The organism is Pseudoalteromonas sp. SR41-1, assembly GCF_014164015.1.
Taxonomy (GTDB): Bacteria; Pseudomonadota; Gammaproteobacteria; order Enterobacterales; family Alteromonadaceae; genus Pseudoalteromonas; species Pseudoalteromonas distincta.
Genome location: NZ_JACJEK010000028.1, coordinates 1 through 41,306, shown reverse-complemented (window position 1 = coordinate 41,306; position 41,306 = coordinate 1). Strand labels below are relative to the sequence as shown.

At 38.9% G+C, this 41,306-nt stretch carries 34 protein-coding genes; 21 read left to right on the top strand and 13 right to left on the bottom strand.

From position 1 onward, the window contains the following. The first annotated feature begins 93 nt into the window (after positions 1–93). The 4 genes from H5118_RS19045 to H5118_RS19035 all read left to right on the top strand — a co-directional run bounded on the left by H5118_RS19045 (position 94) and on the right by H5118_RS19035 (position 2,123). Entirely contained in the window at positions 94–828 is a 735-nt protein-coding gene (locus H5118_RS19045) for an endonuclease (RefSeq protein ID WP_182749725.1), read from the top strand. A 101-nt stretch (positions 829–929) separates the two neighbouring features. Continuing rightward, complete coding sequence (locus H5118_RS20695; protein ID WP_259398006.1) at positions 930–1,091, top strand: hypothetical protein; 162 nt, start codon at positions 930–932, stop codon at positions 1,089–1,091. A 37-nt stretch (positions 1,092–1,128) separates the two neighbouring features. Next, a complete protein-coding gene (locus tag H5118_RS19040; protein ID WP_259398005.1) occupies positions 1,129–1,533 on the top strand; it encodes an AHH domain-containing protein in 405 nt (134 codons plus the stop codon). Further along, on the top strand, positions 1,533–2,123 hold the full coding sequence (locus H5118_RS19035; protein WP_182749724.1) for a hypothetical protein: 591 nt from the start codon (positions 1,533–1,535) through the stop codon (positions 2,121–2,123). Before H5118_RS19040 ends, H5118_RS19035 begins: the two co-directional genes overlap by 1 nt. Before the next feature lie 330 nt (positions 2,124–2,453). Here H5118_RS19035 and H5118_RS19030 read toward each other — a convergent pair whose 3' ends face one another. From H5118_RS19030 to ubiG, 10 genes are all read right to left on the bottom strand, one after another. Further along, positions 2,454–4,643, bottom strand: a complete 2,190-nt coding sequence (locus H5118_RS19030) for an AAA family ATPase (protein ID WP_182749722.1) — start codon at positions 4,641–4,643, stop codon at positions 2,454–2,456. Continuing rightward, on the bottom strand, positions 4,643–5,086 hold the full coding sequence (locus H5118_RS19025) for a hypothetical protein (protein ID WP_182749720.1): 444 nt from the start codon (positions 5,084–5,086) through the stop codon (positions 4,643–4,645). Before H5118_RS19025 ends, H5118_RS19030 begins: the two co-directional genes overlap by 1 nt. Beyond that, positions 5,087–5,482, bottom strand: coding sequence for a hypothetical protein (locus H5118_RS19020; protein ID WP_182749718.1), 396 nt, complete (start codon positions 5,480–5,482; stop codon positions 5,087–5,089). Next, positions 5,472–7,697, bottom strand: coding sequence for a hypothetical protein (locus tag H5118_RS19015; protein ID WP_182749716.1), 2,226 nt, complete (start codon positions 7,695–7,697; stop codon positions 5,472–5,474). The genes H5118_RS19020 and H5118_RS19015 overlap by 11 nt, the downstream gene beginning before the upstream one ends. Beyond that, the gene (locus tag H5118_RS19010) at positions 7,697–8,851 is read right to left on the bottom strand and encodes a site-specific integrase (RefSeq protein WP_182749714.1); all 1,155 of its coding nucleotides are present in this window, start codon (positions 8,849–8,851) and stop codon (positions 7,697–7,699) included. Before H5118_RS19010 ends, H5118_RS19015 begins: the two co-directional genes overlap by 1 nt. Continuing rightward, positions 8,841–9,317, bottom strand: coding sequence for a hypothetical protein (locus H5118_RS19005; protein ID WP_182749712.1), 477 nt, complete (start codon positions 9,315–9,317; stop codon positions 8,841–8,843). The genes H5118_RS19010 and H5118_RS19005 overlap by 11 nt, the downstream gene beginning before the upstream one ends. Then, on the bottom strand, positions 9,317–10,540 hold the full coding sequence (locus tag H5118_RS19000) for a site-specific integrase (protein WP_182749710.1): 1,224 nt from the start codon (positions 10,538–10,540) through the stop codon (positions 9,317–9,319). The genes H5118_RS19005 and H5118_RS19000 overlap by 1 nt, the downstream gene beginning before the upstream one ends. Before the next feature lie 140 nt (positions 10,541–10,680). Beyond that, positions 10,681–12,963: a class 1a ribonucleoside-diphosphate reductase subunit alpha gene (gene nrdA, locus H5118_RS18995; protein ID WP_002961160.1), complete on the bottom strand. Its 2,283-nt coding sequence runs from the start codon at positions 12,961–12,963 to the stop codon at positions 10,681–10,683. 408 nt (positions 12,964–13,371) lie between these two features. After that, positions 13,372–14,052: an HAD family hydrolase gene (locus H5118_RS18990; RefSeq protein ID WP_182749708.1), complete on the bottom strand. Its 681-nt coding sequence runs from the start codon at positions 14,050–14,052 to the stop codon at positions 13,372–13,374. Then, a complete protein-coding gene (gene ubiG / locus H5118_RS18985) occupies positions 14,052–14,762 on the bottom strand; it encodes a bifunctional 2-polyprenyl-6-hydroxyphenol methylase/3-demethylubiquinol 3-O-methyltransferase UbiG (RefSeq protein WP_002961162.1) in 711 nt (236 codons plus the stop codon). Before ubiG ends, H5118_RS18990 begins: the two co-directional genes overlap by 1 nt. 176 nt (positions 14,763–14,938) lie before the next feature. Here ubiG and gyrA point away from each other — a divergent pair, with 176 nt between their 5' ends. The 10 genes from gyrA to H5118_RS18935 all read left to right on the top strand — a co-directional run bounded on the left by gyrA (position 14,939) and on the right by H5118_RS18935 (position 25,750). Beyond that, positions 14,939–17,638: a DNA topoisomerase (ATP-hydrolyzing) subunit A gene (gyrA, locus tag H5118_RS18980; protein ID WP_002961163.1), complete on the top strand. Its 2,700-nt coding sequence runs from the start codon at positions 14,939–14,941 to the stop codon at positions 17,636–17,638. 158 nt (positions 17,639–17,796) lie between these two features. Further along, positions 17,797–18,879 carry a 3-phosphoserine/phosphohydroxythreonine transaminase gene (serC, locus tag H5118_RS18975; RefSeq protein WP_024595544.1) on the top strand — a complete coding sequence of 361 codons (1,083 nt, stop codon included), beginning with the start codon at positions 17,797–17,799 and terminating at the stop codon, positions 18,877–18,879. After that, positions 18,879–20,156 carry a 3-phosphoshikimate 1-carboxyvinyltransferase gene (aroA, locus tag H5118_RS18970; protein ID WP_154903187.1) on the top strand — a complete coding sequence of 426 codons (1,278 nt, stop codon included), beginning with the start codon at positions 18,879–18,881 and terminating at the stop codon, positions 20,154–20,156. The genes serC and aroA overlap by 1 nt, the downstream gene beginning before the upstream one ends. A gap of 106 nt (positions 20,157–20,262) precedes the next feature. Continuing rightward, positions 20,263–20,973, top strand: coding sequence for a (d)CMP kinase (gene cmk, locus H5118_RS18965; protein ID WP_154903185.1), 711 nt, complete (start codon positions 20,263–20,265; stop codon positions 20,971–20,973). Between the two features lie 95 nt (positions 20,974–21,068). Then, positions 21,069–22,736: a 30S ribosomal protein S1 gene (rpsA, locus tag H5118_RS18960; protein ID WP_002961176.1), complete on the top strand. Its 1,668-nt coding sequence runs from the start codon at positions 21,069–21,071 to the stop codon at positions 22,734–22,736. Between the two features lie 67 nt (positions 22,737–22,803). Then, positions 22,804–23,091: an integration host factor subunit beta gene (gene ihfB / locus H5118_RS18955; protein ID WP_002961178.1), complete on the top strand. Its 288-nt coding sequence runs from the start codon at positions 22,804–22,806 to the stop codon at positions 23,089–23,091. A 21-nt stretch (positions 23,092–23,112) separates the two neighbouring features. Continuing rightward, the gene (locus H5118_RS18950) at positions 23,113–23,394 is read left to right on the top strand and encodes a lipopolysaccharide assembly protein LapA domain-containing protein (protein ID WP_039489780.1); all 282 of its coding nucleotides are present in this window, start codon (positions 23,113–23,115) and stop codon (positions 23,392–23,394) included. A gap of 2 nt (positions 23,395–23,396) precedes the next feature. Further along, complete coding sequence (gene lapB, locus H5118_RS18945) at positions 23,397–24,533, top strand: lipopolysaccharide assembly protein LapB (RefSeq protein ID WP_002961182.1); 1,137 nt, start codon at positions 23,397–23,399, stop codon at positions 24,531–24,533. 44 nt (positions 24,534–24,577) lie between these two features. After that, positions 24,578–25,282, top strand: a complete 705-nt coding sequence (pyrF, locus tag H5118_RS18940) for an orotidine-5'-phosphate decarboxylase (protein ID WP_149602755.1) — start codon at positions 24,578–24,580, stop codon at positions 25,280–25,282. A 93-nt stretch (positions 25,283–25,375) separates the two neighbouring features. After that, complete coding sequence (locus H5118_RS18935) at positions 25,376–25,750, top strand: hypothetical protein (RefSeq protein WP_024595713.1); 375 nt, start codon at positions 25,376–25,378, stop codon at positions 25,748–25,750. Positions 25,751–25,789: 39 nt separating this feature from the next. On the opposite strand, the gene H5118_RS18930 is transcribed toward H5118_RS18935, so the two are convergent. Together H5118_RS18930 and H5118_RS18925 are read right to left on the bottom strand one after the other, a co-directional pair. Further along, the gene (locus H5118_RS18930) at positions 25,790–26,623 is read right to left on the bottom strand and encodes a S1 RNA-binding domain-containing protein (protein ID WP_002961188.1); all 834 of its coding nucleotides are present in this window, start codon (positions 26,621–26,623) and stop codon (positions 25,790–25,792) included. Between the two features lie 2 nt (positions 26,624–26,625). Continuing rightward, positions 26,626–27,954, bottom strand: a complete 1,329-nt coding sequence (locus H5118_RS18925) for a DEAD/DEAH box helicase (protein ID WP_182715358.1) — start codon at positions 27,952–27,954, stop codon at positions 26,626–26,628. A gap of 208 nt (positions 27,955–28,162) precedes the next feature. Between H5118_RS18925 and H5118_RS18920 the strand changes: the two genes are divergently transcribed. The 5 genes from H5118_RS18920 to H5118_RS18900 all read left to right on the top strand — a co-directional run bounded on the left by H5118_RS18920 (position 28,163) and on the right by H5118_RS18900 (position 36,235). Beyond that, the gene (locus H5118_RS18920; RefSeq protein WP_182749706.1) at positions 28,163–29,170 is read left to right on the top strand and encodes a rhodanese-related sulfurtransferase; all 1,008 of its coding nucleotides are present in this window, start codon (positions 28,163–28,165) and stop codon (positions 29,168–29,170) included. A gap of 213 nt (positions 29,171–29,383) precedes the next feature. Then, positions 29,384–30,400 (top strand): efflux RND transporter periplasmic adaptor subunit, encoded by a 1,017-nt coding sequence (locus tag H5118_RS18915; protein WP_182749704.1) that lies wholly within the window; start codon positions 29,384–29,386, stop codon positions 30,398–30,400. A 2-nt stretch (positions 30,401–30,402) separates the two neighbouring features. Then, positions 30,403–33,483, top strand: a complete 3,081-nt coding sequence (locus H5118_RS18910) for an efflux RND transporter permease subunit (RefSeq protein WP_182749702.1) — start codon at positions 30,403–30,405, stop codon at positions 33,481–33,483. A gap of 142 nt (positions 33,484–33,625) precedes the next feature. Beyond that, positions 33,626–35,521 carry a DUF294 nucleotidyltransferase-like domain-containing protein gene (locus H5118_RS18905; RefSeq protein ID WP_170070962.1) on the top strand — a complete coding sequence of 632 codons (1,896 nt, stop codon included), beginning with the start codon at positions 33,626–33,628 and terminating at the stop codon, positions 35,519–35,521. Between the two features lie 3 nt (positions 35,522–35,524). After that, positions 35,525–36,235, top strand: a complete 711-nt coding sequence (locus tag H5118_RS18900) for a 3'-5' exonuclease (protein WP_182749700.1) — start codon at positions 35,525–35,527, stop codon at positions 36,233–36,235. An 80-nt stretch (positions 36,236–36,315) separates the two neighbouring features. On the opposite strand, the gene H5118_RS18895 is transcribed toward H5118_RS18900, so the two are convergent. Next, a complete protein-coding gene (locus H5118_RS18895; protein ID WP_182695004.1) occupies positions 36,316–37,896 on the bottom strand; it encodes a BCCT family transporter in 1,581 nt (526 codons plus the stop codon). An 894-nt stretch (positions 37,897–38,790) separates the two neighbouring features. On the opposite strand from H5118_RS18895, the gene egtB reads away from it, so the two are divergent. Further along, entirely contained in the window at positions 38,791–40,062 is a 1,272-nt protein-coding gene (gene egtB / locus H5118_RS18890) for an ergothioneine biosynthesis protein EgtB (RefSeq protein ID WP_182695005.1), read from the top strand. Further along, on the top strand, positions 40,059–41,033 hold the full coding sequence (gene egtD / locus H5118_RS18885) for an L-histidine N(alpha)-methyltransferase (protein ID WP_182749699.1): 975 nt from the start codon (positions 40,059–40,061) through the stop codon (positions 41,031–41,033). Before egtB ends, egtD begins: the two co-directional genes overlap by 4 nt. Positions 41,034–41,306 lie beyond the last annotated feature (273 nt).

The window sequence follows — 41,306 nt, the reverse complement described above, 5'->3', positions numbered from 1 at the left end:
TTAAAATTGTCAGTCACCACAAATAAGAACTAGCTTATTAACTCATTTATTATATGTGGCATATTTAAACCGAAATAGGTATCAAGAATCATAATGAAAGCATCCACAATTACACTGTTAGCAGCGCTTATTTTCTCTGCTGCCTCTTCAGCAAATCAAGAAATCGACTCATTTAGCAAAGCTAAACGACTTCTAGAAAAGCAGGTTTATAACAATCACCGCATTACACTTTATTGTGGTGCGACATTTGACGCTAGTAAAAAAGTAACCGTGCCGGAGGGCTTTTCTACAACAAAGTACGTCAAACGAGCTAAAAAAATTGAATGGGAACACGTTGTTCCAGCAGAAAACTTTGGTCGTACTTTTCGCGAATGGCGAGATGGACATAAGCAATGTGTAAATAGTAAGGGGAAGTCATTTAAAGGTCGAAGATGTGCAGAGAAAGTAAATACAGAATACCGTTTTATGCAAGCTGATATGTTTAACCTTTATCCGGCTATTGGGGCTGTGAATGCGCTGAGAAGTAATCATAACTTTACCATGCTTCCAGCGGCTCAAAGCGATTTTGGACGTTGTGCGATGAAAATTAACGACAGCAAAGCTGAACCACCTGAAATGGCTAGAGGGCAAATTGCGCGTACTTATCTGTATATGGAGAACACCTATAAACGATACAGCATGAGTAAAGCACAAAGCCAGCTAATGAATGCATGGGATAAAATGTATCCTGTAGATGCATGGGAATGTACTCGAGCAGAAAAAATTTCAAAGCTACAAAAGAATCAAAATGATGTAGTTAAAAGCCGCTGTGAGAGTACAGGTCTCTAACTATGTTGTCTTGTAGTGGCTGTATGCTCAAAAAAAGCTTGCAAGCTTGTACATATGCCTATAAATATCTATATTAGAAACAACATTTAAAAGGAGTTTTTATGCGTCAAGAGATACATGAAGTAACTATTCAAGATATTGAAAACGATTTATTTCTCGTAACGGGCGACCGTGATTTAGCTAAAGCCCATGCGTTTTCTATACATTATCGTGGAGAGATAATAGACTCGGTTAAGTATAAGCGAGGTTTTATCATCAGCTGATGACTTAATCTACTCACGCCATGTACGTTGGGAGCATATGAAAAAGCATGCTCAAAAGCTAGCCGCAAATATGGCGAAGGCTGGGCGTGGAAATAAACCTAAGAATACAGCGGCTCATCATATAGTCTCTTGGAATGATATGCGCGCTGCCCGTTCAAGGCTGAGGTTAGCAGCGTTTGGTATCGATATTGACCATGAAGCTAATGGTGTCTACTTACCTCGCTTTCAAAAGCATGTTCCAATGGACATCCTCCCAGATGCTTATCCACATTCGAAAGTTCATACAGGCAAATATTATTTTAATATTGAATTCCTGCTTAATGAAACGATTGCTGAGGGTCTAGGTCGACAAGGTATTATCGAAACGTTGAAAGAGATAGGTGAAGAACTTGCGGACGGTACATTTCCAATTACTACATTATTGACTCAAGGTAATACTTAATGCCATACAAATTTAATAAAGTATACAGTGTCAGTGTCGAGCCTGATGATTTTCTCTTACTTAATGAAACGGGGTTCGAACAAACTATTCAATTGACCGAGGGCCAATTGCTAATGTTTGATGGTATGAGCATGAGAGACAATTGGAGAGCGTTGGGCGTTGATTGGTTGGTAGACCCTAGTATTGCACACCAAAACTTAAAAAAACCTGATATAGCCGGTTTGGGTGCCTCAACAATTGTAGTATCCCCTAAATATTCACCTTTATTTTTAAACGGTTTTAGCAAAAACGTTGAGCTACTTGAATGCAATTTAGAAGTTGAGAAGTGGTTTGCATTTAATGTTGTAGGCTTTGACAAAGCCCTTAGTGAAGAGCATTCCATCCGAAATATCAAAAATGGTAAACCGAGTAGAATTAGAAAATTCAAAAAGATGGTATTCGAAAAGAGTGCGATTGAAAACCCTGAATTATTTAGAGTACGAGAAGCTGGACTTCGATACTTTACTACAGATGCTACAAATAGCTTATATAGCATCGTTCAAGAGCATGGGATAAAAGGGTTGTACTTTCATGAAATAGAAACAATATAACGTCAGTGTCTAGCAAACTATGTGTAGTGGCATAGTTAATTTGCATACCTGCCTTTTAGTTTTCACTTAAAGGGCTTCATTTTTCTTTATCCTAAAAATCCATTTTCTACTCGATTTACTACACTTTTACTAAGTAAATATTAGCGTATAGTGTTCGCCACTACATAGAGAGGCAGGTTTAACGCTAGAAAAAAAAGATGAGTTAATCAATAGTAAGAAAGATTAGCCAAGGATCAAGAACAACAGGCGGTTGAGACCAGGGGAGCTAGACTCAGAAAAACGAGATTGGCAGATTGGCGAAATTAAATAATGAGCAGAAGAAATTTAGCATTAGTAATTTTGTTTTTCAAAATGATAACTGAGTAAAGTATTTCGACTTAATGCTTTCGAAACTTTTAATGCTTTGTATAGGGTGTTCTTACTGCCAATGAATATAACTTGAAATTTAGCTCTTGTTAAAGCGGTATATATTAAGTGTCGATCAAGATTTCTAGTTTCTTTAATGACGACTATAACTCTTTCAAACTGACTACCTTGAGATTTATGAACGGTCATGGCATACGAATGCTCAATATGTTGTAAGTCATCAAGAGATAAAATAACTTCATTTCCTTCAAAATCAGCTAAAACATCATCTTTAGTTTGTTTAATTAGTTTACCGATAGATCCATTTCTAATACCTTTGTCATAATCATTTCGAAGATACATGATCAACTCGCCGATGCGTAAAGTTCGGTTAAGAACATGAGGTCTAAATTGAGCAAATTCCTCATGCTCGAATGATATTTCCTCTCCAAGTAAATATTTGTCATGTATCAAGCCATTAACATTACAAACACCGCCAACAAGGTGCTTTGAAGGAGACAATATTAAGACATTATTGTTATCTCCATTCCCGCCAAGTTCTTGGTAGGTATTAACAATATTTCTCTCGATAGAGGCCTCATCACATTCAATAAAGCTAACGCCAGAACCTTTGCCAGCGTACATCTTGAATGGGATGTCTTTCACAACATTACCGAAGTTTCTGATGATATGTGAGATTTCGGGTATTCCCGATTCAGCTGATTGTCTTTTTATTTCACTTAGATGGGCTTTAGGTAGCGGTAGTTCAACAAGTAAATGTAGCCCTAAACCGACGCCTACCGGAGGTAATTGTTCTTGATCACCGGTCAGTATTACGCGTCCTCTTTTGGGGATTCGCTTCAATATTTTAAGTAGCGACAGAATGTCAACCATAGATGATTCGTCAACGATAATGACAGCATCGTCACGGATGTCTTTTGGACTCATATTATGCATAAAGCCAGCTATTGTCATCGCATCTCTACATGTTGCCTCTGTGATACGTTGTGCGGCTTTCCCCGCTAAAGCCATCAGAATTATCTGGCTGGTTTGCTTTAACTGTTCAAGCGCAAAACAAATAGCCTCGATAACCGTAGTCTTTCCACAGCCAGCTCCACCCGTGAGTAGGGTGATAGAGTTTTCACAGCAAGTTAATACCGCTTCTTTTTGTTGTTCAGTTAGCGAGAATCCAACATTATTTTCAAATGTATATAATATGCTAGAAACTTTTTGTGTCAGTGATTTACTGTAAATTTTTTCCTTAAGGTGATTAACAATACTGGCGACAGATGATTCAACAATACTCATGCTTTTCACTTGAACCATTGCGTTGTTGGTAATGAGGATATCACCGGATTGACTCGCCACACTAATTGCACGTTCAATTAAACCTGCGTCAACTCTCAGTAAACGGCGTAGCCTATATTTAAAGTCACTCAAGGGAAGACATGTATGTCCAGAAGAAAAGGCATTAAAAAGTGTTTCTTTAACATAAGCAATTAATCTTTCATTCGAGTTTTGGTGCATACCTAGCCTATCAATAGCATAAGCATCGATAGTCTCTAATTTACCCATAAATACACTCAAGAAATAAGGATTTTTTTTAATGTGCTTAAACGCATCTGCTCCCCATATTTTTATGACAGAGCTACCGACATGAGCGGGGACACCTAATTCATCTAGTAGGCTCAATGCGGATAGCTCTTCATAGCTTTTAAGTCCATCGATCAGTCTTTGTGCTAGCGTGACACCTATTATTTTCGTTAATCTTTTTATATCATTATTGAGTGCTATCTCAACGAGTTCATCTCCAAAAAAAGTTATGAGCTTTTCAGCATTTATTTCGCTTATTCCTTTAAATTCTGGAGCATTAGCGAGTAAATGCTTTAAGTTCTCACTAGAAGCTTTTACAAAATGAATAACTTCTGGTGTTATTATTTTTTCTTTAACTTTTGTACCGTCATTCCACGTAACTATTTGGCTAGAAATCTCACCTTTGACGTACCAAGTATGACTTTCTCTAAAGACACTAGGTCTTCTTGCTACCTTATAATCAGCTTTGATCACGTATCGCATAGTAGGCTTAGCCACCGTCTGAGCAGAAAAAATAATCCCGCCAAATGATCCTCGTTTGCGGATTTTTCTAATTTGTACTTCACCTTCAAAAACCGACATTACAGACGTCCCGTTTCGAGAAGATAGTTTTCAATATTTTCTAGTTTTCTTAATTTTTCCTCTGTTTCAAATAATTTCTTCTGAGTGCTATAAAGCTCTTCTTGAAGTGCAGCGTTTGATTCTTGCTGCTTTTTTAAAGAAGCTTTGTTGAGGCTGTTTGATATATTCGAGCTTTTGTCGCTGTGCTGTTTTGCTGTACTTCTGTTATTTTCATTCAAAATACCTTTTTTTAAAAGGCTATTTTTAATATCCTTATAAATATCAAATATTGCTGAGTTTTCAGTGATTCGTTTTCGATCAAACTCACAATCTCTAGCAATCATTTTTTTGTTTAAATCTAATTTATTCTTGAGGACATAATCCTCCCAATCACCAAGTCTATCTCTTTCACTGACAAAGGCAGTGAATCTATTTAGATTTTCAACGCCTCTAGCCTTACTCAATTAAGCCTCCTTATGCTTTTTCAATTGCTTGGGATAGATAAATTGCGGGTCGATGTTATGATCTTCTAGGACTTGGTAACATTCATTTAGCCTTAGTTGCATTCCCGCTATCTTTTGCCTAAGCTCCTTAACTTCTTGTTCTTTTTTATTGAGCTTTTCTTTATCGCCTGATATTGGTGCTGGACCACTACTAGGGTCTGTAGTCTTGTAGCCTTTAAGTAATTCTTTTACTTTTTTAAACCTTTTCATATACTTTTCATTTCGAGACAAAGTTTGTCGGCTTACACCTAAGTTATCAACGAAATATTGATGCCCGAATTCACCTTTGTATTCAGGGTTATTTTCGAAGAAATCTAAAGATATTAATGCATTAACTAACCAGTCTTTATTTGCCATTTACTGTCACTCCTGGGTTGAATATTTGTACAATGTTAATGTTTACAGCTTCATGTTCTTCAGATTTTTTATAAGCATTTAAAGCGCTTTCACAACCATTAATTGTATCTATACAGTATTGAATATGTTGATCTAACGGTTCTTTATTGTTTAGCTTTTCGTTCAAATTTTGATAATTAGGAAGCAGGGCACTTAGTTGATTTTCGTAATGAGCTTTAGTATTTATGATGGACTGTTTAGCCTCTATATCAGATGTATCAATACCAAAGTGTTGGCAGCCTTTACCTTGCTCACCTCTCAGGCACATCATGCCTTTTTCACATGGACTAACATCTAAGTCGCGATTACATGTTCCCCAAGGGGTGAAATGAACCACAGAAAGTGTATGGTTAAGCGCTGTCTCTATTTCATCAAGGGAAACATTATTTTCTCTCATGCGGAGAACCCTTCGTCCTAGCGCATCATCGGGAACATTATCCCCCATGTACTTTTGTCTAATTGCCTCTGCTCTTTCTTTTGCTGTGCGATGGTCATACTGTCGAGACTGACCCGCTTTTCGTCCCATGAAAAGATCGATCATCATTTCATTTTTACCTGAACGCATAAGGGCCGTCGTTAGCCAATGCCTAAATTGATGACTGCTAAAGGAAACACATTTGCCTTCACCATCAATTATGCCGTAACGCTTAAATACAGTTTTACTTCTTGAAGTATCTTCTGTTATCCAGTTTACCAATGCCTTAGCTGTCATTGGTTTAGGGATGAAGCCTAGAGAGTTTGAGCCACCATGAAAAAACTCATCTTTAACGATGAATAAATGTTCACTAAAAGGCACTTCTGCTGAAAAGCTAGATGAAGAATAAGTATCCGTTCCCTTCTTATTAATTAAATTTTCTTTGTATATTAACTGGCTATAACCAGAGTATATTTTAATCGCTAACTTAGCTATTACCTCTTTAGATAAAACTGTTTGAATGGCAGGGGCAAGACCGTGATTTCGACATTTGATTATACCTACTTCGGCATCAGCAAAAACTCCTGTTACATGTTTTGAGTGACGACATGAGTTACGGGCTAATCCTGAACTATGTACATCGCCAGCTAATCCTATTTCAGAACGAAGGAAGTAGATATCGGGATCGTACCCTTCGGCTATTAGTGCTTCTTTAACATGTTCTGGCCTATCGTCAAAATTGAGCACATCAATAAATGCTTGAGTACCAGTCTTTTCAACTTGCTTGGCAAAAGCTCTAAACTCACCCGTTATTTGTAAAATACGCTTATGAGATTCAATAAGAATTTCTTGCCAAAGCCTAGGGATAGGCCTAGCAGTGGGTAACTCACCTTTTTCTGTTAGAACATTTAGATACCAACGTTCGTTAATTTCATCATATTGTAGGCAGTCTTTGGTCAAGCGACAAAGCTCTCCTATCCTAAGACCAAAGGCAAATAGAAAAGGAATAGCAAGTAGCCTTAATTCGTCATAGCCTTTTTTAGGCTCTGGATAAAGGGCTGGTTTTTTCGCTTTAATCCTTCTGGTGTCTTCATCAAAACGTTGTTTTACAATACCAAGGTATTTATCTATTTCAGCATCGTATTTATCTATATTGCGAGCTTTGTATTCTTTAGAAGTGACGTTATTTTGAGCTATCGCAGGGTTTGGCATATTAACCTTTGGCGCAAATGATAGAACAAGCTTATTAGGCACTAAAAAAGATTTAGTAAACCGAACCATCTCTTTATAACGTTCAAATGGACCACGCTTTTTGAAGTGCTTTTCTAGTAATGGTATTACATCATCCAAAGTGGTTTGTTTTAAAGTTATTAATTTGTTCTCTTGGTAGGAAATACTCTCTAACAGCCATGAGTTAGCGATTATATCGGATGATATGGCAGAAGCTGTTTTATCTTTTTTGATTTGACATAGTACATAAAGCTTGATGATATTTGAAAAGAGTGGCGGTAGAGGTACTCTCTCTTTTGCTTTAGTATTTCGGCTAACTTTTTTATTATCTTGGTCAAAAGGTTTAGTGAAATATAAGTTTTTATTTTTATAAATCCATACTGTATCATCCCATTCACCTAGCACTTTTTTACTGTCTGTCAATGCTTGAAACTCATCTATAACATCAAGTTTTAGTTGCTTAATTTGGCTTCTAACATGGTTTAGCCTCTTTTGGTTTTTGGCTGAGGATAAGCTTGATACTAGGGTCACTATTTACCTTCCTTCATAGCTTTTTGAGCTGCTATTATTTCAATAGCAGCTTGTAAAGCTTCATCTAGTTGATGCTGCACTGGACCAGATGAATTTTGCTTAATAAAGTCTCTTTCTACTTTAATAACTTTAAGTTGGGCACCGTGATCTGCATCCTTAAAAGGACGAAATTTTGCACAACCATAACAGCTAACGGTAGGGTGGAATTCGCATCTACTTTTCTTTAAGCACTTTCCTAAACTGACAATATCGCTAACTCGAATAACGCTCCCAGAGATTGAGTCATCATCCTCATCAATTAAAAACCCCTTCCAGCGAAGAGTTGCATTTTTAAGGGCCGATGACGATTCAAAACTATCATCAATAAAATCTATAATATCTCTATTGTATTTAAAGTAATGACTAACGGAGGCGGTAGTTGAGTGATCTAGTGCAAGAGCAACTTCATCTGGTGTTTTGCCTTCCATCACCATTCTTACGCCAAGGGTGTATCTAAAGCGGTAACAGTTCAGTTTAAGTAAAAGAGAGGTGCCGTTTTCATCTGTTACGTGTTTAGAAAAAAGGTTAAGCTCTAAGTTGCTGAAATTAATAGAAATTTGAAAGGAGGTTTGGTGCCATGCATAATCTTGGGTTTTTATGTTCGCTAGATAGTCCCTATTTATTTTTTGTCTAAAAAATAAGGGTCTCGGTAGCTTTATGTGATTTAAATCTTCACAGGGATATTGCTTGTTATTGTTTATTAACGCACTTATATCTTCAGCTAAATCCCGACTGAGTTCTCGTAAAACAAAATTGTTAATGTTCCGCCTCAATTGTGCGACACGGCCTTTCACTCGTGGTATGTTGACATACCACGCAAGTTTATTTTCATCATAAAGTATGTCATCTTCACGAAGGAGTGCTAGTTGGATCGGTCTTAAACCATACCGCAGGGCGAGTTTCACCATGACTCTTTCTTTGATGCTTATGTTGTCTTGATGAATCGCTTGTGTAATTTCACTGACTTCCGTTCGGGTAAAGGGACCATGTTCGTGGTCAAGCAAGGAAACTCTCATTTTTGTGCCGCGTCCTTGTATTTTTACTCCATCGAGCTTAAAGATTATATTTTCATTAAAGCCCCAGAAGCCACTTTCAATAGCGTAGTTAGCGAACATTCGGATGGACATCCACGCACGTTGATTTTTTTTGATTAGATAAAATAATTTTTGAAAGCTGGACGCCCATTTCCTTAGCAAATGTTCGCTCGTCTTGAAGTGCCTTGTCGGACAGTGTAATAGCGGCTAATGCTTCTAGCCCTACGGATAAGTGGCTAATAGAGGAAGGGGTTCTATCAATGGCCATGTCTAGCCAACACATAACCGCAATATAATTTAAATACGAATAGGATGAGTAGTTGTCTGAAATCTTATAATTGTTAGTATCTTTACCTAAATTAATGAGTTTTAGTGCGCTTTTTAACTTTCCACTCTCGTCTCTAATGCTTAATTTTTGACCGAAAAAAGTTTCAATTGCTTTGGGTATTGGCTCAAAGTCACCATTTAATGTTGAAACAACATCGTACATATATTCATAGCAATCATATTCGTTACTGTTTATATAAACGGTATTTGCATGTGCCATTAGCTGTCCTTTTTGGCTAAATAATCATTTAATTTTCTTTGTATGTGAGCATTGGTGTATCGTTTAGGCATACTGCTGGTGGTTGACCAGCCACCCCACATCGTTAACGTATCTTGCATGTCACCATCTTTTTTCATCGGAGAATTACTGTTTTCGTATTCATCATCAATTGCAGCTCGTAATTTATTCCCTTTAAATACTCTAAATTTATGAGGGTGGAGTACGTTGGCAAGGTTTGGGACATGTTTGAACATTGAAGATATAAGGTGCCTTAGTCCTGATGTGGTAAATGCGCCGCCATCTTTCTCACTAATAAACAAATAGTCGGTTAAATTTTTTGAAGCTCTCCCCCTCAATTTAGGTCGATAATTTTCGGTATAGTCGAGGAGTAAATCACATAAGCCTGATGTAATAGGAAGTTCTCTGTTAGAGGTTTTATGAGCGGCACCGTCACGTCTTCCTCGGTGAGTGGTCTCGTTTAAATCAATACTTTGTATAACGACAGTAGCGTTTGTGGTTAATTTTAAATGACTATCAATATTTCGAATTAGTACTAATTCCGACGCTCGACAGCCTAGCTCAATTAACAAAAGAATCAAACAAGCATTCCTAACCTGTAATCCTTTTCTGTAGGGGTTCACTTCATTAATAAAACTGTCTGTAGATGGGCGTATTACGAGACGAATTACATCAATTTCGTCCTCTGTTAAGGTTTCAGTCGGCTTCGTGTGGTTTTCTATGTCTGAATTGCTGTAAGCTTTTTTCTTTAATCGGGCATCAAAGGCAAATAGTGACTTTTTAAATTCATTTGCCTTTTCAAAGTCAGATAGTCGCTCAATATATCGCGTGTAGTGAAAGTATAGAAAGCTATTTATCGAAGATAAACGACGATTGAAGGTTGATGGAGAGACTGAAACAGAGTCCTCTAATGGAAACTTAAAGTTTATTAGTAAAAAAGAGCACAGCTTATTAATTTCCCTATGCGTTAAAAACTTTAACTTTGCAGCATCTTCAAAAAAACTAGGGTGCACTTGGTCAATGAATTTATAAAATATAGCTAAATCGTTTAATTTCGCTGTGCAGGTATTTAGAGGGGCAGATAACCATAAGTCCCACCCCCAAACTGATGCACTAGGAACAGGTATACTGTGCTCATCAACTAATAAGGGGATTAATTGATTGTTATATTTAGGGTGACTTACTTTAGATACTTTATAATCCATTTAGATACAAACCAAACATGACGGTAATATTTAAAATAGATTAAAAATTTATGGGCGTCAAACGCCCATAATAAATGATTGTTTAATAAGCTTTTATTCTACTTATCCACAAAAATGTTACATTCAAATAAACATGGGGGTTAAATTTTACACGCGCCGCCTTCACAATCGTCATCTTCCACTTCTGGAGCATCTTCTTGTGAATCTGAGGCGCCGTCGCGAGTATTGTGGTAATACAAGGTTTTAACACCTAGTTTGTACGCGCTTAGTAAGTCTTTTAATAAGACTTGCATAGGTACTTTACCGCCTTCGAACTTGTTTGGATCATAATTTGTATTTGCAGAAATTGTTTGGTCAACAAATTTTTGCATTATGCCAACAAGTTGTAGATAACCATCGTTTGATGGAATGTCCCATAGTAGCTCGTACTGATCTTTTAAACGCTCATACTCAGGAACAACTTGTTTTAAAATACCGTCTTTACTTGCTTTAACGCTAATATGTCCACGTGGTGGCTCAATACCGTTAGTTGCGTTAGAGATTTGCGACGATGTTTCTGATGGCATTAATGCACTTAGTGTTGAGTTACGCATACCGTGCTCTTTAATACTTGCACGTAGTGTATCCCAATCAAGATGAAGTGGCTCATCACAAATTTTATCTAAATCACGTTTGTACGTATCTGTTGGCATAATACCTTGTGAATACGTTGTTTCGTTAAACTTAGGACATGCGCCACGCTCTTTAGCAAGCTCGTTTGATGCTTTCATTAAGTAATATTGAATAGCTTCAAAGGTTTTATGTGTTAATGCATTAGCGCTGCCATCAGAATAACGTTTACCGTTTTTAGCTAGGTAGTATGCGTAGTTAATTACGCCTATTCCTAGTGTACGACGACCCATAGTTGCATTTTTAGCAGCCGGTACAGGGTAGTCTTGGAAATCAAGTAAGTTATCAAGTGCGCGTACTGCAAGTTCAGCTAGCTCTTCAAGCTCATCAAGTGACTCTATTGCACCTAGGTTAAACGCAGAAAGTGTACAAAGGGCAATTTCGCCTTCTTCGTCATTCACGTTATTAAGTGGCTTAGTTGGCAATGCAATTTCTAAACATAAGTTAGATTGGCGAATTGGCGCAACTTTAGAAATAAATGGGCTGTGTGTATTACAGTGATCCACATTTTGTAAATAAATACGACCAGTACTTGCACGCTCTTGCGCAAACATAGAGAAAAGCTCAATGGCTTTAATGCGTTTTTTACGAATAGACTCGTCTTGTTCGTATTTAACGTAAAGTGCGTCAAACTCAGCTTGGTCTTCAAAAAATGCATCATAAAGGCCAGGCACATCTGATGGGCTAAATAATGTAATGTAATCATCTTTAATTAAACGAGAGTACATTAATTTATTAAACTGTACGCCGTAATCTAGGTGGCGAACGCGGTTGTCATCTACACCACGGTTATTTTTAAGTACAAGTAGGTTCTCTACTTCTAAATGCCAAAGCGGGTAGAATAATGTTGCTGCGCCGCCACGTACACCACCTTGTGAACAACTTTTAACCGCTGTTTGAAAGTGCTTATAAAAAGGGATACAACCTGTGTGATACGCTTCGCCGTTACGAATATGGCTACCTAGCGCACGAATTCGACCTGCATTAATACCAATTCCCGCACGTTGTGAAACGTATTTAACAATAGCTGACGACGTTGCATTGATTGAATCAAGGCTGTCGCCACATTCAATCAATACACACGAGCTAAACTGGCGAGTAGGCGTACGTACACCCGACATAATTGGCGTTGGTAGAGATATTTTAAATAAAGATACTGCATCGTAAAAACGTTTAATGTAATCAGTACGTGTTTCACGTGGGTAATCTGAAAATAAGCTTGCCGCAACTAAAATATATAAAAACTGTGCACTTTCGTATATTTCACCCGATACACGGTTTTGAACGAGGTACTTACCTTCAAGTTGCTTTACAGCAGCGTAGCTAAAGTTAAGATCGCGAGAATGATCAAGGTATGCATCAAGCTCATCTAACTCTTGCTCTGTGTAATCTACTAGTAAATGAGCATCGTAGCGTTTATCGCCAACCATTTTTGTTACGTGGTCAAATAAACGTGGTGGCTCAAATTGACCGTACGCTTTTTTACGTAAATGGAATACAGCTAAACGTGCAGCTAAGTATTGGTAATCAGGCGATTCTTTTGAAATCTGATCCGCTGCTGCTTTAATGATGGTTTCGTGAATGTCTTTAGTACGAATACCGTCGTAAAACTGAATGTGCGACTTTAATTCAACTTGCGAAACCGAAACGTTGTTTAAACCTTCGGCGGCCCACTCAATAACGCGATGGATCTTATCCAGATCAAGAGGCTCTTTACGCCCGTCACGTTTGCTTACAGATAACTGTTGGTTCATTTGTCTGTATTCCTTGGGAATTATGTATTTTGACCAATGCTTTATACCTCGCCGGGGCAAGGTATATACTCATTTATTATAAGTTTCGCCATATTTGCGAATTTAATTGAATAACATTTGGCCACAATATCTGGTGTTGTTCAATTTAGAGATCACAAGATAGTGTGGTCTGAGTTGTTTTGCAAGGGACATAATTGCCCCTATTTGTGGATAACTTCGGGATAACGTATTTGTGTTAGTAGATACTCACCTTCGAACAATCATTTAAGTTGAAATATGCAAAAATCAACTAATGATCTGCTAAATTTACGCATTTTAAAAATAAATTTTGACTGCTTTTTTTATCAGCAAGCTTTGCGTAAAAACTAACACAATCACAATATATAGTGTTTATTAATTAACATGGCACTATATATGGTTAAAACCATCAATTGGGCTTTGCCAGTTAAAATCAGCATTCCAGCTGTTGGCTTCATCAATACTTGGTATGTAACCCCAAAGTGCCGTTGCTGTGCGCATACCTGCGGCTTTGCCTGCTTGTATGTCTCGCTGTGCATCACCAATGTATAAACAACGGCTTGGTTCTACTTGCATAAGCTTTGCACAATGTAGCAGTGGTAAAGGTGATGGCTTAGCTTCAGCTAAGGTGTCGCCACTTATTACTACACTAGCATTTTTCAATGCGGGAATTGCTGCCACTAAAGGGTCAGTTAAAAACCCTGGTTTGTTAGTCATGATCCCCCATTTGATCTTTTTCTGATCAAGGGCAATAAGCAACGATTCAACACCACTGAAGCAATGCGTGTGATTTGCTATGTTTGCAGCGTATTCGTCAACTAATTGCTTAATAAGCTCGCTTTGAGGTTGTGTGTCCCATAACTCTTTAAAACCAGCCTCTAATAATGCGCCTGCGCCGTTAGATGCCGCAGGACGGTATATGTCACTACTAACAGGCTCTATTTTATTATTAATGAGAACTGCATTTAAAGCCGCACCTAAATCATCAGCGGTGTCGAGTAGAGTGCCGTCTAAATCAAATAAAAATGCATCGTACTCAATAAGGGGGAGGGGGGCCTGAGAGGTAGCCATTAAGCTAACTTCTCAAAGTACAGTATGTAATTTACGCTAACGTCACTATTGAGCGTATATTGCTTTGATAGTGGATTATAAGAAAGGCCTGTACTTGCACGAACTTTTAAACCCGCTTGCTCTGCCCAAGCAATGAGCTGCGCAGGTTTTATAAACTTTTTATGGTCGTGTGTACCTTCAGGCACCATTTTTAAAAGCTTTTCAGCGCCAACAATAGCGTATAAATATGCTTTAGGTGTTTTGTTTAGGGTTGAAAAAAACACGTCTGCGCCTGGTTTGGCAAGTGCAGCTACGGCATGAATGATAGATGCTGGGTCGGGAACGTGCTCAAGCATTTCCATACAGGTTATTACATCAAAGCGCTCTGGGTGTTGCGATGCAAACTCTTCTGCTGGCACTTTTATGTAATCTACATTTACGCCAGTTTCTAAACTGTGCAACTTAGCAACAGTTAAAGGCTCTTGCCCCATGTCGATACCAGTTACTTTTGCGCCCATGCGCGCCATGCTTTGGCTTAAAATACCGCCACCACAGCCAACATCGAGTGTTTCTTTATCGAATAAGCCTTGCGTTTTGTTTGCTATAAAGTCTAAACGTAATGGGTTAATTTCGTGAAGAGGTTTGAATTCTCCGTCTAGGTCCCACCAACGCTCGGCGATGGCTTCAAATTTTGCTATTTCTGCGTGATCTACATTTTGATGTTCGGTCATAAAATACTTCCTCGTCAATCTGAGGCCATTATATAGGGCTAAATTGATAAATCGCAAAGTTTTGCGCCTGTAAATTAAAATTAATTGTGATAGCATGGCTGTTAGAAATAATAACAATACTCTTAATACCCAATACCGGGTTGTTGAGAGCTGATACTGAAGGAATGTGATATCAAATGACTGATCTCGCCAATGAAATTCTGCCAGTCAATATTGAAGACGAGTTAAAAAACTCCTACTTAGATTACGCAATGAGCGTAATTGTAGGACGTGCATTACCAGACGTACGTGACGGCTTAAAACCTGTTCATCGCCGCGTTTTGTTTGCAATGAACGAGCTTAGTAATGACTGGAACAAGCCTTACAAAAAATCGGCCCGTGTGGTCGGTGACGTAATCGGTAAATACCACCCACACGGCGACAGTGCAGTTTATGACACGATAGTTCGTATGGCTCAGCCATTCTCACTGCGTTATATGCTAGTAGATGGCCAAGGTAACTTCGGTTCGGTTGATGGTGATTCAGCAGCGGCAATGCGTTATACAGAAGTACGTATGGCTAAAATGTCGCATGAGTTATTAGCCGATCTTGAAAAAGAAACGGTTGATTTCGTTCCTAACTACGATGGCACTGAGTTCATCCCTGATGTTTTACCAACGAAAGTTCCTAATTTATTAGTGAATGGTTCGTCAGGTATTGCAGTAGGTATGGCTACAAATATACCACCACATAACTTAACTGAAGTTGTAAATGGTTGTTTGGCACTTATTCAAAATCCAGATTTAACTATTTTAGAGTTAATGGATTATATCCCTGGTCCTGATTTCCCAACGGCTGCAATTATCAACGGTAAGAAGGGTATTGAACAAGCCTACTTAACTGGCCGTGGTAAAGTGTACATGCGTGCACGCGCCGACATCGAAACCGATGAAAAAACAGGCCGTGAAACAATCATCGTTCACGAAATTCCTTATCAAGTTAATAAAGCTCGTTTAATTGAAAAAATTGCTGAGCTGGTTAAAGATAAGAAAATTGAAGGTATTAGTGCGCTACGTGATGAATCAGATAAAGACGGTATGCGTATCGTTATTGAAATCAAACGTGGTGACGTAGGCGAAGTTATTTTAAACAACTTGTATTCACAAACTCAGTTACAAACTGTGTTTGGTATGAATATGGTTGCGCTAATTAATAACCAACCTAAATGTTTCAATTTAAAAGAAATGTTAGAAGAGTTTATTATTCACCGTCGTGAAGTAGTAACTCGTCGTACAGTATTTGATTTACGTAAAGCCCGTGACCGTGCACACACGCTTGAAGGCTTAGCGATTGCGCTTGCAAACATTGACCCAATTATCGAACTTATTCGTAAATCCCCTACACCTGCTGAAGCTAAAATTGCTTTAACAGCGCGTCCGTGGGAATTAGGTAATGTACAAGGTATGCTTGAAAAAGCAGGTGAAGACAATGTTGCTCGTCCAGATTGGTTAGCGAGCGAACTTGGTATTCGCGATGGTCAATATTATATCTCTGAGCAACAAGCTCAAGCAATTCTTGATTTGCGTTTACATAAGCTAACAGGTCTTGAACACGAAAAAATCTTGACCGAATACCAAGCGTTATTAGAATTAATTGCTGAACTACTTTATATTTTGGCAACTCCTGAGCGTTTGATGGAAGTTATTCGTGACGAGCTAGTTGAAATTAAAGAGCAATATGGTGATGAGCGTCGCACTGAAATTAATGCAGCTGCTCACGATATCAGCCTTGAAGACTTAATTACCGAAGAAAACGTAGTAGTAACGCTTTCTCACGAAGGTTATGTGAAGTATCAGGCATTGTCTGATTACGAAGCACAGCGTCGTGGTGGTAAAGGTAAGTCAGCAACGAAGATGAAAGATGAAGATTTCATCGAGCGTCTATTAGTTGCAAATACACACGATACTATATTGTGTTTCTCTACGGCCGGTCGTTTATATTGGCTTAAAGTATATCAGTTACCACTAGCGAGTCGTGCAGCGCGCGGTAAGCCAATTGTTAACTTGTTACCACTTGAAGCTGATGAACGTATTACTGCTATATTGCCAGTACGCGAGTACGCAGAAGATAAATACATCTTTATGGCAACAGCATTTGGTACAGTTAAGAAAACACCATTAACGGCTTACAGTCGCCAACGTGCAAGCGGTATTATTGCTGTTAACTTAAATGATGGCGATAGCCTGATTGGGGTTGATATTACCGATGGTAGCAACGAAATTATGTTGTTCACTGATGCAGGTAAAGTTGTACGCTTTAAAGAAGCTGAAGAAACAACAGTTGTTGATGAAAACGGTAACCCAGTATTAGACGAAGAAGGTAACCCTGAGATTCGTTTCAAAGGCGTTCGCCCAATGGGTCGTACCGCTACAGGTGTTCGTGGTATTAAAATGGCCGATGATCAACGCGTAGTATCGTTAATTGTACCAAAAACTGACGGTGCTATTTTAACGGTAACTGAAAATGGTTACGGTAAGCGTACACAACTAGAAGATTACCCATCTAAGAGCCGTGCAACACAGGGTGTTGTATCTATCAAGGTGAGTGAGCGTAACGGTGCTGTTGTTGGCGCTGTACAAGTTGATGATAACGACGAAATCATGATTATTTCAAATCGTGGTACCTTAGTACGTACTCGCGTTAATGAAGTTTCTACGGTTGGACGTAACACCCAAGGTGTTATTTTGATCAGAACTATTGACGAAGAGCAAGTAGTTGGTTTACAACGTATAGAAGAGATTGAAGTTACAGAAAGTGACTTGATTGATATTGAAGACGTTGAAACTGTAGATACGGTTATTGATGAAGTAGCGGATGATAATCCTCCTTCAGAATAATTGATATTGAAAAAGCGGCCTTGGCCGCTTTTTTTAATGTTGTTGAAAAAAATTAATAGGGTGTGAAGTTATATTCATTCACTAAAACTCAAAGGTTTAGTGGGTGGGTATTGAGCATTCATGCTTAGTAGTTAAATTACTGGAATGAGGCAAAGGTAATGAGTAAATATAATTTTTGTGCGGGGCCAGCTATGCTTCCGCAAGCGGTTATGAAAAAAGCACAAAAAGAGTTTCTAGATTGGCAAGATTTAGGTGTGTCTGTGATGGAAATAAGCCATCGTAGCAAAGAGTTTTTAGCCCTTACAGCTAAATGTGAAGCCAGCCTTCGTCGCCTAATGAATATCAGTGATGAATTTGAAGTGCTGTTTATGCATGGTGGTGGTCGTGGTCAGTTTAGTGCTGTGCCATTAAATTTACACCAAGAAGGCAAAGCTGCGGTTTATTGCGAAAACGGCGTGTGGTCAAAAAGTGCAACAGACGAGGCCAACAAGTTTACTCAAGCAACCTCTATTGATGTGCGTAATGATGCCAATGGCGAGTTTTCTATTAAACAGGTTGCTGATTGGGTGTTACCAGAAGATGCATCTTACATTCACTATTGCCCTAACGAAACGGTTGACGGCTTAGAAATTTTTGATGTACCAAGCCACCCAACTGCACCGATCGTTGCTGATATGTCGTCAACTATTTTATCACGCGAAATAGACGTTAATAAATTTGATTTAATTTACGCTGGTGCGCAAAAAAATATCGGCCCGTCGGGCATATCAATCGTTATTGTTCGTAAAACATTACTTGAGCGTGAAGGCTTACCTAAGCCAGGCATTTTAGATTACGCATTAGAAGCAAAACAAGGCAGCATGTTTAACACGCCTCCCACATTTGCTTGGTATTTAGCTGCTGAAGTATTTCAATGGCTTGAAAGTAATGGTGGCGTAAAAGCGATGGAAGTTCAAAATATTGCTAAAGCGCAGCTACTTTATGACTTTATTGATGAATCGAGCTTTTATACCAATAAAGTAGCTAAACATTGCCGTTCACGTATGAATGTTCCGTTTTGGCTTAATGATGAAAGCTTAAATGATAAGTTTGTTGCTCAGTCTAAAGATGCAGGGTTACTCGCTCTTGAAGGCCACAGAATTGTGGGCGGTATGCGCGCAAGTATTTATAACGCAATGCCTATTGAAGGTGTTCAAGCACTTGTAGACTTTATGGCTGCTTTTGCAAAGGAGCACAGCTAATGGAGCAGCTTCGTTTAGAACCTATTTCTAGAGTAAATGGCACAGTAACCCTACCAGGTTCAAAGAGTCTATCGAACAGAATTTTATTATTAGCAGCACTTGCAAGCGGTACTACCGTTGTAGAAAACTTACTTGATAGTGACGATATACGCCATATGCTGGGCGCCTTAAAGTTATTAGGTGTAAATGTAACTTTAAATGATGACCGCACTGTAGCCACCGTAGAGGGTGTTAGTGGTGTGTTTAATACACCGACTGAGCCATTGTTTTTAGGTAATGCGGGTACTGCTTATAGACCTTTAACGGCAGTACTTGCTGCCGTTGCTGGTAAGTACGAGCTAATTGGCGAGCCACGTATGGAAGAGCGCCCGATAGGGCACTTGGTTGACGCGCTGCAAGCATTGGGTGGTGATGTTACTTATACAAAGCACAAAGACTACCCACCACTTAAAATTGTGGGTGGCCAAATAAAAGGCGGTGAGGTTGAAATTGACGGCAGTATTTCAAGTCAATTTTTAACCGCTCTATTAATGGCAGCGCCATTATTTAACGGTGATACAACAATAACTATTAAAGGTACTTTAGTCTCTAAACCTTATATTGATATTACACTTGATGTAATGGCACGTTTTGGGGTTAATGTTGAGCACAGTGATTATGCAACCTTTAAAGTTAAAGGTGGTCAACAGTATCAATCATTAGATCGCATAATGGTTGAAGGCGATGCATCTTCTGCCTCTTACTTTGTTGCTGCGGCTGCAATTGCAGGCGGTGAGATTGAAATTAAGGGCGTGGGTGCCAAGTCGGTGCAAGGTGATATAGGCTTTGCCAAAGTAATGGAGCAAGTAGGCGCAAAAATTGATTGGTATGATGAGCGTTTAGTTGTTCGCAAAGGCGAACTAAAAGGTGTGGATATTGACGCCAATGCAATTCCTGATGCAGCTATGACTCTTGCAACTGTTGCTCTTTTTGCCAAAGGCCCAACAGCCATTCGTAACATTTATAACTGGCGAGTAAAAGAGACAGACCGTTTATATGCAATGGCAACTGAGCTTCGTAAAGTAGGCGCACAGGTTGTAGAAGGTGAAGATTTTATAGAGATCACCCCACCTGAAACATTTAATGATGTTGCTGTTGATACTTACGACGATCACCGTATAGCCATGTGTTTTGCAATGGTTGCCGTTGGTGGAAAGCCAATAACAATTAATGATCCAAAGTGTACCTATAAAACATTTCCTACATTTTTCAATGTTTTAGCGTCAGTCAGTGAATAAGCTAATTAGAAGTAATTACAAAAGTTACACACTAATAGCAGATATATTTTAATAACTGACGTATAATGTCGCGGTTTATTTAGGTGTGCATTGCAGGAGGTTTTAAATGCAGGCGTTATTAATGCCCGTGATCACCGTTGATGGCCCAAGTGGTTCAGGTAAAGGAACTGTTTGTCGCTTGTTAGCCGACAAGTTAGGGTGGGATGTATTAGATAGCGGTGCGATTTATCGTGTTTTATCTTTAGCTGCACTTCATCACCAAATTGCATTAGACAATGAAGAAGGGCTTGTCCCGCTTGCTGCAAATTTAGATGTGCAGTTTTTGGTAGATAGCCAAACTAATGCAGGAAAAGTTATTTTAGAAGGCGAAGATGTAACCACTACTATTCGTAATGAAGAAGTAGGCGCTGCGGCTTCAAAAGTTGCAGCGTTACCTCGCGTTCGTGAAGCGTTATTACGTCGCCAGCGTGCATTTCGCACTGAAAATGGCTTAATTGCCGATGGCCGTGATATGGGCACTGTGGTTTTTCAAGATGCGCCGTTAAAAATATATTTAACAGCCAGTGCAGAAGAGCGTGCTCGTAGACGCTTTGTTGAGTTGAATACGCGCGGCCTTGATGTTACACTAAGTGGTCTATTACAGGACATTCAAGCTCGTGACGAGCGCGATATGAATCGCACCGTTGCTCCGCTTGTACCTGCAGAGGATGCTATTGAGATCGATACTAGCGATCTTAATGCACAGCAAGTGTTTGATAAGGTAATAACTTTATTGGATATTGCTATCTCTGAAGGTAAGCTTCCTAAACGAAGCTAAACACATTTTATGCGCCAGCAGGATGCCAGTGCTATTTTAACAACCCCATGCAGCATGGTTGCTTATTGGTATTAATATATGAGACGTATATTCGTATGTCAGAAAATTTTGCGCAGTTATTTGAAGAAAGCTTAAAGGGTTTTGAAGCAGAGCAAGGCTCTATCGTTAAAGGTACAGTAATCTCTATCGAGAATAACATTGTACTTGTAGATGCTGGTCTTAAATCAGAAAGTGCTATCCCTGCAGAGCAGTTCAAAAATGCTGCTGGTGAACTAGAAGTTGCTGTAGGCGACGAAGTAGATGTTGCACTAGATGCAATTGAAGACGGTTTCGGTGAAACTATCCTTTCTCGTGAGAAAGCTAAGCGTCACGAAGCATGGATCCGTCTTGAGAAAGCATGTGAAGAGCAAGAGACTGTTACTGGTGTTATCAACGGTAAAGTTAAAGGCGGTTTCACAGTTGAAGTTGATTCAATCCGTGCTTTCCTACCTGGTTCACTTGTTGATGTTCGTCCAGTACGTGACACAACTCACCTTGAAGGCAAAGAGCTTGAATTTAAAGTAATCAAGCTTGACCAAAAACGTAACAACGTTGTTGTTTCACGTCGTGCAGTTATCGAATCTGAAAACTCACAAGAACGTGAAGAGCTTCTTGCTAACCTTGTTGAAGGCCAAGAAGTTAAAGGTATCGTTAAGAACCTTACTGACTACGGTGCATTCGTTGACCTTGGTGGTGTTGATGGTCTACTACACATTACTGATATGGCTTGGAAGCGTGTTAAGCACCCTTCAGAAATCGTTAATGTTGGCGACGAAATCGCAGTTAAAGTTCTAAAATTCGACAAAGATAAAACTCGTGTTTCTCTAGGCCTTAAACAGCTTGGTGAAGATCCATGGGCAGCTATCGCTGGTCGTTACCCAGAAGGTTCTAAACTTTCTGGTCGTGTTACTAACCTTACAGATTACGGCTGTTTCGTGGAAATCGAAGAAGGCGTTGAAGGTTTAGTACACGTTTCTGAAATGGATTGGACTAACAAGAACATCCATCCTTCAAAAGTTGTAAGCCTTGGCGACACTGTTGAAGTTATGGTTTTAGAAATTGACGAAGAACGTCGTCGTATTTCTCTTGGTCTTAAGCAATGTATTGCTAATCCTTGGCAGGAATTTGCTCGTCTACAAAACAAAGGCGATCAAGTTACTGGTAAGATCAAATCAATCACTGACTTCGGTATCTTTATCGGTCTTGACGGTGGTATTGACGGTCTTGTACACCTTTCAGACATTTCTTGGAATACACCTGGCGAAGAAGCTGTACGTGAATTCAAGAAAGGCGACGAAATCACTGCTATCGTATTGCAAGTTGACCCAGAGCGTGAACGTATCTCTCTAGGTGTTAAGCAAATCGAAGCTGACCCATTCAATAACTACCTTGATGCAAACAAAAAAGGTGCTATTGTTAAAGGTAAAGTGACTGAAGTTGATGCGAAAGGCGCAACTGTTGAACTTATCGAAGGCGTTGAAGGTTACATCCGTGTAGCTGATATCGCTCAAGAGCGCGTTGAAGATGCAACTACTGTTGTTTCTGTAGGCGACGAGATTGAAGTTAAATACGTTGGTGTTGATCGTAAGAACCGCACTTTAAGCTTATCTGTAAAAGCTCTTTTCGAAGCAGAAGAGAAAGAAGTACTAGAGAAGCTTAAGAAAGAAGAGCCAGTGTTTGAAAACGCAATGGCAGCTGCTTTCGCAAATGCACAAAAAGACTAATATATAATTAGTTTTTAGTTGGAAGGGCATTTTTTGCCCTTCCTATATCTCTTTTTAAGGAAACGCTATGACTAAGTCAGAATTGATAGAAATACTTGCGGAACAACACGCACACGTTCCAGTGAAAGATGTTGAGAATGCTGTAAAAGAAATTCTTGAACAAATGGCCGGCTCATTATCTACTTCAGATCGTATTGAGATCAGAGGTTTTGGTAGTTTCTCTTTGCATTTCCGCGCTCCTCGCACAGGTCGTAATCCTAAGACTGGCGATACAGTTGAGCTTGAAGGAAAGCATGTACCTCATTTTAAACCAGGCAAAGAATTACGCGACCGCGTGAATGAAAGCATTGCCTAGTTAACTTAGTGGAGTAGTTACTTGTTCAAGGTATTAAAAATTATTCTGGTTGCACTATGCCTTATCAGTGCATTTGTATTAGGGTCACAAAACCCACAGTTAGTACAAGTAAATTACATTATAGCCAGTAATACGCTACCTTTAGCTGTAATAATAAGTATCTGCTTTTTATTAGGTGTTTTGATTGGTTGTTTTATTAGCTTTAAATTGTTTTCGCAATTAAAGTGGCAAAACTACCGCTTAAAAAAGCAATTAGCGCCTGAAAAAGATAAAAAAAAGCTTGCCGCGAATAAAGACACCTAACTATGATTGAGCTTTTGTTTTTACTATTACCTGTTGCCGCTGGTTACGGTTGGATTATGGGTAAAAACAGTGCTAAAAACCAAGCTCATCAACTTAATCGTCAGATCACTTCTGAATATAGCAAAGGCTTAAAATTTCTACTCGATAGAGAAGAAGATCAAGGCTTAGAGCATTTAATCAACTTACTTGAAGTTTCAGCCGACTCGGTTGAACACTATTCTACACTTGCCACCATGTTTCGCCGTAGAGGTGAATTAGACCGCGCAATAAAAATTCACGAACTTCTATTAAAACACCCAAGCTTAAATGAACAACAAGCTGCAACTAGCCGTTTAGAATTAGCCGAAGATTATATAATGGCCGGACTACTAGATAGTGCGGAAGAGCACTTAGTTTGGCTAGTTAAAGCAGGGCATGTAGAAGCCCTGGACCCTATTATCACTTTATATTCGCAAACCCGTGAGTGGGAAAAAGGCATCAACATGTTTGAAGCCCATAGCGAACTATTTTCAAAAGAACAGCAATTTAAAGCAATTGCTAATTTTTATTGTGAGTCAGCTTTAAGTGACAATACACCCCAACTAATGAGAAAAGCCATTAGCTTAAATTATAAAGCCGTGCGTCCGCTTTACGAGTTAGGGTTAGTTGCTTACGCAAAAGAAGATTACGTTAAAGCTATTTATTACTGGCGTGAACTTGTCTCTCAATTTACCTTGTTTGCTCCGTTGTTTATTGATGAGCTGGCACACAGTTATAAACAATTGAATTTGACGCATCAATTTCACGAGTTAGTCAGTGACTTGTTAGAGAAGGGCGGAGTATTAATTAAAATAAAGCATTGCCAAGCATTACTTGAGCAAGGTCACACCAAGCAAGCCTTTGAATTTTTAACTGATAGCTTAAAACGTCAACCTACTATTCGTGGTTTTAGTTTTTTACTGCAATTAATGGGTGACCAAAATAAAAATACTAAAGAAGTACTTAACGAAATTGATAAGCTTGTAACCTCTTATATTGCTACAAAACCAGATTTCCAATGCCAGCATTGTGGTTTTACAAGCTACACCATATATTGGAACTGCCCTTCTTGTAAGCATTGGGAAACCATTGTTCCAAGTCGAGGCTTAGACGGATTTTAATAACCCCATAATTTATAACTTTACTGCCATTCACTAGGATAGTTATGTCTTTCGAACACTCAAAAAAAATTCTTATTGCATTAGATTACGATGATCAAGAAGTTGCTTTAAACTTTGTTAAACAACTTTCTCCTGATACTTGCCGTCTCAAGGTCGGCAAAGAAATGTTTACCTATTTTGGACCTGCATTTGTTAAAGAGTTAATTGATTTAGGTTTTGATGTTTTCTTAGATTTAAAGTTTCATGATATTCCTAATACAGTAGCTAAAGCGGTTACTGCAGCTGCTAAAATGGGGGTGTGGATGGTAAACGTTCATGCATCTGGTGGCTTTGAAATGATGAGCAAAGCTAAATCGGCTCTAGAGAAATTTGGTGACAAAGCGCCATTACTTATCGCTGTTACTGTGTTAACAAGTATGGATGAAACAGAGCTTAAGCGTTTAGGTGTTGATAAATCAGCTCAAGAGCAAGTTATTTATTTAGCTAAGCTTGCAAAGGAAGCTGGGCTTGATGGTGTTGTGTGTTCTGCACAAGAAGCAAAAGCTTTAAAAACAGAGTTAGGTGATAGCTTTAAGCTTGTTACGCCTGGTATACGCCCTGAAGGGAGTGATGCGGGTGATCAAAAGCGTATAATGACACCTAAGCAAGCTATAGATTCAGGAAGTGACTATTTAGTTATAGGCAGACCGATTACTCAAGCAGATAATCCTGTAAAAGTGCTTAGTGATGTTAATAACTCTATAGCTTAATTTAACAATAAGCAGTCATATAGTGCTAAAACCCCTTACCTTATGTGAGTTTTATGTTACATTAATAAAATCAAAATGTAGTAGGGGTTTGTTTTGAAGTTATTTTTTGGTTCTATAGTAATTGTTATTGCGGGTTTTTCAGTAAATAAGTACGTTTTTTCTAATAAAGCATACGATGGTGTAACAACCGTTACAGATATAATTCCAACGTACCCAGTCGATATGTTTGATTTTAAAAAAACAATGCAAGATTATGCTCACCATCTGTGTTACAAAAATGAAGATACACTCATATCTCAGCATGTAAGCGTTAGTGAATGTATATCAAAGCTCGATGATAAAAAAACAGAATGTGAAAAAAAGGTTTTTCGTTTGGCGCCGCTCAATCTTGAGTCGGAAGTTGAAGTGCTTGATTATTCAAGGCAATATACGCAATGTACATTGCCTTATAAATATATTTTAGGTTAATTACAAACAGTTATTATTAGTAATTACAGCCAATTATAATTAAGATCTTAAGCGAATGGATTTCGCTTCAATATCTATTAACTCTTGTTTAAATAAGCCACCAATTGCTTTTTTATAATTAGCCTTACTTGTAGAAAACATCTTTTTTATTGCTTCAGGATCAGACTTATCACCAAGTGGAATAACACCGCCTTCGTTTTTAAGCTTTTGCATAATAGTTTCACCAAGGTCACTTACTTTTCCCATACCTGGCTTTTCTAGTACAACATCAATTTTTCCGTCGTCACGTACTTTTTGAATATAGCCTTTAAGCTTTTGACCCACAAATAAGCTTTTAAATACCATATTGTAAAAAACAACACCGAAGTGCGACTCTTCAATTAATACTTTGTAGCCAATATCTGTTTTGCCAGCAACAATTAAATCCACTTCTTGTAAGTGAGTATATTGCGGCTCATCTTTTGATAAGAAACGATTAAAATTGTTTGAGGCACAAATACGTTGGCTTGCATTATCAAGGTACAGGCGTACTAAATAAGAATGGCCTTCTTGCATGCGTGGCTTTTGTTCATTAAAAGGTGCAAGCACATCTTTCTCAAGCCCCCAATCTAAAAATGCCCCAATACTATTTATTTCTTTAACGCGTAGTAGGGCATACTCGCCAACTTGAGCATGTGGTTTCTTTATTGTTGCTGTGGCTAAATTAGCATTGTCTAAAAAGATAAATACACTAATACTATCGCCCGCTTCAAGCTCATGTTTTATTTCTTGTTTTGGTAAAAATACTTCACCTAAATCATGGCCGTCTAAGTAAGCACCTTCGTTACTCACTTCTTTTACAAATAATGTTTGTGTGGTTCCTAGGTAACTCATAATTATTCCTGCTCAGGCTTTTTTTTACGGCGCATTGGTGTATCGCCATCAATGTTCATCGGTGCTTTAATTGGTGCTGTAGGCTTTTTAGGTTTAGCTTTGCGTTTAAATGCAGGCTTTTTAACAGCGGCGGCTTTTTCTTTAGATTTGTCCCACGCTGCCTCAGGCTTTTTCTCTTTTAAACCTTTAAACTTAGCTTTTAAGCTCTCTATGCTCGCAAATTTTAATTCGTCATTTAAAAATGCTTTAATAGCTAAATAACTTGCCCAATCTTTTGGGCCAACTAATGAAATTGCATTTCCTTTAAAGCCAGCACGTCCTGTACGACCTATGCGGTGTACATATTCTTCAGCGTGTTTTGGTAAATCAAAGTTAATAACGTGCGTTACGCTCAACAAATCTAAACCACGAGATGCAACGTCGGTGGTGATCAATATTTTAAAGTTTTCGCGACTAAACGAATCCATGATATCTAAACGTTTGTTTTGCGTTAAATCACCAGCAAGCGCTACAGATTTGAAGCCTTTAGCATTAAGCGCTTCACTCAAACGGCTCGTGTCAGAACGCGTTGCTGTGAAGATAATACATTGACCAACATCATCTTGGTTTAAAAAATGCTCTAATAACGCTTCTTTATGATCAAGGTGATCGGCAAGGTATAACGTTTGTTTAATATCACTATGTTGCTCATTTGCTGCACTTAGCGTAATTTGCTTTGGTTTTTTTAATAGGTTACGTGATAGTGCATCTACTTGTGCATGGTCAAGTGTTGCAGAAAACAATAACGTTTGACGTAGACGGTGATTAGCTTGCTCGTTAATCATTTTTAACTGCTCGGTAAAGCCTAAATCTAAAATACGGTCGGCTTCATCAAAAATAAGCAGTTCTAGTCCACTCAATTGCAATGAGCGTTTTGTAATGTGATCAGCTAAACGCCCAGGTGTAGCAACTACGAATTGTGGGTCGTTTCTAAGTGCTTTTATTTGGTCATTAAAGTTTTCGCCGCCAAGTATTTTAACTGCCTTAATAGCTGTACCAGCAATTAATAAACGCAGCTGAGTAAATACTTGCGTAGCAAGCTCACGCGTAGGAGCAACAATAAGTACACGAGGATCGCGTTTACTGAGTGCTTTTTGTTTCATAACCCTTTGTACAGCAGGTAATAAAAACGCCAAGGTTTTGCCCGACCCAGTTTTAGACTGAGCGAAAATGTCATGCCCTGCAAGTGCGGTAGGCACTGCATGCGCTTGAATATCGGTGGGCTGGGTGATCCCTTGATGTGCTAGTTGTGTTTCAAGGCGTGTATCAATCCCAAGATCAGTAAACTGCAATGTGTGTTTCTCCAAAATGAGCAAATTAACTCTATAAATTTATCAGCACATTATAGCTTACACAGCTAGGTCGCTAACAGTAAAAACCAATCTATAGCGCTATTTTTTGCAATTAAACTAAAAAAGCGTAAAATACGCGCCCCATATGCGCCGGATTTACGATTCGGTAGACGCCAATATTGGCTAACAAGGCAAAATAGGAAATATAATGACTGTTGTTCATAAAGATAATGTAACGGGCGATCACTTTGTAGTGTGTGCGCTGTATAAGTTTGTAGGTTTACCTGAATTTGAAGCTATCCGTAAGCCATTACTAGAAGTGATGGAAGCAAATGAAGTACGCGGTACTTTATTGCTCGCTGCCGAAGGTATAAACGGCACTGTTTCTGCAAAACGAGAAGGGATAGACAACTTATTAGCATGGCTAGATGAGCAACCAAATTTAAAAAACATCGTTACAAAAGAATCTTACGACGATGAATGCCCGTTTTACCGCACTAAAGTAAAACTAAAAAAAGAAATTGTAACGATGGGCGTTGAAGGCGTAGATCCGCTTAAAGTTGTGGGTAGCTATGTAAAGCCAAATGAGTGGAACGCACTTATATCTGACCCTGAAGTAATTTTAATTGATACACGTAATGATTACGAAATTGAAATTGGTACATTTCAAAATGCGGTCGATCCAAATACTAAAACCTTTCGCGAATTTCCACAGTGGGCAAAAGAAAACTTAGACCCTGAGAAACACAAAAAAGTGGCGATGTTTTGTACCGGCGGTATCCGCTGCGAAAAATCGACAGCCTACATGAAAGAGCAAGGTTTTGATGAAGTTTATCACCTTGAAGGCGGTATCTTAAAATACCTAGAAGAAGTGCCAAAAGAAGAAACCATGTGGGAAGGCGAGTGTTTTGTATTTGATAATCGCGTTGCGGTTGATCATGACCTACAAAAAGGCTCTTATGATCAATGCCACGCGTGTCGTATGCCAATTACAGAAGACGAAAAGTTAAAGCCTGAATACATGGAAGGTGTATCTTGCCATCATTGTATTGAAGAAGTAACGGACGAACAGCGGACACGCTTTGCTGAACGCCAAAAACAGATTGAGCTCGCGCAAGCGCGTGGTGAAGGCCATATTGGTAGCGAAGCACAGGCAGTTTTACAGCAACGTAAAGAGGCTAAAAAAGCGCAAAAGGATGCTCAGCGCGGTAAATAACATTTATTAATGAATACTTTTATTAGCCCAGCTTATGCTGGGCTTTTTAGTTTTAACTGTCACTTGTGTTTTTTGTTAGTTTTACCTAAATTGGTATCACCTACGTAAACTCATCCTATTGTTTTGCTAATTTATCGTTCTAACCTATTTATTGATCAAACAGCTGTTAGACTTCGTACGGTAATGAAAATAATAATTAGTTAGGGTGTAACTTTGAAATCTCGAATTTTATTAATCAGTACATTAAGTGCTTTACTATTTGTAACTTTACCAGCATTAAGCGCTAATGTTGTGGTACAAAAAATAACATTAGAGCGTGCTAAGCAACAAGTACAAGCAGTTGGTAATACAGAGGCAATTCATTCAGTTATGTTATACCCAGCTGTGGGTGATAAGGTGACCGCTGTATACTTTAAACCTGGCGATAAAGTAAAAAAAGGCGATATGTTACTCGAGCTCGACTCTCGCAGGCAAAAAGCCGCGCTGGATGAGGCTAAAATTAAACTTGCCGATACGCAAAGAATATTAGAGCGATTACGGCAAAGCCAGGCTAAAGGAGCTGTGCCTAAAAGTGACGTAGACGACGCTAAAACAGTTGTTGAACTTGCAAAAGTTACTTTAACTCAAGCACAAACAGAGCTTGAAGATAGAAAAGTTATTGCACCTTTAAATGGTATTATGGGGCTAACAGATGTTGAGGTTGGCGATAGAATTTCTGAGCTTACTGAAATAGCGAGTATTGATGACACGAGTGACTTATATATTAATTTTAATGCGCCAGAATCAGCCATATCTATGCTACGTAATAAAAGTAATATAACAGTATTTCCTTGGCAGTCAGAAAGCCCAATTAACGCCCAAATTGCTTATTTAGATTCTCGAATAAATCCTCAAACTCGTACTCTTCGTGTTAAAGCAAAACTTAACAATGCGAATGAGCAGTTTTTGCCGGGTATGAGCTTTAGAGTTCATATTGAAGTATTAGGTGATAATTACGCTGCAATACCAGAAGCTGCGTTATTGTGGGGAGCAACGGGTCCTTACGTATGGACAAGTGTTGATAATAAAGCCACACGCGTTGATGTAAAAATAGAGCAACGCCTTGCAGGTCGATTATTAGTATCGGGCCCATTAAAAGAGGGTGATATTTTAGTTATTGAGGGCGTCCAACGCCTACGAGCTAAGCAAGAACTAAGCTTTAACGCAATTGATTCAGATTCGCAGGAGTAGGTATGAAACAACAACCTATGATGCAAGATTTACCATCAATGGCTATTCGTCGCCCTGTGCTTATAGTTGTACTCAACTTACTAATTATTATTGCCGGGATTGCAGCTATTGCAGGGATTGAGGTTAGGGAGCTCCCCGATGTAGATAGGCCGCGTATTACTGTTTCTGCACCATTTCCGGGTGGCTCACCAGAAACTGTAGACACTGAAGTAACCAGTAAACTAGAAGGCGCAGTAGCACGCGTAAGCGGTGTTAAATCAATACGAGCGCAAAGTGAAGAAGGAAATTCACGAATTGTCGTAGAGTTTAGGCCCGGAATTAATTTAGACGATGCAGCAAACGAAACGCGCGAATCGGTGGCACGTGTTCAACGAGATCTCCCCGAAGAAGTCGAACGAGTATCCATTATTAAAGCCGATAACGATGCAGAAGCCGTTGTATCGTTAACCGTCTCTAGTGATAGTCTATCGCTTGAAGCACTTACTGAACGTGTTGATGTTGATTTAGCCCCGCAGTTTTTAACCATTCCAGGTGTTGCGGATGTACGCTTAAATGGTGATAGGGAACGAGTATTAAGAGTACGAATTGATCCTCTTAAACTAAGCAGCTTCAATTTAACGATTCCAGATGTTGCACAAGTACTTAGCCAAGCTCCGTTTGACGTGCCAGCAGGAAGTTTAAAATCAGACGATCAACAAATTATCGTACGGGCTGATGCTACATCAATAACACCAGAGCAAGTGGGCGACATCATAATTCAAGGTGATACCCGCATTAGCGATATTGCAGCTGTTTACTTTGGTCCCGCTGATCCACGTTCTATGGTAAGACTCAACGGTAAACCTGTTATAGGCATGGAGATAATTCGTCAAGCCCAATCAAATACGATAGAAATATCTGATGAAGTGTTAAAGCTCATCAACAGCATGCAAACACGTTTTCCTGAAATGGAATTTACCCTTACGTCTGATGATGCACAGTTTATTAGAAGCTCAGTTGATGAAGTTATTTACTCTTTATTACTTACTGTGTTGTTAGTAATTGTAACGCTTTGGATTTTTATCGGCTCTTGGCGTGCCACACTTGTACCTGCTTTTGCAATCCCCGTGGCGTTAATTGGCTCATTAGCACTGATTTGGGCACTTGGTTTTTCAATTAACATTTTAACTTTACTAGCCCTTGTACTTGCCACCGGTTTAATTGTAGATGATGCCATTGTAGTTAGTGAAAATATTCAGCGACAACGAGGATTAGGTTTAGGCAGACGTGCAGCTGCGGTAATAGGAACACGAGAAGTGTTTTTTGCGGTAATAGCAACAACTGCAGTACTTGCAGCTGTATTTATACCTATTGCATTTTTACCTTCAACCGCTGGACGGCTGTTTAGAGAGTTTGGAGGTGTACTTGCAGGCGCCGTTATTATTTCAAGCTTTGTAGCTTTATCATTAGTACCAGCGCTAACTTCAAAGCTAAAACTAAAACAGGGTGGTTTTCATCCATTTGCTAAAGTAGGTCATTGGCTTGGTGGTATTTATACAAAATCAATTCACAAAGTGCTAGACCATGCGTGGGTTACATTTATAGCCTGTGTATTGGTAGCGGCTGGCTCAGGCGCTTTATATACAAGTTTAGATAGTGAATTACTACCAACAGAAGATCGTGGAAAAATACGTATATTTGCACGAGGCCCTGACGGTGTAGGGTTAAACTTTATGGATAGACAAGCCATAAAAATGGAAGATATTTTATTACCTTTTATTGATAGCGGCGAAATAGAATCAATTTATACGGTAGTTGGCCAATGGGATCCAAATATAGTATTTATCACTGTGCCATTAAAGCATTGGGATGAAAGAAATTTTACTCAACAAGAAATAATCAATAAAATTCGTCAGCCCTTGGGTGATATTCCCGGTGCACCAGCATTTCCAGGCGGTGCAAATAGTTTAAATTTACGTGGTCAAGGTGGCGGTGTTGAAATAGCCTTACTAGGTCAAGACTACCTACAAATATTTAAAGCTGCGCAGCAGTTTTCAGCGGCACTTGAAAAAGCAGTACCTGAAGTTGCCCCTGTTCGTATTTCCTATCAGCCATCGCAACCACAGCTTAGAGTTAATATAGACAGACGGCGTGCACAAGAGCTTGGTGTAGCGCTGAGCGACATAGCAATTACACTGAGAGCGGCTATTAACGGAGATGATGTTGAAGATTTAAACATAGGCGATCAATCCGTTCCTATAATGTTGCAAGCTCAAAATCAAACCATAAACGATCCGAGTGATTTAGCTAATTTATATATTAGAGCTGGCAATAACAGCTTAGTGCCATTAAGTAGTGTTGCTTATATCTCTGAAGAAGGTGTAGCAGCTGAACTTGAGCGACATGCACAGCGCCGCTCTATTGAGCTCAGTATGGAACTGCCCGAAGGATTAACTATCGCCTATTTAGTAGATCAAATTAAGCAGGTGTCTGAGCAATCATTAGCGCCTGGTATTGCACTTGCGTTTAAAGGTGAAGCACTGACCTATGAGGAAACATCTAACGAAGTGCTTGTAACCTACGTATTGGCTTTTTTAATTGTATTTTTAGTTCTTGCTGCCCAGTTCGAAAATGTAAATAGTGCTGTCGTGGTTATGATAACCGTACCATTTGGTATTACATCTGCAATTTTAGCGCTTTATTTAACGGGGACATCGTTAAATATATACTCTCAAATCGGCTTAGTTATGCTGATTGGCTTAATCGCTAAAAACGCTATATTACTGGTTGAATTTGCCGACCAATTACGCGACCAAGGTTTACCTGTTAGAAAAGCTGTTGAGCAAGCTGCACTAGTACGTTTAAGACCCATTACAATGACTCTTATATCGACCTTGTTAGGTGCGTTACCATTAATTATGTCTACCGGTGCGGGCGCTGAAGCACGAAATGCAATTGGTTGGGTGGTGTTTGGTGGCCTAGCGCTCGCCGTATTATTTACCCTTTACCTTACACCTGTTATTTACTTAGGTTTAGCTCGCTTTACGACCCCTCGAGGCGATGAATCTAAAGAGCTCGAACAAGAGCTAGAAAAGCTAAATTAAAGTGTAATTAAAGCTAGACTCACTACTCTTTTAGCTTAAAACAGTAGTGGGTCTTAGTTATATCTTGATTGGCTATATTTGTTTGTTAAGATAGCCACCTAAGCATATACATGCCTTACTGTGTGGTCACAAGGAATCCCCTATGCAAGCCGAACAAGTTGAAATCGCACAATTTTTAGCACAACATCCTCCTTTTGATGACTTACCTCAAAAAGCGCTTAATGAGCTAGCTCAACAAGTTGAAGTTGCTTACTTTAGAGCAAAAACAGATATTTTGAGTTTTGGACAAGATATATCTGACTTGTATGTAATTAGAAGTGGTTCTGTAGAAATGTATCGCCGTAATGGCGAGCTTTATAACCGTTTGGCTACAGCAGGTATATTTGGTCAAATGGGTTTATTGATGAACCGTAAGGTACGTTTTCCTGCAACAGCTCTTGAAGATACATTAGTATACTGCATAAACGTTGAGCTATTTAATCGTTACTGTGATGAGTTTGATGCGTTTGCTGATTACTTTGAAACAGATGGTAACGTGCGTTTACATCAAGCTATTGTTGAACAAGCTGATGGCAATGACCTTACAACTGCGAAAGTGAAATCATTAATCCACCGAGATGTAGTAACCGTAGATGCAACCTCTACAATACAAGATATCGCTAAATTAATGACCGAAGAGGCGGTTTCGTCAGTTTTGGTAACAGACGTAAATAAGCCTATAAACGATGATCCTGAGGAAGATGATGGACAAGTCGTTGGCATAATAACCGATAGGGATTTACGCTCAAAAGTAGTGGCTAAAGGCCTTGCCTTTAACACACAAGCAAAAGATATTATGTCGACTAACTTAGTGCTCTTAGACGCTAATGACTATATTTTTGAAGCAGTACTTGCCATGCTTAGAGATAATTTACATCACTTGCCTGTAGTACAAAAAAAGCGCCCTATAGGGGTTATCTCTCTCTCTGACATTTTACGTTATGAATCGCAAAGTAGCTTATTGCTTGTGCGCGGTATACTTGCTCAACAAACAATTGAGGATTTGGCACATTATGCGCGCCAGTTGCCCAACGTATTTGTTCGTATGGTTAACGAAGATGCAAACTCTCACATGGTTGGCACCGCCATGGCCGTTATCGGTCGTACATTTAAACAAAGATTGCTTGTATTAGCTGAAGAAAAGTTTGGTCCACCTCCCGTTCCTTATTGTTTTATTGCATTGGGCTCAATGGCTCGAGATGAGCAACTTATTGTAACGGATCAAGATAACGCGCTAATTTTAGATGATAGTTATGACGACGAAAAACATAACGAATATTTTCAAAATATCTCAGACTTTGTTTGTGATGGCTTAGCACAATGTGGTTATACGTATTGTGATGGAGAAATAATGGCGTCGTTCAAAAAGTGGCGTAAAACTCGCTCAGAATGGTTTGATCAATTTGCAGATTGGATAGCTCAGCCAAAACCACAAGCTTTACTTAATAGCTCTATATTTTTTGATTTAGACGGAGTATGGGGTAAAACCAAGTGGGCTAATGAACTTAAAATATTTATAGCAAAACAAAGTAAAGTAAATCGTGTATTTTTGGCTAACATGGCAGCAAATGCGAGAAATAGAACACCACCGCTTGGCTTTTTCAAAGGCTTTGTTATGGAACATAATGGCCAACATAAGCGCTCAATGAACTTAAAACGACGAGGTACCGCACCACTTTCGGATGTTATTCGCGTGCACGCACTAGCTATAGGTTCGCGTAAACAAAACTCGTTTGAGCGTTTAGAAGATATTATTGAAGCAAAGCTTTTACCGCAGGGTAAAGCGCAAGATTTACGTGATGCACTAGAGTATATAGCCATGATGCGAATTCGCCATCAAGCGTGGCAAATAGAGAAGGGCGAAGAGCCAGATAATAACTTAGATCCACATTTACTGTCTCCCTTTGAACAGCGAAACTTAAAGGAAGCATTTGCTATTTTAGAAAAAGCGCAAAGCTATTTAAAATTTAGCTACACAGCAAACTCTGGTGTGAAGTAGCCTATGAATCCGCGTAATCATAAAGCAATTGATTGGCAAGCTAGGTATAACGAGCTTGCCAATAGCACCAAAAATAAACTCCTAAAACACTTTTATGCGGGTGCTTATAATCAAAACAAAGCCGCAGTAAAAGATGTGCCTTTTGTAGCAATGGATTTTGAAACAACAGGCTTAAATAGTCAAAACGACGATATAGTGAGTGTTGGTTTGGTGCCGTTCAATTTAGAGCGCATTTATTGTAAGCACAGTCGGCATTGGGTTGTGCAGCCTAGGCGAAACCTTCATGAAGAGTCTATTTTAATACATGGAATAACGCATTCTGAGGTGGACGACGCCCCCGACTTTAATCAAATTATAGAGCCTTTACTTGAAGCGCTCAGTGGTAAAGTTGTCGTGGTGCATTATGCCGCAATAGAACGTCACTTTTTAAATAATGCGTTATTGTTAAGGCTTAAAGAAGGTCTTGAGTTTGCACTTGTTGATACAATGGAAATAGAAAAAAGAGCATTAAAAGCAAGGCAGGGTTTATTAGGGCGATTGTTTAACACAAAATTAGGTTCTCTTAGGCTAACAGATTGCCGTGCGCGTTATTCCCTACCAGCATATCAAAATCACAATGCGTTAACGGATGCACTTGCTACAGCAGAACTTTTACAAGCGCAACTGAGTTATCATTATCGTGTAGATACTCCAATCTCAGAGCTGTGGTTCTAGCTTTTAATGACCAAACAAAAAAACGCCGCAAAAATTGCGGCGTTTTCGTTACTAATTAAAAGTATTACTCATTAAAGGTATTACTTAACTGGGCGAGGCTCAGTTCGTAAACCTAAAACTAAGCTTAAACACATAAATAATAATACAATAGTAAATGGCAAGCCTGTAGAGACAGCACCTGCTTGTAGTGCTTCAATTGCTTGTGTGCCACCAATCCAAAGTAAAGCAGCTGCAATTGCGCCCTCAACCGATGCCCAAAATATACGTTGTGGTACCGGTGCATCAACTTTACCGCCAGCTGTAATTGAATCAATTACTAATGAACCAGAGTCAGATGACGTAATGAAAAATACCAACACTAATAAAATTGCAATAAACGATAAAATATTAGATAAAGGTAATTCATCAAGCATTTGGAACATAGCTAAAGGTACTTCAGTTAAACCATTAGTGCCTAACGCACCAACACCATTAACTACTTGATCAATCGCAATACCGCCGTAAATAGACATCCATAAAACAGTAACTAGAGTAGGGATAAGTAAAACCGCAATTAAGAATTCACGAATTGTACGACCACGTGATACACGCGCGATAAACATACCTACAAACGGTGACCAGGAAATCCACCAAGCCCAGTAAAACACAGTCCAACCATGCATCCATGTTTCGTCTTCACGACCGTGAGGATTACTCAATGGAATAATATTTTCTACATAGCCCATCACGGTAGTGGGTACATTACCCATTGCTACAGCAAAGCCTACTAAACATACAAACAATAATAATGAAAACGCAATTAGCATATTTACATTACTTAGTAGTTTCACACCACCGTCAATACCACGAACCACAGAGACAATGGCTAAAAGTGTTACACCCGCAATAACTAGAATTTGAGAGCCAATGCCACCTTCTGTACCAAATACATGGTTAATGCCTGCAGAAGCTTGCTGCGCACCTAAACCTAAAGATGTTGCAAGGCCAAATAACGTAGCAAGTACAGCTAAGATATCAATGATATGACCAGGCCAACCCCAAGCTCTATCACCTAATATAGGGTAAAAAATAGAACGAATTGAAAGTGGTAAACCTTTGTTATAGGTAAAAAATGCAAGAGATAAACCAACAACAGCGTAAATAGCCCAAGGGTGAAGACCCCAATGAAACATAGTTGCGCCCATTGCTAATTTTGCAGCTTCTGGTGTATTAGCGGCTACATTAAGCGGTGTTTCGTACCAACCAGTAAAGTAAGCAACTGGTTCAGCAACGCCCCAAAACATAAGGCCGATACCCATACCGGCAGCAAATAACATAGCAAGCCATGAAACGCGAGAGTGAGAAGGTTTAGCGCCATCACCACCAAGGCGAATATTACCGTAAGGAGAAACAATAAGTGCTAAACAAAAGAGTACAAAGAAGTTAGCAGCCCACATAAATAGGGCATCAAAATTATTAATAATATCGGTCTTGATACTATCAAGCGCTGTTTTTGCAGTTTGTGGGTCGGTAACAAGTATGGCGATTAAAAAGATGACAATCAGGCCCGCACTAGTTCCAAAAACAGGGTTGTGAATATCAAACCCCCACTTTTGTACGTTGTCCTGACCTACGGTGTAATCCGTGTTGTCAATACTATATTTGTCATGATTTTCCTTCATGCAATACCTCTTTAGTTGTCCTAACAAGCCAAAATAAATTCGGCGTCATATCGAATTACATTAGTCTTTAAATATTAAGTAAAAAGTAATACCGTAATTGTTTGAAGACTAACTAATTTGAAGCGTGATCATACAGCTAGTAGTGTATGAGTTAAATATTAAATGTAAATGAATTTGTATTTAAAACGCTGTTTATATGGCCAAATTCATGATTTTTTCATTTAAAAGCCCTAAATTTAAAAATTCAGTGAACGTTAAAATTTAGTTTGCTATTAAAAGTATTAATTTACTTGGTTAAGTAAAAAAAGATCATTTTTAAGTAGCTTAATTAATGCTTAAATATTAGGGCTTGTTAGTCTTTTAGGATTGAAATTTGTTAAGTCTAGTCGCGATTTAATCGCTCCTAGATTTATAGCTTAGCGGTTCGGTAACAGCTTATGCGTTATTTTTCATGCTTGCATGCACGTAAGAATAATCAAAAACCGGCTAGCGAAGAGCAAATTTCTCTTCAAGGCTATTATAAATTTATAAGCCGATAAGCACCTTTAATCAAGTTGTAATATGAATATGATTTAACACAACATTAGGGCATGTTGAATTTTGGCGATTGAATTTACAGTAGTATGTTTGGTTTTTAGGCAAGGCAGAGCCTATGTAGTGTGGTCATTCCCCATAAATAGGCGATAACGCAGCATAAATACCAAACATACACTGCCCTTTGGGTTCTTTCTAGGGACGATTAACTCTTTGTTACTCGGTTTTTACTTAGCCCACTAGGTTACAAACCTCGTGCCGCGATTTAATCGCCCCTAGATTGAACAAATTTCAATCCAAAAAGCTCAGCATGCCCTAAGCTATATTTTATAAATAGATAGGCAAAGGATTAATACTATTATGCGTGAAAGCGTTACAAACGATACCAATCAAAATGTACTTGTTAAACGCTTTTGCAGCGTTAGAGACGAAAGCCTAGCTATTATTGAGCCACTCACTGTAGAAGATTGTCAATTACAAGCTATGGCTGATGCCAGTCCTACTAAATGGCATTTAGCGCATACCACGTGGTTTTTTGAAACATTTTTACTTAGTGTTCATTGTAAACAGTACGCAGTGTTTAACCCTCACTATAAAATGCTTTTTAATTCTTACTACAATGGGATTGGAGAGCAATTTAAACGGGCAAACAGAGGAAGCTTATCTAGGCCAGGTTTAGACGAAGTGCTAGCTTACAGAGAACATGTAGATAGCCGCGTGATTGAATTACTTAAGACTGACGTTAACCCGCACATTAAAGATATTATTGAACTTGGGTTACACCACGAGCAACAGCATCAAGAACTAATGCTTATGGACATCAAATATAACTTTTCAGTAAATCCATTATTTCCTCAATATAAAACATCGCTTTTAAATAGCCAAAAAAAATCAGCTGATATTAAACCCCTTAATTTTATCAATTTTGAACAAGCCATTATTAATATTGGCACAAATGCCGACGATGAATTTGCATATGATAACGAGTGCCCCAAACACCAAGTACTAATTCATCCATTCAGTTTTGCTAATAGATTGGTCACTAATGGTGAATATTTAGACTTTATAAATGCCGGTGGATATAGCAATCCACAATATTGGTTAAGCGACGGTTGGGCGCATATTCAAAACACTCGTTTAACGCATCCATTATATTGGCATTACATAAATAACGAATGGTTTGAGTTTACACACTATGGATTGCAGCCTTTAAATTTAAGCGCTCCCATCAGCCATGTTAGTTATTTTGAGGCCAGCGCCTACGCTAATTTTGTAAAGGCTCGCTTGCCTACAGAGTTCGAGTGGGAATATGCAGCTAAAAATACAGCTTCAACAGACACTAATAATAACTATCTAACACCACAACAAACAAAAGATGATACTGAAATAAACCAGTTAACGGATTCATGTTGGCAATGGACAAACAGTGCATATTTGCCATACCCCGGTTTTAAGCCTATTGAAGGAGTAGCAGGGGAATACAATGGTAAATTTATGAATAACCAAATGGTGTTACGGGGCGGGTGTGTGTTTACCCCTCAAGACCATTTACGACAAACATACCGAAATTTTTATTACCCACATCAAGCGTGGATGTGCAGCGGGATAAGACTAGCTAAGGATATAGTATGAGCCAAGTAACAGCGATTAAACAAAGTAACATAACCGACACTGAATTTTTAAACGACGTGATAAGCGGATTAACTCAACAGCAAAAAACGCTTCCGTGTAAATATTTTTACGATGATAAAGGTGCTGCATTATTCGAGCAAATAACATCCTTACAAGAGTATTATGTTACACGTACGGAGTTGTCTATTTTAGAGCAATACTCGCAGTCGATTGCTCAAATGCTACCTGAAAACCTCTCTATTATTGAGCCTGGGTGTGGTTCGGGTAAAAAGGTCGCGTATTTATTAGCGCACATGGCAAACGTAAAAACCTTCGTACCGTTTGAAATTTCTGAGGAAATGCTCAGTTATTCACTTGCACATTTGTTGCCATTATTCCCAGATTTGGCAATTTCGCCATTACTAGGAGACTTTACACATAGCCAAATGGTTAAACAGCTAACCAAAGACACTGCTTTAGATAGTCAAACCAATTTGGTGTATTTCCCAGGCTCTACTCTTGGTAATTTTGCCCCAGTTAAAGCTATAGAAATTATGAATAATTTCCATCGCTTATGTGGTGTAAACGGTTATGTATTAATTGGGATTGATTTAGTAAAAGAGCGCCAAGTACTACTCGATGCATATAACGATAAAGCGGGAGTCACCGCCGCATTTAATAAAAATTTACTACAACGTATTAATAACGAGCTAAACGGGACATTTAATATAGATAACTTTAGCCACGAGTCACGCTTTAACGAGCAACATAGCCGTATTGAAATGCATTTAGTAAGTAACTGTAATCAAAGCGTGGTTATAAATGATCAGCAAATAGACTTTATTGAAGGCGAAAGTATCCATACAGAAAACTCTCATAAGTACACGCTCGAATCGTTTAAGCAGCTTGCAGCGCAAGCTAATTTAAAGTTAGAGCAAACATGGCAAGACGATAGTAACTATTTTGCATTGTGCTTATTACGACCGCTATAAACGTTTACTTTATATGTTTAGGGCGTGTTGATCTTTGATAGTTGAATTTGCAGCAATATGTTTGGTTTTTAGGCAAGGCAGAGCCTATGAAGTGTGGTTATTCCACATAAATAGGCGATAACGCAGCATAAATGCCAAACATGTGCTGCCCTTCGGGCTGACGAATCCCCAAAACGTGACAGGCACAGCAATTTATGATCTTATGTAAATCACCACAACCCACATAAGTCACAACTGCTATGCCTGAGACATCAGTTTGCCATAAGTACTTTA

Coding starts and splice junctions, on each gene's coding strand:
- H5118_RS19045 (WP_182749725.1), top strand. CDS start 94: ATGAAAGCATCCACAATTACACTGTTAGCAGCGCTTATTTTCTCTGCT.
- H5118_RS20695 (WP_259398006.1), top strand. CDS start 930: ATGCGTCAAGAGATACATGAAGTAACTATTCAAGATATTGAAAACGAT.
- H5118_RS19040 (WP_259398005.1), top strand. CDS start 1,129: ATGAAAAAGCATGCTCAAAAGCTAGCCGCAAATATGGCGAAGGCTGGG.
- H5118_RS19035 (WP_182749724.1), top strand. CDS start 1,533: ATGCCATACAAATTTAATAAAGTATACAGTGTCAGTGTCGAGCCTGAT.
- H5118_RS19030 (WP_182749722.1), bottom strand. CDS start 4,643: ATGTCGGTTTTTGAAGGTGAAGTACAAATTAGAAAAATCCGCAAACGA.
- H5118_RS19020 (WP_182749718.1), bottom strand. CDS start 5,482: ATGGCAAATAAAGACTGGTTAGTTAATGCATTAATATCTTTAGATTTC.
- H5118_RS19010 (WP_182749714.1), bottom strand. CDS start 8,851: ATGTTCGCTAACTACGCTATTGAAAGTGGCTTCTGGGGCTTTAATGAA.
- H5118_RS19005 (WP_182749712.1), bottom strand. CDS start 9,317: ATGGCACATGCAAATACCGTTTATATAAACAGTAACGAATATGATTGC.
- H5118_RS19000 (WP_182749710.1), bottom strand. CDS start 10,540: ATGGATTATAAAGTATCTAAAGTAAGTCACCCTAAATATAACAATCAA.
- nrdA (WP_002961160.1), bottom strand. CDS start 12,963: ATGAACCAACAGTTATCTGTAAGCAAACGTGACGGGCGTAAAGAGCCT.
- H5118_RS18990 (WP_182749708.1), bottom strand. CDS start 14,052: ATGGCTACCTCTCAGGCCCCCCTCCCCCTTATTGAGTACGATGCATTT.
- ubiG (WP_002961162.1), bottom strand. CDS start 14,762: ATGACCGAACATCAAAATGTAGATCACGCAGAAATAGCAAAATTTGAA.
- gyrA (WP_002961163.1), top strand. CDS start 14,939: ATGACTGATCTCGCCAATGAAATTCTGCCAGTCAATATTGAAGACGAG.
- serC (WP_024595544.1), top strand. CDS start 17,797: ATGAGTAAATATAATTTTTGTGCGGGGCCAGCTATGCTTCCGCAAGCG.
- aroA (WP_154903187.1), top strand. CDS start 18,879: ATGGAGCAGCTTCGTTTAGAACCTATTTCTAGAGTAAATGGCACAGTA.
- cmk (WP_154903185.1), top strand. CDS start 20,263: ATGCAGGCGTTATTAATGCCCGTGATCACCGTTGATGGCCCAAGTGGT.
- rpsA (WP_002961176.1), top strand. CDS start 21,069: ATGTCAGAAAATTTTGCGCAGTTATTTGAAGAAAGCTTAAAGGGTTTT.
- ihfB (WP_002961178.1), top strand. CDS start 22,804: ATGACTAAGTCAGAATTGATAGAAATACTTGCGGAACAACACGCACAC.
- lapB (WP_002961182.1), top strand. CDS start 23,397: ATGATTGAGCTTTTGTTTTTACTATTACCTGTTGCCGCTGGTTACGGT.
- pyrF (WP_149602755.1), top strand. CDS start 24,578: ATGTCTTTCGAACACTCAAAAAAAATTCTTATTGCATTAGATTACGAT.
- H5118_RS18930 (WP_002961188.1), bottom strand. CDS start 26,623: ATGAGTTACCTAGGAACCACACAAACATTATTTGTAAAAGAAGTGAGT.
- H5118_RS18920 (WP_182749706.1), top strand. CDS start 28,163: ATGACTGTTGTTCATAAAGATAATGTAACGGGCGATCACTTTGTAGTG.
- H5118_RS18910 (WP_182749702.1), top strand. CDS start 30,403: ATGAAACAACAACCTATGATGCAAGATTTACCATCAATGGCTATTCGT.
- H5118_RS18905 (WP_170070962.1), top strand. CDS start 33,626: ATGCAAGCCGAACAAGTTGAAATCGCACAATTTTTAGCACAACATCCT.
- H5118_RS18900 (WP_182749700.1), top strand. CDS start 35,525: ATGAATCCGCGTAATCATAAAGCAATTGATTGGCAAGCTAGGTATAAC.
- H5118_RS18895 (WP_182695004.1), bottom strand. CDS start 37,896: ATGAAGGAAAATCATGACAAATATAGTATTGACAACACGGATTACACC.
- egtB (WP_182695005.1), top strand. CDS start 38,791: ATGCGTGAAAGCGTTACAAACGATACCAATCAAAATGTACTTGTTAAA.
- egtD (WP_182749699.1), top strand. CDS start 40,059: ATGAGCCAAGTAACAGCGATTAAACAAAGTAACATAACCGACACTGAA.